We start from the raw sequence: 55,097 nt of genomic DNA on the forward strand, positions 1-55,097 counted from the left end.
CAGATCGAACTCTTCAACGCCCTGCTGCTGTCCCTGCCCGGCTCGCCGATCCTCTACTACGGCGACGAGATCGGCATGGGCGACAACATCTGGCTCGGCGACCGCGACGCCGTCCGCACCCCCATGCAGTGGACCCCCGACCGCAACGCCGGCTTCTCCTCCTCCGACCCCGGCCGGCTGTTCCTGCCCACGATCATGGACCCGGTCCACGGCTACCAGGTCACCAACGTCGAGGCATCCATGGCCTCACCCTCCTCACTGCTGCACTGGACCCGCCGGATGATCGAGATCCGCAAGCAGAACCCCGCCTTCGGCCTCGGCACCTACACCGAACTCCCCTCCTCCAACCCCGCCGTCCTCGCCTTCCTCCGGGAGTACGAGGACGACCTGGTCCTCTGCGTCAACAACTTCTCCCGCTTCGCGCAGCCCACCGAACTCGACCTGAGCGCCTTCGAGGGCCGTCACCCGGTCGAACTGTTCGGCGGGGTGCGTTTTCCCGCCGTCGGCGAACTGCCGTACCTGCTCACCCTCGGGGGCCACGGCTTCTACTGGTTCCGGCTCGCCCGAGCCGCATCCCGCACCGGCCGCCGACTGTGACCGTGCGCCGACGAGAGGAGGCGTCCACATGACGAAGACCGCATTCCTGTGCCCGCGAAGCACGACCGCCGAACCCACGCAGTCGTTCGCCGGGCTGCTGCGCGAGTGGCTGCCGGAGCAGCGCTGGTTCGCCGGCAAGGACCGACCCGTCACCGACCTCCACGTGCTGTCGATGACCGAGTTGTTCCCGGACTGTCTCCATCTGCTGGTCCACGCCGGCCACGGCGGCGTGCCCTCGCCCGGGAACACGCCCTGGGCCGGTGACTGCTACCAGCTCCTCCTCGGCGTACGGGAGCACCCGGCACCGCGTCTGGGCCGGGCGGTCATCGGGAGGGTGCAGGACGGGCCGCTGGCCGGGCGCACGGTCTACGACGCGCTGCATGACCCGCGGTCGGCGCAGTTGCTGCTGGAACGGCTGCGGCACCCCCGAGCGGTGGGCCCGCTGCGGTTCGAGGGCGACGCGGCCCAGCGGGTGCCGGCCGGGCTGGTGCCGCGGCTGCTGGACGCCGAGCAGTCCAACTCCTCCCTGGTGTACGGCGACGAGTTCATCCTGAAGCTCTTCCGGCGGATCCAGCCCGGTGTCAACCCGGATCTGGAGGTGCCGGGCGCGCTGGCCCGGCAGGGCTGTCACCGGGTACCCGCTCCCGTGGCCTGGCTGCGCACCACGCATCCGTTCAAGGCGACGCTCGGTGTACTCCAGCCGTTCCTGCGCGACGCCTCCGACGGCTGGACGCTGGCTCTGGAGGCGCTGGCCGCCGGTGACGACTTCACCGCGCAGTCGCACGCCCTCGGCCGGGCCACGGCGGATGTGCACCTGGCGCTCGCCTCGGCGTTCCCCGTCGGCAGGCCCGGGCAGGGCGGGCTGACGTCGGAGGGGATGACCGAGCGTCTGACGTCCGCCGCGCACTCCGTACGCGTGCTCCAGCCGTACGTGCCCGGCCTGAAGGCGGCGTTCGCCGCGCTCGCGACCTGTGATCCCGGGCCGCCCGCCCAGCGCATCCACGGCGACCTGCACCTGGGGCAGGTACTGCGGGCCGGACAGGACTGGTTCGTCATCGACTTCGAGGGCGAGCCGTCCCGGCCGCTCTCCGAACGGCGCAGCGCCCACTCCCCCCTGCGGGACATCGCCGGGATGCTGCGCTCGTTCGACTACGCCGCCCGCCAGCGCCGTCCCTGGCGCCCGGAGTGGGCGCGCCGCTGTCGCGAGGCCTACTGCGCGGGCTACGCGGCCCGCGCCGGCTGGGACCCGCGCAAGAAGCACGGCCTGCTCCGCGCCTACGAGACGGACCGGGCCGTGTACGAGGTGCTGTACGAGGCCCGGCACCGACCCGACTGGCTGCCCGTACCCATGGCGGCGATCGAGCGCCTCGCCGTGAGAGGAGACTGAAGCCGTGGCCCTGCACGACACCCCGCTGCCCGAGTCGGCCGGGTCCGTCCCGTCCGCCCCGAAGACGCCCAAGACCGCCCCTGCCCTCGATCCCGAGGACCGGGGACGCCTGCTGGCGGGCGCCCACCACGATCCGCACGCGCTGCTCGGCGCGCACCCGGTGCCGGGTGGCATCGTCTTCCGGGCGCTGCGGCCGTTCGCGCGCACGGTGAGTGTGGTCACCGGCGGCCGGCGCACCCCGCTCGCCTCGGAGGGGGACGGCCTCTTCTCCAAAGTGCTGCCGCTGGACGCGGTCCCCGCGTACACGCTGGCGGTGGCCTACGGGGACGAGGACGCCGTCGAGGTGCACGATCCGTACCGGATGCCGCCCTCGCTCGGCGAACTCGATCTGCACCTGATCGGCGAGGGGCGCCACGAGGAGCTGTGGACGGCGCTCGGCGCCCACCCCATGACCCACCAGGGCGTCACCGGAACCCGCTTCACCGTGTGGGCACCGAACGCGCGGGGCGTCCGGGTCGCCGGCGACTTCACCTGCTGGGACGGCACGGCGTTCCCGATGCGTTCGCTCGGCTCGTCCGGCGTGTGGGAACTGTTCCTGCCGGGGATCGGAGAGGGCGCCCGCTACAAGTTCGAGGTGCACTCCCGGTACGGCCGTCGGATGCTCAAGGCCGACCCGATGGCGCGCCTCGCGGAGGAACCGCCGAACACCGCGTCGGTCGTGACGGCCTCGCACTACACGTGGGGCGACGCCGGGTGGATGAAGCGCCGCGCCCACGTGCCCCTGCACGAGGCGCCGTTCTCGGTGTACGAGGTCCATCTGCCCTCCTGGCGACCGGGTCTTACGTATCGCGAGCTCGCCGAGGTGCTGCCGGCCTATGTCCAGGACCTCGGCTTCACCCATGTCGAGCTGATGCCGGTCGCCGAGCACCCCTACGGCCCGTCCTGGGGCTACCAGGTCACCGGTTTCTACGCGCCCACGGCCCGTCTCGGCACCCCGGACGACTTCCGGTACCTGGTCGACGCCCTGCACCGGGCCGGCATCGGCGTGATCATGGACTGGGTGCCGGCGCACTTCCCGAAGGACGACTGGGCGCTGGCCCGGTTCGACGGGGACCCCCTGTACGAGCCGGGGGACTCCCGGCGGGCGGAGCACCCGGACTGGGGAACGTACACGTTCGACTTCGCCCGGACCGAGGTGCGCAACTTCCTGGTCGCCAACGCCGTGTACTGGTGCGAGGAGTTCCACATCGACGGGCTGCGCGTGGACGCCGTCGCCTCGATGCTCTACCTGGACTACTCGCGGGACTCCGGCCAGTGGGAGCCCAACGCGCACGGTGGCCGGGAGGACCTGGCGGCGGTGGCGTTCCTCCAGGAGATGAACGCGACCGTCTACCGGCGGTGCCCGGGTGTGGTGACGATCGCGGAGGAGTCGACCGCGTGGGGCGGGGTGACCCGGCCCACCGACACCGGCGGCCTGGGGTTCGGGCTGAAGTGGAACATGGGCTGGATGCACGACTCACTGGAGTACATGAGCCACGAGCCGGTGCACCGCAGGTACCACCACCACGGGATGACGTTCTCGATGGTGTACGCGTACAGCGAGAACTACGTGCTGCCGATCTCGCACGACGAGGTCGTGCACGGCAAGCGGTCACTGGTCTCGAAGATGCCCGGCGACTGGTGGCAGCGGCGGGCGAACACCCGGGCCTATCTCGGCTTCATGTGGGCCCACCCCGGCAAGCAGTTGCTGTTCATGGGGCAGGAGTTCGCGCAGGGAGCGGAGTGGTCCCAGGAGCAGGGCCCGGAGTGGTGGCTGCTGGACGACTCCTACCACTCCGCGGGCGACCACCGCGGGGTGCGGGACCTGGTGCGCGATCTCAACGCCCGCTACCGGGAGACGGACGCGCTGTGGCAGCGGGACACCGATCCGGACGGGTTCCGCTGGGTGGCGGTGGACGCGGCCGAGGACAACGTGGTCGCGTTCCTGCGGTACGGCACCGGGGGCCGTCCGCTGCTCTCGGTGTCGAACTTCTCCCCCGTCGTCCGGCACGGCTACCGGCTCGGTGTGCCCGACGACGTGATCGCCTGGCGGGAGGTCCTCAACACGGACTCGGCCCGGTACGGCGGCGGTGACGTCACCAACCCGGACCCGGTCAAGCCCGAGGACGGCAGTGTCGGCCTCACCCTTCCGCCCCTCGCGACGGTGTGGCTGGTGCCGCACGACCTGTGAGGCCCGGCGGTCCGCCCGCCCCTCCGCCCCGTGCCCGCGCCCGGACGTCAGCCGGCGCGGGCACGGCGCGTACGGGCGGCGTACGGGCGGACCGCCGAAAGGGAAGGCACGGGCGGGGAATACGGGCGGACCGTACGGGCGGGGTCGGACCACCGGGGCGATGTCATCATCGGTGTGGCCACAGTTCCGGTGATCCGGCCCCGGAACGCCCGGGCTCGGCTAGATTCAGGCACCGCCGACGACTCTGCCCGTCGGCCGAGTCACAGCCCGTACATGTCAGGAGCAGTGCATGCGCGACCTCGCTCTCGCTCCGCAGGCCGCCTCACCCCTGACGGGCGGCCTCGCGGACAGTCTCTTCGAGACGGCGGCCGAGAGCCCGAACCTGCCGATGCTCGCCCGCCGCGCCGACCCGGCCTCCGCGTCCTGGGAGGAGGTCACCGCTCTGGAGTTCCGGGACCAGGTCGTCGACCTGGCCAAAGGGCTGGTCGCCTCCGGGCTGTCCCCGGGCCACCGGGTGGCGATCATGGCGCGGACCCGTTACGAGTGGACGGTTCTGTGCTACGCGCTGTGGACCGTGGGCGCGGAGGTCGTCCCCATCTATCCGACCTCGTCGCGGGAGCAGGTGGAGTGGATCCTCAGGGACTCCGGCTGCGTGGCCGTGGTGGTCGAGGACGAGCAGGGCGTGATGACCGTCGGGTCCGTGTGCGCCGCGCTGCCGCGGCTGCGGCACGTCTGGCAGCTGGACTCGGGTGCGCTGGAGCAGCTGGTGGCGCGCGGCGAGTACCTGCCTCCGGCCACGGTGGACTCACTGCGCCGGATCGTGCTGCCGGACTCCACGGCCGTGGTCGCCTACACGTCCGGTACGTCGGGGCAGGCGAGGGGGTGCGCGCTGAGCCACCGCAACCTGGCCGCCCCGTGCGACGTCCTGCTGGAGGGCTGGGCCCACACGGCGGCGGAGCCGGGTGAGCAGGCCGTGGTCCTCGCCTTCCTGCCGTTCTCCCATGTGTACGGGCTGATGATCCAGGGCCTGTGCGTACGCGGTGGCCTGCTGATGGGGCACGAGCCCGATCTCGGCTCGGAGGCCCTGTCCTCGGCGCTGCGCACCCTGCGGCCCACCTATCTGTACGCGGTCCCCTCCCTGCTGGAGAAGATCTACAAGAACTTCCTGCGCGCCTCCCAGCAGGCGGGCCGCGGAGCTTTGTTCGAGCGGGCCGCCGACACGGCGCGCGACTTCGCCGCCGCCGTGGAGCGGCAGCGGCTGGGCCGGGGCCCGGGACCCGGCTTCGACCTGCGGCTCCAGCACGCCCTGTACGAGCGGACGGTGTACCGCAGGCTGCGGGCCGCGCTGGGCGGCCGGGTACGCAGGGCCACCTCGGGCGGCTCGACGCTCAGTCGCGAGCTGTCCCTCTTCTACGAGGGCATCGGCATCTACGTCCACGACGGCTACGGGCTCACCGAGACCGGCGGCGGTGTGACGATGCAGCCGCTCGGCCGGGAGAAGTCCGGCACCGTCGGGCTGGCGCTGCCGGGCAGCGAGATCCGGGTCGCCGACGACGGGGAGATCCTGGTGCGCGGGCCGTCGGTGTTCCAGGGGTATGTGGGCGACGAGGCCGCCACCCTGACCGCGCTGGCCGGCGGCTGGCTGGCCACGGGGGACATCGGCCGGACGGACTCGGAGGGCTATCTGACGATCACCGGCCGCAAGAAGGACATCATCATCACCAGCAGCGGCAAGAGTGTCGCGCCGTCGGCCCTGGAACAGCGGCTGCGGATGCACCCGCTCGTGCACCAGGCCGTCGTGGTGGGGGACGACCGGCCCTGTGTGGGGGCGCTGATCACACTGGACCCGGACTTCCTGGCGCACTGGCGGGCGGCGCTGTCGCTGCCGGGCGACGCCGCGACGCGGGAGGCGCGGGAGGAGAACGCGTTGCGGGAGGAGGTGGCGCGGGCGGTCGCCGCGGCGAACAGCAGTGTGTCCCGTCCGGAGTCGATCCGGGTGTTCCGGGTGCTGCCGGAGGCGTTCGACGTGACCAACGGCCTGCTGACGCCGTCGATGAAGCTGCGCCGGGACGAGATCGTGCAGCGGTACGCGCCGGAGATCGACGCGATGTACCACTCCCGTTCGCGTCCGGATCGGGAGCCGGTGCCGGAGGAGCCGTCGGTCTGGGACGACTCGGACAACGTCTTCCGCTGACCGCCCGGGGCGACCTGCCCGTCACCCCCCGCTCACCCGCGGATACGGGCGCGTAGGGTCCGGCTGCCCGGGAACTCACAGACACAGGAGAACGAAGGAACGGACCACACATGAACGACTGGCCCGTGGAAGTCGGGGCAGGGAAGGCACCATGGCATCCGAGCCGCACAGGGACAGGCCAGTGGCCGCAGAGGAGATCACGGAACGCGTCGCCGGCTTCCCCGGGGAGCTGCACGACGTCACCGACGCACGCCTGGTGGCGGAGGAGTTCCTCCTCGAACTGGCCCGCGTCTCCCCGCCGACGGCCCCGGAGCACTGGGACGACATCCTTCTGGTGGTCACGGAACTCGCGGCCAACGCGGTCCAGTACGCGCCGGGACCGTTCGGAATGCGGCTGCGCAGGACGTTCGACGGGGTGCACGTGGTGATGCACGACACGAGCACGACCGAGCCGACGCCCCGGCCCTTCAGACCGAGCCACGGCGGGGGCGGGATCGGCTGGCATCTGATCCACACGCTGTGCGATCAGGTCAGCGTGGTCGGCACCGCGGGCGGCAAGGACATCCATGTGTTCCTGCCCTGGTGACGGCCAGGCGTCCGGTGGCTCCCGCGCCGGGCCGGCCGGGCTCCGTGAGGTGGGCCGGCCGGCGTCCGGTGCGGGGATCACCGGGCGGCGGTCATCCGGCCGGGGCGCCGGGAGCGCGCTCGGGCGGGGGCCCGGGCCGGGTGAGCGCCCGGTAGTAGTCGCCGACCGTCGTGAGGTAGCCCGGGTCCATGGTCTCGCTGTCGGTCCTGAACCGGGGCGCGGCCTTCACCTCGGACCTGGTGCAGGACACGGTGATCCTGCGCTCGCCGGAGTCGACGGTGGCGAGGACCCCGACGGGTACGAGGAGACTCCGGCCGAACACCCAGACGCCGGTGTCGACGACCAGGTGCCGCATGGCGTGATGGTCGGCCTGCCGGTCCACATGGCCGATGGTGCTGCCGTCGCTCGCGACGACGGTGTATCCCGTGAGGTCCGGATCCTGCCCCTGGGCAAGACCCAGCTCCGGCGCGTATGACCAGATGCTGTCCATGGGCACGCTGCTCCTTGCCTCCACTGTGATGACGATCCCGGAGCGGGCGGGGCCCGCTCTCCGGTCCCCGCCCGTCTCCACAGGAGCCAACTACCCTTCTGGAGCGGGCGCATTCGGCCGGCGAAGTCACAAAACCCGCACCGGGCCGGGCGTGATGTGAAGACGCCGCCTCCCGGGCCGGTGCGGAAGGTTCCGGCATGGAGCGGAGATCCCGGGGTAGGCGGCTGCGCGTGCGGCCGGACCCGGCCGTCGGCTCGATTGGGAGGTATGTGTTGTCCATGGCCCCGAACCCGTTGTCCGTGGGGGTGTCCGTGGTCCGGGAGGATGTCGCCCTGTTCACAGTGCAGGGCGATCTGGACGCCGACACCGCGACCGAGTTCCAGCATCACCTGGCCAACCAGCTGCATCACGGACGCCGGCACTTCCTGCTGGACCTGTCCGCGGTCCCCTTCATGGACTCGTCAGGCATGAACATCGTCCTGCGCATCTACCAGGAGGTCCGGGAACTGCCGGGAAGCGTGCACATCATCTCCCCCGTGCCCGCGGTGCGCCGCGTTCTCGACCTGACCGGCGTGAGCATCACGGTTCCGGTGTCCCAGAGCACCGAGGAGGCACTGGAGCGGGTCGACGGCGCGCACAGGACGTAACACCGGCCGGCATCGCGACGCCCCCGGCCCCCGAGCCGGGTCGAGGAGGTCCGGCACACCGCACGCCGGGCCTCCTCGCCGTCCTCGCGCGGCCGGTGGTGCCCGCCGCCTGCGGGGCCTCGGCTCCGGCAAGGGCTGCCGCACCGGCCCGGAGCGTCGTTAGAGTAGTCGTCCGGCCGGGGCGCGACACGGTTTCGGCGCCCGGCACGGGCCGGGTGGGACAACAACAACGAGGAGACACAGGTGCCTGAGCGCGCAGCGGGCGGACCGCTGGGAACGCCGACGCTCGAGGTCAGGGACTTCCTGCGGCGCAGGCGTGAGCAGATCGCCCAGCGGTGGGCGGACGAACCCCTGTTCCGTACGGTCTTCACCCTCTCGCGCGATGAAGCGGTCGAGGCCGGAAAGGCGGTTGTCGACGCCCTGGCCCAGGTCGCCGACGCGCAGCGGGCCGAGGACTCGGACGCCGCCGGATTCACCGGTGTGCGTGAGCAGTTGGCGCGGATGAGCGCGGCCCGCACCCGTGCCGGACTGTCCGCCACGCAGGTGTCGAACGAACTGGCCGCGCTGTGGCCGCCGGTGGACAGTCTGCTCGTCGCAGACCTGGAGCAGGCCTCCGCCGAGGAGCTGCGGGCGTGCACGGCCGAGCTGAGCACGCTCATGGGCACCCTGCGGGTGGTGTCCATGCAGACCGCGCTGAGCGAGGGGCAGGCGCTGATGGACCGGCAGCGCCTGCAGCTGCTGGAGGTGGCGACGCCGGTCATCAAACTGTGGGACGGGATCGTCGCGGTCCCGCTGATCGGGACGCTCGACAGCGCCCGCAGCCAGGTGGTGATGGAGACCCTGCTCAACTCGGTGGTCGACCAGCACGCGCGGTTCGCGATCCTCGACATCACCGGGGTGCCGACGGTCGACTCGCTGGTGGCTCAGCACCTGATGAAGACGGTCGCGGCTGCCCGGTTGATGGGCGCGGAGTGCGTCGTCTCCGGCATCCGCCCGGCGATCGCGCAGACCATGGTTCACCTGGGTCTCGACCTCGGATCCGTGCTCACCCGGGCGAGCCTCGCCGACGCGCTGGGCTACTGCCTGCACGAGCTGGGGGTCGACGTCGTGCATACGGCAGCCGGAAGTGCGGGCCGCCGGTGAGCGAGGCGTTCTCCCGCCCGGTCGCGGGACATGTTCCGGTACTGAGACTCGGCAACGTGCTTCTGGTGACGCTCCAGGGCGACCTGCTCGACACCACGGCCCAGCAGCTCCAGCAGGATCTGTCGCAGACCATCGCGGCCAGCGGGGTCACGGGGGTGGTGATCGACATCTCCGGCGTGGAGATCGTCGACTCCTTCCTGGGACGGGTGCTCGCCGAGATCGCGGCGCAGTCGTCGCTGCTGGCCGCGCGGACCGTCGTGGCCGGAATGCAGCCGGCGGTCGCCATCACCCTGGTGGAGCTGGGGCTGACGCTGCCGGGACTGCGTACCGCGCTCGACACCCAGGCGGCGATGGCACTGCTCGAGCAGCCCGTCGTGTCGACGCGCGCGGGCGGTGCGCGCCGGGAGCGCGCGTGATGCCCACCGCCTCGGGGATCGAGGCCTGCCTGCCCATCCGGTCGGACATGGACCTGGTGTGGGTGCGCCAGCATGTGCGGCAGGCCGCCGCCCTGCTCGGCTTCGGCCTGGTGGACCAGACGAAGCTGGTCACCGCGGCCAGCGAGCTGGCGCGCAACACCCTGGTGCACGGCGGGGGCGGGCAGATGGACGCCTCCCCGGTGACCGCGGGGTTCGTCAGCGGGCTGAGGCTGACGTTCAGCGACTCCGGGCCGGGCATTCCCGACCTCGAACGGGCGCTCAGGGACGGCTTCACCTCCGGCGACGGGCTGGGGATGGGGCTGGGCGGCGCACGGCGCCTGGTGCACGACTTCGAAGTCGAGAGCACGGTGGGGTCGGGGACCGTCGTGCGGGTGACCTCCTGGGTGAACCGGCCGCCCCGCGCACGGGAGGAGACCTGATGCCGCGCGTCTGGGACGTGCCGGTGCGGGACTCCACCCGGGTACGGGACGTCAGGGTCGCCGCCGAGGAGGCGGCGGCCCTGGCCGGTCTCGACCAGCGGGGCACCGCGGCGGTGTCACTGGTGGCGACGGAGCTGGCCACCAACCTGCTCAAGCACGGGCGGGACGGCGAGGTGCTCGTCGACGTCGTGGATCCGCCCGTGCTGCGCGAGGGCAGCCCGGTGCGGGCCGTGCAGATCGCCGCGATCGACCACGGGCCCGGGATCGCCGATGTGGCGGGCGCGCTGCGGGACGGGTTCAGCACCACCCGCTCACTGGGCGCGGGCCTCGGCACCTGTCGGCGGCTCTCGGACGGCTTCGGCCTGCACAGCGTCCTCGGCCGGGGCACGGTGGCGGTGGCCCGCGTCGGGAGAGGCGCCCCGTCGACACCCGGCGGTGACGGCGGTCCCGGAGTGTCCGTGATCCGTGCGGGTGGGGTCAACGTCCCCTACGCCGGGGCCGACCACTCGGGGGACGCCTGGGCGTGGGTCAGGTCCGGGGACCGGCACACCCTGATGCTGGCCGACGGTCTGGGCCACGGCCTCGAAGCGGCACGCGCCTCGACCGCCGCGGTGGAGGCGGTGCGCGCCCGGCCCCATCTCGGCCCCGCCGAGACGCTCCGCCTGCTGCATGAGGAGCTGGGCGCGACCCGGGGCGCGGCCGTCGCGGTGGCCCAGCTCGACGCCCGGACCGGGCGGCTGCGGTTCGCCGGGATCGGCAACGTCGGGGCCCGGCTGCGCGAGGGCGACCGGTGGCGGGCCCTGCTCTCACGGCCCGGCATCGTCGGGGTCCACCGGCCCGGCACCGTGCGCGAGGACGATCTCGAGTGGTCCGCCGGGAACGTGCTGTTCCTTCACACCGACGGCCTGCCCAGCCGCTGGGCCCCGCCGTCGGACCCGGGTACGGCGGCGGCCGACCCGGCCGTGACGGCCGCCGTGACGATCCGCGACGCGGGCAGCGCCGCCCGTCCGGTGCGGGACGACACCGCGGTGGCCGTACTGACCTCCACTCCACCGGACCATTCATGACGAGCACATGGCAGATCAGTGGCGTGACCGGGGCGGCACGCGCGCGTGCCGCCCTCGCGCGGCTCGCCGCCCGCCACGGAGTACCGGCCGTCGAGCGGGCCCGGCTGGCCGCCGCGCTCGGCGTCCGGCTGCGGCAGTGCCTCGCCGAGGGCGGCACCTGGCGGCTCACTCTCGACGTGCACCGCACAAAGGACGGCGGCGATGCGCTGCACGCCGTCCTGGCGCCCCCGGCGGACGCGTCCGTCCCCGGGCAGAGGCCGTGGGAGACGACGATCCCCTTTTCGCCGGTGCACCGGCCGCGCGCCGACAGCGACAGCGACAGCGACAGCGACACGGTGCCCGGCGACGTTCCGGCGGTTCTGTCCCAGTCGCTGCTGAGCGCCGACGAGGACACCGCTCTGGTGCTCGACCGGCTCGCCGAGCAGGAGGCGCTGGTCGCCTTCCACCGGGAGGAACTGCACCAGACGAACCAGGGCGTCCTGGCCCTGCACGCCGAACTGGACGCGGCGGGCCGCGCCCAGCAGGAGGCGTTCGCAGCCGAGCGCCGGGCGCGCAACGAGGCGGAGAACGCCCGCCGCAGACTGACCTTCCTGGCGGACGCCAGCGCGGTGCTGAACACCTCTCTGAACCACGGCGAGATCCTGCGCCGGCTGCCCGAACTGCTGGTGCCCCGGTACGCGGCCAGGGTCGACGTATGGCTGTTCGACGAGGACGACGGTCCGCACCGGCCTCCGCCCCGCCCGGCCGCGGCGGTGCGCGCGGCCCGTACCGGGCGGCCGCAGTACGCCGCCGACCATCCCGGCGGACTGCGCGGTGTGGACGACCAGCCGCCCTCGAAGCTCGATGCCGGCCGGCCGCTGCTGTGCGTGCCGCTGCTGACGCGCCAGGCGCCGCTGGGTGTGCTCACCCTGTCGTCGCCCGGTGAGCGCTGGGACCCGGACGATGCGGTGATGCTGCTCGAGCTCGCGCGCCGGGCCGGCATCGCCATCGACAACGCCCGCCGCTTCGAGCACAACCGGGACATCGCCGAGACACTGCAGCTCGCCCTGCTCACCGACCTGCCCACGACTCCGGGGATGAGCCTGGCCGCCCGGTATCTGCCGGCCACCCACGGCATGAACATCGGCGGCGACTGGTACGACGCCTTCCACCGGCCGGACGGGAGTCTGATCACGGTCGTCGGCGACGTGACCGGGCACGGGCTGCACGCGGCGGTGATGATGAGTCAGTTGCGCACCGCGCTGCGCGCCTACGCCGTCGACGGCGGCAGCCCCGGTCGGCTGCTGACCCGGCTGCACGGCTTCCTGCACCAGCTCCAGCCGCATCTGTACGCCACGGCGGTCATCGCCCGGTTCCACCCGGACGAGGCCACGCTCACGTGGGCCGCCGCGGGACATCCGCCGCCGGTGCTGCGGCTGCCCGACGGGCGGGTCCGCACCCTGGACGCCAAGCCGGGGGCGATGCTCGGCATCCCGCTGGAACAGGAGATCGCCGACCACACCGAGCAGGTGGCACCGGGATCGACGCTGGCGCTCTACACGGACGGGCTGGTCGAGCGGCGGGTCGAGGGCATCGATTCGGGCATCGGGCGGCTCGCGGACGCGCTCGGCTCGTTCGGCCCCGCGGAGCTCGACACGGACCTGGAGGACGCGGCGGACCGCCTCCTGAACCCTCTTCTGCGCGACTCCGAACGCGACGACGACGTCTGTCTGCTCCTCTGCCACCTGCACCGCTGATCGCCCGTCGGTTCCCACCGCCCGCCGCTCGGCACGGGTCTCCCGGTGCGCTCCGGCGCCGGTGCGGGCATCGTGGTGCTGGACATGCGCGCGTTCCGGGTCCGCGTCCGGACACGGCGTGCCCCGGTGAACCGCGATGTGCCGTGATCGCGACGCTCTGCGATCAAGAAGGTGCAGGGCGGCGATCCAGGGGCAGGTGAAAGGGCGTCGACGTCGGAGCAGCCCCGTGTGTGCTCGAGGCGGACCGTGCGGAGCCGCAGAAAGGGATGGACACCGTGACACGACCCAGGATCCTGGTGGTGGGCGCAGGCTTCGCCGGAGTGGAGTGCGTCCGCCGACTGGAGCGGAAACTCTCCCCCGGCGATGCCGAGATCACCCTGGTGACGCCGCTTTCCTACCAGCTCTACCTGCCGCTGCTCCCCCAGGTCGCCTCAGGTGTGCTGACCCCGCAGTCGGTCGCCGTGTCGCTGCGCCGCAGCGCGAAGTACCGTACCCGGATCATCCCGGGCGGGGCCGTCGGCGTGGATCCGAGGGCCAAGGTCTGCGTCATCCGCAGCATCACCGGCCGGATCCTCGACGAGCCGTACGACTACATCGTGCTGGCCCCCGGCAGTGTCACCCGTACCTTCGACATCCCGGGGCTGACGGACCACGCGTTCGGCATGAAGACGCTGGCCGAGGCCGCCTACATCCGCGACCACGTCATCGCCCAGCTCGATCTCGCCGACGCGAGCGACGATCCGGCCGAGCGTGCCTCGCGGCTGCAGTTCGTGGTGGTCGGCGGCGGCTACGCGGGCACCGAGACCGCCGCCTGTCTGCAGCGCCTGACCCATGCGGCCGTCAAGCGCTACCCGCGGCTGGACCCGGGGCTGATCAAGTGGCACCTGATCGACATCGCTCCGAAGCTCATGCCCGAACTGGGCGAGAAGCTCGGGCGCAGCGCGCAGGAGATCCTCACCCGGCGCGGCATCGAGATCTCGCTCGGCGTCTCCGTCGCGAAGGCGGGGCCGGAGGAGGTCACTTTCACCGACGGCCGGGTGATTCCCACCCGCACCCTCATCTGGACGGCCGGCGTGGTCGCCAGCCCGCTGATCGCCACGCTCGGCGCCGAGACCGTCCGCGGGCGGCTCGCGGTCACCGCGGACATGTGTCTGCCGGGCGCGGACGGGGTGTTCGCCCTCGGTGACGCCGCGGCGGTGCCCGACCACGCCAAGGGTGTGGAGGGCGCGGTGTGCCCGCCGACCGCGCAGCACGCCCTGCGCCAGGGCAGGCAGGTCGCCGACAACATCATCGCGACGCTGACCGGCCGGCCGCTTCGGCCCTACCACCACAGGGACCTCGGGCTGGTCGTGGACCTCGGCGGTACCGACGCCGTCTCCAGGCCGCTCGGTGTGGAGCTGCGGGGCCTGCCCGCCCAGGTGGCGGCCCGCGGGTACCACTGGTCGGCGCTGCGCACCAATGTCGCCAAAACGAGGGTCATGACCAACTGGCTGCTGAACTCGATCGCCGGAGACGATTTCGTACGGACCGGCTTCCAGGCCCGCCGGCCCGCCAAACTGCGGGACTTCGAGTACACGGATGCCTACATGGCTCCGGAGCAGGTGCGGGCGCACGTCGAGGAGGCGGGACTGCCCGTGCGGTGACCCGGCCTCCGCGGCGGCTCCGCGCTTTTCGGAGAGCCGGCCGGACCGGGTGCTCCGGCCGGTGTTCCGGCCGGTGGGAGCCACCCGGTGGGCCGGTGGTGGCACGTGTCATGCTTGCATCCTGATCAACGCGAACGACGGGGAGGGTGCGGCGGCGTGAAGGCGGCGGCGGAGCGCTCGGCACGGACGCGGCTGCGGGACCGCCTGGCGGCGTCCGATCCCGGGATGCTGCGGATGACGGCCGGGCTGCGGACGGTGGGCTCCCTCGCGCTGACGCTGGCCGTGCTCGCCCTGACAGGGGCGGGTGTCACCCAGCTGGTGGCGGGGGCGATGACCGCGATGGTCGCCACCTTCGCCATCCGGGAGAAGCAACGCGGGGCGCAGGCCGTCACGCTCGCCGTGGGTCTGCCCGTGGCCCTCGTGTCCGTGTCGCTGGCCGCGGTGCTGAGCGAGCGGGCCGCCGCCGGGGACGTCTTCTTCGTCGTCCTCATCTACTGCGCGGTGTACGCCCGCAGATTCGGCGACCGCGGAACCGCGCTCGGGCTGATCGGCTTCCAGGTCTACTTCGCCTCCCTGTTCATCGGCGCGTCCCCCGACGGACTGCCGGGGATCTGGGCGGCGCTGGCCGTCGCGTTCGGATGCAGTGCCGTCATGCGGTTCGCCGTCGTTCCCGTGGTCCCGGCCGGACTTCTCGCACGTCTGCGCGAGGCCTTCCGGGCCCGGCTGGCACAGCTCGTGACGGCGCAGCTGGCGCTGCTCGACGCCGAGGGGGACGAGGTCGACAAGGCCTTGGCGAACGTCCGCGCGGGCACCGCACGACTGCACGAGACGGCCCTGATGATCCAGACGCGGCTGGAACGGGGCACCCCCGACGCGTCGTCGGCACGGCTGGTGCAGCGCCGGATCGCGGACGCCGAGCTCGCCGCGGAGCGGCTCGGCCTGCTGCTGCTGACCGCCCGCAGCGCGGAACGCGCGGACACCACGCTGACGCTGCATCTGCCGGGCGCGCCCGCCCCGGAGGCCGGCCGGACGGACGCGCCGGACGAGGCCACCGCGGCGTTGCGCCGCGATCTGCTCTCCCTGCGCACCCAGGTGCTGCGCGCCGGACCCGGGGTGGAAGGGACGTCGATCGCCCACGTACGCAACCGGCTGCTCGCCTACCGGGACGAGGAGAACCTCCCGGCCTGTTCCCCGGCTCTCCAGGACGTGTTCCGGGCCATCGGCGAGGCGTCCCGCGCGGTGATGGGCCTGCGGATCGCTCTGGACGGCCCGCAGGACGAGTCCGACGACACCCCCTCGGCGGCCCGCTCCCGGGAGGAGCTGGACGCCGAGGACGCCGCGATCGACGCCGGCGAGGAGGACGAACCGGCGGAGGAGGACAAAGGGCTGCGGCGGCCCACCACCCGGGCAGCCGTCCAGGTCGCCGTGGGCTCGTCGCTCGCCGTCGTCGGCGGTGAGCTGCTGTCCTCCCAGGGCTGGCACTGGGCGGTCCTGACCTGCTGGCTCGTCTTCATCAACACCGAGTCGACGGGCGAGATCCTGGTCAAGGGCTACCGGCGGCTGCTGGGGACACTGCTCGGCGTCGTCGCCGGCATCGCGCTGGCGGGGCTGGTGGGCGGGCACACCTGGACGGCGTTCGCCCTGATACTGGTGCTGATCTTCGCGATGGCGTACACGGCACCCCTCTCGTACACGCTGATGTCGTTCTTCGTGACCGCGATGGTGGGGCTGCTGTACACGCTGCTGCACACCTACAGCTGGGAGGTGCTGGTGCTGCGCGTGGCCGAGACCGCGCTGGGCGCAGCCTGCGGGGTGTTCGCCGCGTTCCTGGTACTGCCGGTGCGTACGGACCAGCGGACGGACGAGCTGCTGGGCACCGTGCTGGAGCGGCTCACCGAGGTCACCGAGGCCGCCGTCGACCAGCTCAGCGGCGGGCCGGCCGCCGATCTGCTGGACCGGGCGCGGGAACTGGACAAGGCGCTGGGCGAGCTGCGCGCCGCGACCAAGCCGCTCACCCATCCGGTCACTCCGCTGCGGGGCCGACGCGACACCGCGCGCTACGTCGTAGCGCTCCTGGAGACGTGTGCGTACCATGCGCGCTCGCTGGCGGCGACGGCCGAGCTGCTGCCGGCGCATCCCTCGATCGCGGCGGACCCCCGGCTGCGCGGTGCGACGGCGCGCACCGTGCGCAACATCTCGACGATCGCGGCCCGGGTCGCGGGTGAGGACACGAAGGCGGGCATCGGGACGGGGCCGAGCTTCGCCTCGCTGCTGGGCGGTTCCGACGGGGACGGCGCGTCGCGCTACGGCCGGATCACCGGCCGCGTCCTGCGGCATCTGGAGCGGCTGGACGAGGCGGTGGTGGGTCTCGCCCGCCCGCTGGACGTCCCGCTGACGGGCGACGGACCGCAGTGAGGCCGCATGCTCGGACGGCGGGGGGAAGGGGACGCCCAAGGAGCCGTGGACGGCTGGTCCCGGGCGGCGGGGCGCGGGGCCGAAAACCGGTGAGCACCGGGTTCAGGAGTGGGTGGGTGCCGGGTCTCAGAAGTCGGTGGGCAGACCGCTGGCCTCGGCGATACCGCGTAGTTCGTCGTTCTGCCGGTGGCGTTGCCTGATGTAGTCGGCGATCTCGTCGAGGCGCGACGGGTCGGCGGCGGTCGTCGCGTCGGTGACCACTCTGACCGGTCCGCTCTCGTCGACCTCCAGCTCGACCACCTCGTTGTCCATGCGGCCGGTGACGGCCGTGGCGATGACGAGGGCGGCCTCGTCGCGGACTTCCTGGGGCAGCTCCTCGTCACCGCCGTCCAGGGCGAGGTCGAGGCCGGACAACCGGTGCTCCTCGATCGCCCGGAGCACCGGCTCCACCACGCGCAGCAGCAGGCGGTAGTCCTCGGTGTCCATCCGGATGCTCAGCAGGTCGAGGTAGACGTCCACGGGGCGGCCGTCGTCCGGCGGGATCTCGGATTCACTCATCGGCTCCGTGCTCCCCTCATGCGGCCGCCCATGGCGTCGGCGCGTACCCGGGCGCAGCTTCGGCTGATCAGCCGGGACACGTGCATCTGGGAGATCCCCAGCTGGTCGGCTATGCGGCTCTGGGTCATGTCCTCGAAGAAGCGCATGTACAGGATGGTGCGCTCGCGTTCCGGCAGGCGACGCAGGCCCTCCTTGGCGGATTCCCGGTCGACCACGACGTCGTAGGACGCGTCCGAGGCCCCCAGGGTGTCGGCCAGGCTGTAACCGTCGTCGTCGGGCGACATCTCCGCGTCCAGCGACAGGGTGCTGAAGCTCTCCAGCGCCTCCAGTCCGGCTGCGACCTCCTCCTCGGTCAGTCCCGTGTGCCGGGCGAGGTCGGCCGGAGTGGGTTCGGGGCTGCCGGGCGTCTGGGTGAGGTCACGCCGGGCGATCCGTACCTTGTTCCGCAGTTCCTGTACCCGGCGGGGCACCCGCAGGGCCCACATCCGGTCCCGGAAGTGCCGTTTGACCTCGCCGGTGATGGTCGGGACGGCGTAGCTCTCGAAGGCTCCGCGGTCCGGGTCGAAGCGGTCCACCGCCTTCACCAGGCCCAGAGCGGCCACCTGACGCAGGTCCTCGACGGATTCGCCGCGGTCGCGGAAGCGTCCGGCGATGCGGTGGGCCATGGGCAGCCATGCGGTGACGAGTTCGTCGCGGACGGCGTCCCGTTCGGGGCCGTCGTCCAGGGAGGCCAGCCGGCTGAACAGGGCGGCGGTCTCGGGGGCGTCGTCGTGGCGCCTGCGGCCGCCCGCGGCCGTGGAGGTGGCCGCGTCGGAGGCGGCGGTCGTGGGGGCGGGGGTGTCGGGGCGGTCGGTGGACGAGTCGATGAGCATGCGGTTTCGCTCCCGAACAGTTGGTGTCATGGGCGGTCTGCCGTGGGACGGCGGCTGTGGGGACGTCCGGTGCGAGTGCCACGGCGGTCGTGCCTCTCCCGCTGGCGCGCCTCCGGTCCGAAGCACGGTCCTCCGTCTGCCCGATGACCGGTGGCGCAAACTCCGCTTTACTGTACAAATCAGCGAAAAGGGTTCGATCGCTGCTCAGGTCAGGGGTACCAGGGCGGTGATGCACTTGCCGCCCGTGGGCAGGTCCCGCACGCGGATGTCGCGGGACAGGAGGCAGACGATGGGCCAGCCGTGCCCCCCGGGTGTGAGGCGTCCCGGCGGGCGGCCCGTCGCCCGCGCGACGGGCAGTTCCGCACTGCGATCGCTCACCGACACCTCCACACCGGGTCCGGCGACGTCGACCCGGACGTCGGTGACGCCGCCGCCGTGCAGGATCGCGTTCGTGGTGAGCTCGGAGGCGACGAGCAGGGCGTCCGCCAGGGCGGCGGCGTCGCACGGAGTGCGCGTGGAGCGGCAGCGTTCGCCCACTGCCCGCTGCACGGCCTCCCTCACCTGTGCCGGCCGGTAGGGGCGCCGGGGTGCCGCCCGGACAGCACCGGGCGGTTCCCTGCGGGGCGGGTCTACGTCGGGTCGCTCCCTGTCGCCTGAGGTGATGCGCTCCTCGCACATTGTTCGGCTCCCTGTTCGATGAAAGGGGTCACCCCCCTCCGGCTGACCCCTCATGGCACCGGCAAACCCCCCGGACCGTTCCGAAATGCACGCCGGAGTGAAACAGGTCACGCACCCCGCTTACCGTGACGGGGGTCCGGAGTAATGGTTTATCGTTCATACACACGTGGTGACGGAGCCGACGAACGTCCTCCCCGGCCACCTCTTGACCGCCCTGGCTGGCTTCCCCCGTCCAGCCAGGGCCTTCCCGTGCCCCGGAACACGGTGCCCGTGCCCGCCGAGGTGCCCCGCACGGCGGCAGCGGCTCCAATGGACGGAGGTCCCGTAGCGATTGCCCGGCGAGGAGCCCTGTCCCATGACCAAAGCGACCAAACTCCTGACCGCCCTGCCCCCGCCGCAGCGGGAGCGTCTGATGGCGCTCGCACGGGAGGTGTCGTTCCCCGAGGACACCCGGATCTTCGAGTCCGGGACCACCGCCGACCGCTTCTGGGTCGTCCGCTCCGGGGCGGTGTCACTGGATCAGCGGGTGAACGAGCTCCAGCGGGTCACGGTCGCCACGCTCGGCGCGGGCGACCTGCTGGGCTGGTCGTGGCTTTTCCCGCCCCACGAGTGGGACTTCGGAGCCGAGGCCTTCAGCCAGGTCCGCGCCTACGAGTTCGACGCGGCGGCCGTCCTGCGGCTGTGTGAGGAGGATCCGGCGCTCGGGCTGACACTGGTGCGCTGCGTCGCCGAGATCCTCGCGCACCGGCTGGAGGCGACGCGGGTCCGGCTGATGGGCCGGCAGGTCACGCGCACACGCGGGATTCCGTAGGGCCGCCCGTGTCTCAGCCTCCGGCGATGAGCGTGCAGCCCAGGACGATCATGGTGGCCGCGACCAGACCGTCCAGGGCCCGCCAGGCGGTGGGCCGGGCCAGAAAGCGGCTCAGCAGCCGGGCCCCGAAGCCGAGGACGGCGAACCAGCAGAGGCTGGCCAGCACCGCGCCGAGCCCGAACGTCCAGCGCAGCGGCCCGTGGTCGGCGGCGACGGAACCCAGCAGGAACACGGTGTCGAGGTAGACGTGCGGGTTGAGCCAGGTCATCGCCAGACAGGTGAACACGGCACGGCGGCGTGAGGTCACGGCCTCGCCCTCCGCCCTCAGCCCGGCCCCGTCCGGTCGGAGCGCCCGGCGCGCGGCCAGGGCACCGTAGCCGAGCAGGAACACGCCGCCGATCCAGCCGACCGCGGTCAGCGCGCCGGGCCATGCCACGACCAGCGCGCCGACCCCGCCGACGCCCAGGGCGATGAGCAGCGCGTCCGACACCGCGCAGATGCCCACGACGGCGAGCACCGCCTCGCGGCGGACCCCCTGACGCAGGACGAAGGCGTTCTGGGCACCGATGGCGACGATCAGCGAGAGGCCGGTGCCGAATCCGGCGGCGGCGGTGGTCAGGGTGCTGGTCATGCCGAGGACGTTAGAGGCCGCGCCCTGGTGCAGTACAGCTAATGATTCTTACGTACCCTTAGCCGACGTGATGGACGACCTGCCCCTGGACCAGGTGCGGACCCTGCTCGCCGTGGTGGACGAGGGCACCTTCGACGCGGCGGCCGCGGCCCTGCATGTGACGCCCTCCGCGGTCAGCCAGCGGGTGAAGGCGCTGGAGCAGCGCACGGGACGGGTACTGCTGCTGCGGACCCGGCCGGTGCGGCCGACCGAGTCGGGCGAGGTGCTGGTGCGACTGGCCCGCCAGGTGGCACAGCTGGCGCGGGACGCGTACGCGGAGCTGGGACTGAGCTCGGCCGGGGAGCCGACCCGGGTGTCGGTGGCGGTGAACGCGGACTCCCTGGCGACCTGGTTCCTCGAGGCCCTCACCCGCGTCCCGGACGAGCTGCGTCTCTGCTTCGAACTGCGCCGCGAGGACGAGGCCCACACCGCCGCGCTGCTCCGCGAGGGCGCGGTGATGGCTGCGGTGACCTCGTCGCCGGACGCGGTGCCGGGCTGCTCCGTACGGCTGCTGGGACGGATGCGCTATCTCCCCGCAGCCGAACCGGAGTTCGCCGCGCGGTATCTCGCCGGGCCGCTGGAGGAGACGCTGCCGCGGGCACCGGTGGTGACCTTCGACCGGCGGGACGACTTCCAGGACGCCTTCGTGCGTCGGCTCACCCGTGGCCGCACGGGGGCGAGCGCGAGCCGGCACCTCGTGCCGACCTCGGAGGGGTTCGTCGAGGCGGTGGCCGCGGGTCTGGGCTGGGGCATGGTCCCCGAGAAACAGGCCGATCCCCTGCTGCGGGCCGGTCGGCTCACCGTCTTCGCCCCGGACCTCACGGCCGACGCGCCCCTGTACTGGCAGCAGTGGAAACTGGACTCCCCGGCCCTGACGGCGTTGGCCGAGTCGGTGGCGGCAACTGCGGCCACCTCGCTGCGGAGGTGAGGGGGCGTCACCCGTCCGCCGTCGGCCGGCCGGGCGTGGCCGCGGTGACGCACGACACCGGCGACGCCGTTTCATCCGGCGCCGGCAGGTGACCCGTAACGGAGCAGGCATCCGAAGGATGCGTACCCATTCCGGATCACAGGTGGTTTTCCATGGATGACTGGCGGACCCGCGCGGCCTGCCGGGACGAGGATCCCGACCTCTTCTTCCCGATCGGGACCTCCGGCCCGGCCCTCCTCCAGACGGAGCAGGCGAAGGCGGTGTGCCGACGCTGCCCCGTCCAGCAGCAGTGCCTCGACTGGGCGATGGAGTCGGGGCAGTCCCTCGGGGTGTGGGGCGGCACCAGCGAGACGGAGCGGCGCGCGCTGAAGCGGCGGCTGAAGGCGCGACGCGCCTGAGGCAGCCCTGTGCCGTGTCCCGTCTCCCCGCCGTGCCCGGCCCGGTGGGCGGCGTTAGGCTCGCGGGAGAGCGTGGGAAGGGGCCGGTCATGAGCGTGCGTGTGCGCCGTGTCTACGAACCGCCCGAGCCGGACGACGGGACCCGTGTGCTGGTCGACCGGCTGTGGCCGCGTGGCCTGGCGAAGGACCTGGCCCGCGTGGACGAGTGGCCCAAGGGGCTGACCCCGTCCGCGGACCTGCGCCGCTGGTACCACACGGGCGAGCGGCCGTACGAGGAGTTCCGCGGGCGCTACGAGAAGGAGCTCACCACTCCCGAGGCGGTCGAACTCCTCGAACACGTAAGGGAGCTGGCCGCACAGGGCGACGTGACGCTGCTGACCGCGGCCAGGGAGCCGAAGACCAGTCACGCCGAGGTGCTGGCCCGCCTCCTCGGCCACTGACACGGCCGTCGCCTCCGGCGCCTGCCGGCTACGCCGTCTGCCGGGCCGCCGCCCGGCCCGCCGCGCGCCCCGAGAAGAGGCAGCCGCCGAGGAAGGTTCCCTCCAGGGCGTTGTAGCCGTGGACGCCTCCACCGCCGAATCCCGCGACCTCACCCGCCGCGTACAGCCCTTCGACGGGCCCGCCCTCGCCGTCCAGCGCGCGGGATTCGAGGTCGGTCTGGATACCGCCGAGGGTCTTGCGGGTGAGGACGTGCAGCTTGACCCCGATCAAGGGGCCGGCCGCGGGGTCGAGGATGCGGTGCGGGGCGGCCACGCGGCCGAGGCGGTCGCCGATGTAGCGGCGGGCGTTGCGGATGCCCTGCACCTGGGCGTCCTTGCTGAAGGTGTGGCCGAGCTGGCGGTCGCGGGCCTCGATCTGGCGCCGGACGGCGGCCGCGTCGAGGAGCGGCTTGTCGGTGAGGGCGTTCATCCGGTCGACGAGCTGCTCCAGGGTCGGGGCGGACACGAAGTCCGCGCCCTCGCGCAGGAAGGCGTCGACCGGGCCGGGGGCGCCCCTGCCCAGCACGCGTTCGCGCAGGAAACCGGCCCGGTCCTTGGCGGTGATGTCGGGGTTCTGCTCGGAGCCCGACAGTGCGAACTCCTTTTCGATGATCTTCTGGGTGAGGATGAACCAGGAGTGGTCGTACCCGGCGATGTCATCGGTGGTGCGCAGGTGCTTGAGCGTACCCAGGGTGTCGTACCCGGGGAGGCAGGGTTCGGGCAGCCGGCGGCCGAGCGCGTCGAACCACATCGAGGACGGTCCGGGCAGGATGCGGATGCCGTGACCCTGCCAGACCGGGTCCCAGTTCCGCACGCCCTCGGTGTAGTGCCACATCCGGTCCCGGTTGACCAGGCGTGCGCCCGCCCGCTCGCTGATGCCGAGCATCCGCCCGTCCACGTGGGCGGGGACCCCGGTGACCATCTCGCGGGGCGGGGTGCCGAGCCGCTCGGGCCAGTGACGGCGCACGATGTCGTGGTCGGCGCCCATACCACCGCTGGTGACGATCACGGCCTGGGCGGTGAGTTCGAAGTCACCGACCGCCTCGCGGTTGGAGGCGACGCCGCGCGGGGCGCCGTCCGGGGCCAGGACGACGCCCCGCACTCCGCTCGCGGTGCCGTCCTGGACCACCAGTTCGTCGACCCGGTGCCGGTGGTGGAAGGTGAGCAGTCCGTCGCGCGAGGCCTGCCGGGCGTGGCGGACGAAGGGTTCGACGACACCGGTACCGGTGCCCCAGGCGATGTGGAAGCGGGGCACACTGTTGCCGTGCCCGTCCGCGCGGAGGTCACCTCGTTCGGCCCAGCCGACGGTGGGCAGGAACGAGATGCCGTGCCCGGTCAGCCAGGACCGCTTCTCTCCCGCCGCCCATTCGACGTAGGCCCGCGCCCAGCGCACCGCCCAGGCGTCCTCGTCCTCGAGCCGGTCGAATCCGGCGCTGCCCCGCCAGTCGCTCCAGGCGAGGTCGAAGGAGTCCTTGACGCCGAGGCGCCGCTGCTCCGGTGAGCCGACGAGGAACAGCCCGCCGAAGGACCAGAAGGCCTGCCCGCCGAGGTTGGCGGCGTTCTCCTGGTCGACGAGGGCGACCCTGCGGCCCCGGCTGGTCAGTTCGTGGGCCGCGACCAGGCCCGCGAGACCCGCTCCGACGACGATGACGTCGGCGTCCATGACGACCGTCCCTTCCTCATCCGCGCCGGTGCGCGGCCGGTTCGGCGCTGCCGTCGGTGAGCAGCGCCGTCAGTAGTTGCCCGAGCCAGGCGCGGGCGTGCTCGACGTCCCCGTCCAGGAGCAGTTGGGTGGTGACTCCGTCGTACACGGCGACCACGGCGTGCGCGGCGCCGTCGGCGGTGCCGAGGACGGCGGGCAGTTCGGTGCGGCCGCGGGCCCGGCCCAGGTGGTCCGCGAGGGCGCGGCGCAGCCTGGCACGGTGTTCCAGCAGGGTGCGGGAAACCTCCGGGTGGCGGGCGGCACGCACCAGGAAGTCGGTCTTCACCAGCAGCCAGTCCCGGTCGAGCAGCAGCACCTCGGTGACGCGGTCCACGGCGTCGGGCACGTCGAGGTCGGGTCCGCCGCCGGCGAGGGCTTCGGAGACCTGCTCGGCGATGAGTTCGGCGCGCTCCGCGTACAGGGCGAAGAAGAGTTCGTCCAGGGTGGCGAAGTTCGAGTAGAAGGCTCCCCTGCTGTATCCGGCGGCCTCGCAGATCTCCTCGATCGCGACGTGCCCGAAGCCCTTGGCCGCGAACACGGCGAACGCCGCCCGGAGCAGGTTGGCGCGCGTGCGGAGGCGGCGTCCGGTCACTCGCCCGGCCACACGCCCGGTGCTGCCGTCCACGGCCATCCCGCCACCCCCGTTCGATACATGAACGTATCCGATACGTGAGTGCATCCATAGGCCTCGGGGACAGGAGCTTCCCGGACTTAGGGAACCTCCCGGCCTCCCCGGGGTCCTTCATCACCCGGCACGGGAGGCGCACCGCGTTCCCGGCCCGTACCGGTTGCGACACGAACGGAACCGCCCCCGCCGACGCCGTCCCGACCTGCTTCCCGGGTGGCCTCCGAGCGGGACGACGGACTGGACGACCGTGCGCGCAGGGGTACGGCAGGCGGCCGACGGCACCCACCTGGTGCACGGCTCGGACACCGACCGGGTGGTCCTCCAGGAGGGGAACGCCGTCACACCGACCGACACCGGGTACCCGGGCGACCGCGGACGGCTCCTCGCCTCCCCCGCGGACGCGGGCGGTTCACCGGAGTCGGTCGCGGCCGTCCTCATCACCCGCGCCCGCACGGACCACTTGGGCTCCGCCGAGTACCTGCGGGCCGCTCACGGCACGCCCGTGCACCCGCACGAGGCCGAAGTCCCCCACGCCCGCCGGGACTTCCCGCGCCAGGTGACCGTCGGGCAGGTGCTGCGCGGCAGCCGACGGCCGGGTGGGCCGCCCTGGGCACTGCACGTGGTGCGCTCCGGCGGCACGGCGCACGTGCCGGCCGCCGCGTCCGAGCCGTTCCCGCGGCCCGGCCCGCTGGACCTGCCCGGCCGGCCCCCGTGCACACCTCTGCCACACCGACGGGCACGGTGCGTCCTCCCTCTCCCGGACATCGGGGCAGTGGTGCCCGGCGACGCCCTGGTGAGCTCCCACCCGACCTCCCGGATCGACGGACCGCACCTGCTGCCCCGCATGTTCCACCACGAGCGGGCCGCCGTCGAGTCACTGGACATCCTGGCCGAGCTGGAGGGCGACCTGACGCTGCCCGGAAACGGCTCCGCGCACCGGGGGTCCCTGGAGGACGCGGCGGAGCAGGCCCGCGAACGCGCGCAATAGGCTGGGCGGACGACCGCCAGTGTGACAATCGCACTGGAGACGGCCGCCCAGGAAACGAGGACACCCGAGCCATGGCCCTGCAGATCAGCGCGACCAACCCGGAGCATCCCGCGCTCCTGCTGGAACTGCCCTGGCAGCTGCCGCTCCAGGAGTGGCCCGAGCGGTACCTGGTACCGCTGCCGCGCGGCATCTCCCGGCACGTGGTGCGCTACGCCCGCGCCGGTGACGAGGTGATCGCCGTCAAGGAACTCGCCCGGCGGCCCGCGCTGCGCGAGTACGAGCTGCTGCGCGACCTGGACCGGATCGGCATCCCCGCGGTGGACCCGCTCGCCGTGGTCACCGGCCGCGCGGGCACGGACGGGCAGCCGCTGGAGAGCGTGCTGGTCACCCGGCATCTCGGCGGGTCGATGCCGTACCGGTCGATGTTCGAGACGACGCTGCGCCCGGCGACCATGCACCGGCTGATGGACGCGCTCGCCGTGCTCCTGGTGCGGCTGCATCTCGCCGGGTTCGCGTGGGGCGACTGCTCGCTGTCCAACACGTTGTTCCGGCGGGACGCGGGCGCCTACGCCGCCTATCTGGTGGACGCCGAGACCGGTGAGCTGCACCCGGAGCTGAGCCCCGGCCAGCGCGCGTACGACCTGGATCTCGCCCGCGTGAACATCAGCGGCGAGCTGCTCGACCTGGAGGCCTCCGGGGCGCTGCACCCGTCCGTGGACCCCGTCGAGTTCGGCACCGAGATCTGCGCCCGCTACGAGGACCTCTGGCGCGAGCTGACCCGCACCTCCGTCTACCCTGCGGGCAAGTACCACTACATCGAGCGCCGGATCCGCCGACTGAACGAGCTGGGTTTCGACGTGGCCGAGATGCAGATCGAGCACGCCCCCAACGGCGACACGGTCACCTTCGTGCCGAAGGTCGTCGACGCCGGGCACCACCAGCGCCAGCTGCTGCGCCTGACCGGGCTGGACGCCGAGGAGAACCAGGCCAGGCGACTGCTGAACGACCTGGAGAGCTGGATGGCCACCCAGGACGACCACACCCCCGACGGCGGCCTGCCCGGCGCCCGCCCGGAGGTGCTCGCCCACCGCTGGGTGCGGGAGGTCTTCCGCCCGACCGTGCGTGCCGTGCCGCCCGGACTCCGCGGTCCGATGGACGCGGCCGAGATCTACCACGAACTCCTCGAGCACCGCTGGTACCTGTCCGAGCGGGCCCAGCACGACATCGGTCTCGACACCGCGGTCGAGGACTACATCAGGGACATCCTGCCCAAGGCCCGGGAGACACTGCGGCCGACGACCGACTGAACCGGGCGGGTGGCGGCGACCCGGGCTCCGTCGGCGTGGCGGCCGCACCGGGCGGCGGCCGGGAAGGACCGGTGCGGCCGGGAAGGACCGGTGCGGCCGGGTCAGTCGTGCGGTACCACCGCCACCGGGCAGTCCGCGTGGTGCAGGACGCCGTGGGCGACCGAGCCGATCCGTGCACCGACGGCGCTGCGGCGCGCGCGACGGCCGACGACCAGCAGCTGGGCCGTGCCGGACACCGACAGCAGCACCTGCCCGGCGCTGCCCATCTCCACGTGCTCGACGACGCGCACCTGCGGGTAGCGCTCACGCAGTGGCGCGAGGGCGTCCGCCAGGGACTTCTGCTCGTACGGCTCCAGGCCCCCCGCCTCGTCCATGAGCCGCAGCGTGTCGGGGCTGTAGGCGAACATCGGCGGCAGGGTCCAGGCCCGTACGGCCCGCAGGGTGGCCCCCCGCGCGGCGGCGGCCTCGAAGGCGAACTCCAGCGCGGCCGCGCTGTCCTCCGGGTCGCCCTGCTGGCCGACGACGATCTCCCGCCCGGCGACCTCGCCGGACGTTGTGTCCCCGGCCCGTACGAACACCACCGGCCGCCGGGCCTCGACGATCACCTGCTGACCGACCGAGCCGACCAGAAAGCCCATGATCCGCCCGTGCCCGCGGGAGCCGAGCACCAGCATCTCGGCGTCCGCGGCGGCCCCGGCCAGAGCCTCGACCGCGTCCCCTTCCAGGACGTCGGTGGTCACCGCGAGGGCGGAGTGCCGTTCGGTGACCTGGCGGACCGACTCGGTCACCGCGTCGCGCACCCAGCGCTCCTGGGTGGCGGCATCGCCTGCGTCGACCGTCTCGTGCGTCTGGAAACGCCAGGCGTGCACCACCCGCAACGGCCGTCCCCGGCGGACCGCTTCCCTCGCCGCCCAGGCCAGTCCGGCGAGGCTCTCCCCGGTTCCGTCGACCCCTGCCGTGATCGGGCGTGTCATGCGGTTCCTCCTGTGTCGTGTCCACTACGCACGGTCCAGTCTTCCCTAACCCGCCTTCACGGCTTCGACCTGGGAGCAGGTAGTGGTGGACGCGGCGGATCCGGTGGCGCCGGGACGCTGGTGGGCCGAGGTCCCGGCCGGGTGGTGCGGGGCGACTCGCCCGAGGAGTGCGAGATCCGGCCGGACCGGGACCGGCTGCAGGACCGGTCTTCGTGCCGGTGCCGGTGCCGGACGAGCGGACCGTGAAGAACCGGCTCCGTCCGCGTGTCCGGCCCGACGACCGGGCGGCAAAGGCCGCCCGTCCCCTCCGCCCCCGGCGCCCGCCGGGGGCGGAGGTCGGCCCTGTCGTCCGGCACAAAGGGCGGCAGGCGGGCGGCGGCCCGCCGGTACGTACCGGATCCAGCTCCTCGGTGTTCGGGGACTGGCCGGATCTTGGCGGAGGGGGCCCTTCCGGGTGAGGATGCCTGCATGAAGGGTGATCTGTTTTCCAGCCGGCACATGGTGCAGCCCGCCTCGGCCCCGGGCATGACGGTCGAGAACGCCAAATGCATCCGCTACGTGGTCAACGGCGAGATGCACGCCCGGCAGGGCGCGATGATCGCCTACCGCGGCGGGCTCCAGTTCGAGCGCAAGGGTCAGGGCGTGGGCGGCATGCTCAAGCGCGCGGTGACCGGCGAAGGGCTGCCGCTGATGGCGGTGCGGGGGCAGGGCGAGGCCTGGTTCGCGCACGAGGCACAGAACTGTTTCATCGTCCAGGTCGATCCCGGCGACGAGTTCACCGTCAACGGCCGCAACGTCCTGTGCTTCGACTCCACGCTGTCGTACCGCATCGCGACCGTGAAGGGTGCCGGCATCACCGGTGGCGGCCTGTTCAACAGTGTCTTCACGGGGCACGGCCTGCTGGGCCTGGTGTGCGAGGGCGACCCACTGGTCCTCCCGGTGTCCCCGCAGTACCCGGTCCACGTCGACACGGACGCGATCGTGGGCTGGACGGCGGGCCTGTCGACCACCCTGCACCGTTCGCAGTCGCTCGGCTCGATGCTGCGCGGCGGCTCGGGCGAGGCGGTGCAACTGGTGCTGCAGGGTGAGGGGTACGTCATCGTGCGGCCCAGTGAGGCCACGCCGGTGAAGGCACAGCAGCACTGAGGGCCGTCCCGGACCCCCGCTCCGGCTTCCGGCGCGGCCGCGCCTCCGGCGGGTACGACCCGCCGGGCGAACCGTGTTGACCCCGGTGGTCCGGCCGGGTCAGGGTTCCTCTCGGCGCGGATCATGTCCCCCGTGCCAGGGAGGGTGGTTGTGGTGATCGGGATGCCGGAGATCGAGGCCGCGGCCGGGCGGATCGCCGGACACGTGGTACGGACGCCGACGGTAGCGAGCCCCGGGCTGTCGGCGCTGCTGGGCGTCCCGGTCACGGCGAAGCTGGAACTGTTGCAGCGCACCGGCTCGTTCAAGGCCCGCGGCGCGGTGGCGAAGCTGTTGTCGTTGAGCGGGGCGGAGCGGGCCGCCGGGGTCGTGGCGGTGAGCGGCGGGAACCACGGGATCGCCGTCGCGGTCATGGCCGCCGCCCTCGACGTCAAGGCCACGGTGGTGATGCCGCGGTCGGCGCCCGCGCGGGCCGTGGAGGTCGCGGAGAGCGCGGGCGCGTCGGTACGGCTGACCGACGACATGGACGGCGCGTTCGCGCTGATGGCACGGCTCCAGCAGGAAGGGCTGACCCTCGTCCACCCCTTCGACGACCCGGTGGTGGTCGCCGGGCAGGGCACGGTGGGACTGGAGTTCGCCGACGACGCCGGTGACCTCACCGACGTCCTGGTGAGCATCGGGGGCGGCGGGCTGATCTCCGGTGTGGCGGCGGCGCTGCGGGCCCGGCGGCCCGGGATCCGGATCTGGGGTGTGGAGACCGAGGGCGCCCAGGCGATGTCCGAAGCGCTCGCGGCGGGCGGACCGGTGCCGGTCGGACTGTCGTCGATCGTCTCCACGCTCAGCGCCCCGACGGTGTCGCAGTTGACGTACGAGCATGTGTCGGCGCTGGTCACCGAGGTACTGGTGGTGCCCGACCGGGAGGCCGTGCGGGGTTCGCTCGACCTGGCGGACCATGCCAAGGTGTGGACGGAGCCGGCCGCGGGGGCTCTGCTGCCCGCCGCGCGAAGAGTGCTGGAACGGGTCGGTGGGAGGGCAGGGATCGGGCTGGTGGTGTGCGGGGGCAACGCGACCACCGGCGACATGATCGCCTGGGCGTCCCGCTTCGGGCTGCGGTGAGCCTTCCGGCCGGGCCGTCGTGACACCCGGTCGTGACGTCCTGTCCGCTCCCTGCCCCGACGCGGAACCGGGATCGGGGCCGGGCTCCTGGGCACACCCGGGGTTTGACCGAAGGACAGTAATGCGCCGGAGCCGGGATTCGGGCGCCGCCCCTTGAACGGAGGCCGTGCGGTCCCGCGTACCACTGGGAAAGGCGGGAAGCAGCGGCGTCGACGAGGGATGACCATGGGCAGGACGCACGTCTCCACAGACCGGCCGGTCGCCGGGCGGTACCGGCTGGTCGAGATCATCCACCGCGAGACCCACCACGTCAGCTGGTACGCCGACGACCTCACGACGGGCCGCCCCTGCCTGGTCACACAGGTCGCGCTGCCCGGGAATCCGGGCGAGGACGGGCGCCACGCCCTCTCCCGCACCCACGTCCCCTCCCGTGTCCTGCGTACGACCGAAACGGTGGCGCGGTTGTGTCCCGGCCGGATCGCCGCCGTCCTCGACTCCGTCGACGAGGACGGTTTCCTGTGGACCGCCGCCGCCTGGGTCGACGGCACTCCTCTCGGTGAACTCCTGGCCGAGCGGGGCTCGTTCCCCTTCGTGCGGGCCGCGCGCATCGGGCTGGAACTGCTCGACGTGCTGGACGCCGCGCACAGCGCGGGTGTGACGCACGGCGAACTCGGTCCCGGCCAGGTGTTCGTGCGGGAGACCGGCCCGGTCGTGGTCACCGGGTTCGGCCTGGCGGGCACCGGTCCGGCCCAGCGGCTCACGGCGCCGTCGTACGCGGCGCCGGAGCAGGCCCGCGGCGAAGACACCGGGCCCGGGGCGGACCTGTGGGCGCTGGGCGCGCTCCTCCACACGATGGTCGAGGGACGCCCGCCCTTCCGTGACCGGGGGCGGCCGGAGGCCACGCTGAGGGGGGTGGACCGGCTGCCGTTGCGCACGCCCCTGCGCGCGGGGCCGCTCACCCAGGTCGTCCAGGGGCTGCTGCGCAAGGACCCGGTGGAACGGCTGACCCGGCAGGTGGTCCGCGAGGCGCTCGGCCGTGTCCTCGCGGAGAACCCCGGCTCCGCCTCCGACGCCGTGCCGAACCGCCCTCGGCGGCGCCGCCCGTACCCCACCCTTCTCGGAGACCTCGGCCGCGGCGGGAACAGACGGACGGCGGTCCTCGGCACCACTCTGGCCGTGCTCACCGCAGCGGTCGCCGTGCTCACCACGGCCCCCCAGGGGCTGCCCGGCACCGGCTCCGAGTCCGCCGGCGGCACACCGAGCGCGCCGCCCGCCTCCGCCGCAGCTCCGCCCGCCCCGTCGGCCGGGCCCGGGGCGTCCGGTGAGCCCGGCGGCCGAAGGACGCCCGCGCCGTCCGCCACCGCGACTCCCCCGCCCCCGCCGGCCCCGACCACCCCGGCTCCCTCGGGGAGGGGGGACCTCCCGCCCGGTTATCGCGTCCTGCGGACGCCGGAGGGGTTCTCCGTCGCACTTCCCGAGGACTTCGAGCGCGTGGACACCTCCCGCGTCCTTGACCTCGCCTACCGCATCACCTTCGGCACGGACGACGGTGCCCGCACCCTCGCGGTCACCTACAGCGAGCGGGTGGGGGCCGACCCGGTGGCCGTGTGGCGGGACGACGTGGAGCCTCCCCTGGAACGGACGGCCGGCTACCAGCGGATCGGCACGATCCGCGCGGCCACGTACCAGGGGCGCGAGGCCGCCGACATGGAGTGGCTCTCGACGGATGACGGCCTGCGGGTACGCACCTTCGGCCGCGGGTTCCTGCTGGGCGGCGGACGCGGCTTCTCGCTGCGCTGGACGACCCCGGCCGCCGACTGGGAGGACCCCGCGAACCGGGAGGCGCTACGGACGTTCCTGCGGACCTTCCGGCCGTCCTCCGGCCGGGCCGGAGACTGAGACCGAGCCGCGCGGTGCGCGCAGCCGGCGCAGGGGCACGGGCGGCCGGCTCAGCGGGCGGGTGCGCCAGTGGGCCGTGAAGGTCCGGTCCGCGAGGGAGCACGTGACCCGGAGGCGGTGCGGGGTCTCCAGGAACACCACCTCCACGGCGAGGGTGCCGTCGTCGGCCCAGCCGCCGCTCACCGCGACCGGTCCGGGCTGGTCCTGGACCGCCCACCCCGTGCCGCCGAGCGGCAGGTCGAGGCGGTGGCCGTCCTCCACGAGGCTCAGCGTCCAGCGGTCCCCGGCGTCCTGTGCCAGCTCGGCGGCGGTCAGCGTCGGCTGGTCCGCGCAGACCCCGCCGTACGGGGTGAGGCGCGCGGTGGCCCGGTCCCGCGCCCCCCCCGGCGGCACCGGGCTCCCTGCTGCCGGTGGCAGGGCGAGCCGGGCGAGGCGCTCGCCGAGAGCCCGGTCCTCGGCGTCCCGTCCGGTGAGCGGGCCGGGGTGGAAGGCCGGTACGAGATGCCGCCAGACCAGGTTCAGGTACTGCTGCATCTGCTCGGTCGCCGCCGTCGTGGCGATCACGGCGTCGTACTCGGGCAGCACGAGGCAGAACTGGCCGTACGCCCCGTCGCCCCGGAACCCGTGCCGGGACATCCAGAACTGGAACCCGTAGCCCCGGTCCCAGTCCTGCCGGTCGGTCTCCCCCATGGCCCCGGCGGTCGGTATGTGCGCACGCGTGGCCCTGGCGACCCATCCCTCGGGCAGCAGCCGCTTGCCGTCCCACACCCCGTCGCCGAGGTACAGCAGGCCGAGCCGGGCGATCGCGTCGGTGGTGGCGTGCAGCCCGCTGAAGCCCAGCTCACGGCCGGTGCGGTCGCGCTCCCACAGGGTCTCGCCGATGCCGAGCGGGTCCAGCAGGCGGGGCCGCAGCCAGTCGGTCAGCCGCTGTCCCGTCTCCCGCTGCATGATCGCGGCGAGCGTGTACGTGCAGAGCTGGTTGTACGCGAAGACCGTGCCGGGGTCGTGGTCGGGCGGCTGGAGCAGAAATCCGCGTACCGGCTCGGCGGGGTCGGTCGCGTAGGCCACGTCGACGGTGTCGGCCACGTGACCGCTCGCCATCGACGCGATGTGCCGGACCAGCATCGACCGGCTGCGCGGGTCGGTGATGTCCGCTTCGAGTTCCGGGAAGTACGAGAGCACCGGGGCGTCGAAGTCGATCAGCCCCTCGGCCTCCGCGAGGGCGGCGGCGGTGGCGGTGAAGTTCTTGCTGAGCGAGTAGAGCAGGTGCGGCCGCTCGGGGGTGTACGGCGCCCACCAGCCGGTGGCGGCCTGCCGGCCGTGGCGCAGGATCATCAGGCTGTGCGGCTCGATGTCCGGGGCGTCGCCGAGGGCGTCGAGGAAGGCGTGGACACCGGAGGCGTCGACGCCCAGCTCTGCGGGGGTGCCGGTGGGCAGCGGGTGAGCAGTCATGGGGTCGATCATGCCCTGCCACCCGGACTCGACGCACCGTCGGGCGGTCAGCGGTGGGGACCGCCGAGCGGCGGACCGGCACGGTGATGCGGATCAGTCCCCGGACGGCTGGGCATGTCCCGCCTCTTCGGGGTAGGAGAGGTCCCTATGCCGGTACGACCAGGAGGCCTCCCGTGAACGCGACAGTGCACAAGACCTTGGTGATGGAGCTCCAGGCGGGCGTCACGGACCGTTTCCCGGTGCTCACGCACCTGAGCTACGACCCCGCCGACCCGTTCGCCGTCACGCTCGCCTTCAGCCACGACGGCCGGATCCTGGCACGCTGGCGGCTCGACCGCGGGATGCTCGCCGACGGCCTCACCCGCCCGGTCGGGACCGGTGACGTACGGCTGCGCCCGGAGTCGAGAGGGGTGGAGCGGGAGCTGCGGATGGAGTTCCTCGGTGAGACCCACGCCGACGGCGGCCGGCACCACGCGGTGGTGGTCGCGTGGGCCGGCACGGTCGGGGACTTCCTGTGCGACACCTTCCGCTCGGTCCCGCCCGGCAGCGAGGAGACCCGCCTCGACGACTTCCTCACAGAGGTCCTCGCGGGCCACTGAACGACGTCGGTCACGGTGCCGTGTGCCGGTGCCGGGTCCACATCGGGAGTGCGAACCAGCACAGCAGGTACCAGACGACCACTCCGGCGACCAGGTACGGGACGAATCCGTCGTCGGTGGCGACGCGCAGGATGAGCAGCAGGGAGGCGGTGGTGGTCGCGAGCAGCAGGAGAAGGCCGAGCATGGTCAGCCGGGACGCCCATCGCACCGCCTGCGGTTTGACCCGCCGCCCGGACACGAGCCGGTGCAGGGAGACGGGTCCGATGAGCGCACCGGTGGCGCAGGCCCCGAGGACGACCGTGACGATGTAGATCTTCTGGTCGGCATCGGACAGCTCGGCGTACTTCGAGGTGAACACGACGGTCAGCAAAAATCCGAAGAGGATCTGGACGCCCATCTGCGCGACGCGGACTTCCTGGATGAGTTCCTGCCACATCCGGTCCGCGCGCTCCTCCTCGGTCTCGTCGCGGCCCCTGCGGCCGCCCTCGCCCTGCTGCGGGTGTGACACGGTGCGCCTCCTGAGGTGAGGAACGGCCTCGGTCCGTCTCGTCCTCGGGTGCCCTCCGTCCGGGGCTCCTACCGCCCGGCGGTCACCCATGAGCGGGCTTCCACCGGTTCTGTCACCGGCAGGCGTCCGCCCGGTCCTTCACCGCCGGGCTGCCGGGGCGGTGCCTCACCAGCGGCCTTCCACCTGCTCCTTGATCCGCCGCTCGTACAGGTCGTCGATCGCGGCGAGCGTCTGCTCGGACAGTTCCGGAAGCCGGGCGGCGTGCGCGTTGGCGCGGGCCTGCTCGGGCGAGCGGGCGCCGGGGATGACGGTGGTGACTCCGGGCTGCCGGACGATCCAGCGCAGGGCGAGCTGGGCCGGGGTGTACCCCTCGGGGGCGAGCGCGGCGAACTCGGCGGCGGCCTCCACGCCGGTCGTGTAGTCGACGCCGGAGAACGTCTCGCCCTGGTCGAAGGACTCACCGTGCCGGTTGAAGGTGCGGTGGTCGTTCTCGGGGAAGACGGTGTCCTTGGTGTACCTGCCGGACAGCAGGCCGGAGGCGAGCGGGACGCGGGCGATGACGCCGACGCCCGCCGCGCGGGCCGCCGGGAGCACCTCGCGCAGTGGCTTCATGCGGAACGGGTTGAGGATGATCTGCACGCTCGCCACGTTCGGCCGGGCGATCGCGGTCAGCGCCTCCGCGCAGGTCTCCACGCTGACCCCGTACGCGGCGATCCGCTCCTCGGCGACCAGGGTGTCGAGGGCGTCGAAGACCTCGTCGGTGGAGTACACGGGGGTCGGCGGGCAGTGCAACTGCACCAGGTCGACGCGGTCGACGCCGAGGTTGCGGCGCGAGCGGTCGTTCCACGCGCGGAAGTTGTCCAGGACGTAGTTCTCCGGGATCTGGTCGACCCGGCGGCCCATCTTGGTGGCGACCAGTACGTGCAGGTCGGGCCGTCCGCTCAGGAACGACGCGATGGTCTGCTCGCTGCGTCCGTCCCCGTACACATCGGCGGTGTCGAAGAAGGTGACCCCCGACTCGGCGGCGGCCTCCAGAACCGCAAGGGCCTGCTTGTCGTCGACGTCCCCCCAGTCCGCCCCGAGTTGCCAGGTACCGAGACCGATCACGGAGGCGTGCTGACCCGACCTGTCGAATGTTCGCTCGTCCATGGCGTCAGTCTGCCATCCGTCCTGGCCGGGCGCGGCATCTGTGGCCCCGGGGACGAGCCGGGCCTGTGCGGCGGACGCCGACGGCCGGTTCGGCACGCGGGCACACCTCGGGACCGGTGGGGCGTTCGGTCACCCGGGCACGGAAGCGGCGCACGGGACGTCGCCCGTGCGCCGTGCTCAGGCGCTCTCGGCCGTGCGGCACTCGGGGTGGCCCCAGCCACTGTCGTTCTTGGCGATGGGCTCGCCGGCCGCGTAGGACCGGCCGCACAGGCAGCGGCCCGGGAACTTCGCCTTGATCGTGCGGTTCGAGGAGCCTCCACGCGGCCGGGACGACGTCTTCGCCCCGGACATCGCCCCGGAGGACCTGCGCTTGGCGGCAGCGGCCGGCGGGGTGTCCGGGGAGGGCGGCGGCTCGGGCGAACCCGCGTCGCTGCCCGCGTCCTGCTGGACGACGGCCGCCTGGCTGGCGGCGCGGTCGGCGAAGTCGTTGAGGCGGTCGCCGTCGGCCTGGTGGGCGGGGACGTAGCGGAACTCGACCGAGCGGCCCTGCAGGAGGCCGTCGATGCCGACGACCAGTTCCCGGTTGGCGACCGGCTTGCCGGCCGCCGTCCGCCAGCCGTTGCGCTTCCAGCCGGGCAGCCAGGTGGTGACGGCCTTCATCGCGTACTGCGAGTCCATCCGGACCTCGAGCGGCACATCGGGGTCGGTGGCCGCCAGCAGTCGCTCCAGCGCGGTGAGTTCGGCGACGTTGTTGGTGGCCCTGCCGAGCGCGCCCGCCTGCCAGCGGACCGGGTTCTCGGAGGCGTCGGAGATCACCCAGGCCCAGGCGGCGGGTCCGGGGTTGCCCTTGGAGGCCCCGTCGCACGCGGCCACAACACGTTCACGCATGCACCCGATCATGCCATGGCCGCGCGGGCCGCCCGGCCGCGTGGTCGGTCCTCGCCCCACGCTCGCCGTCCGCGCCCGGGTCCGCGCGCCGAACCGGCCGGGACCCGGTGAACGGCCCGTCCCGAAACGTGTTTTCCCCTCCGGGCCGGGCTGTGCTTGCCTGGGTGCCGTTCCGGCCGGGCGGGGTGGGAGTCACGTATGCGCAAGCCGTGGGTCGTGGGGGTGGTGCTGGCCGCCGTGCTGCTCGGTGCGTGCGGGGATCCCTCGTCCGAGCCGGCCGCCGGACCACCGACGGCCGCACCCGGGGCATCGGCCACCACGCACCAGCGTGCTGCGGCCTCCCCGGACGCGGCCTCCTCCGGCAAGGCTTCCGCCGAGGGCTCCTCCCCCGGTGCCACGTCGTCGTCCGGTGCCGGAGCCGCCGGGGAGCCACCCACCGTGCTGTACCTCGGCGACTCGCTCGCGACGGAGAACCAGGAGGTCCTCGGGCGGGAGCTGCGCGGGGAGTTGCGCGCGCGCTACACGAGTGCGCCCTACTCGGGCACCACCCTGTGCGACTACCTGGAGGGTACGGCCGAGCGCTCCCTGGTCCCGGCGGCGGACAAGGCGGCGGCGCTGGTGCGTTCGCTGCGCCCGGACTACGTGGTGCTGCAGTTCTGGGGCAACGCCTGGGGTTACACCCCCTGCATGGACGGGGTCACCTACGACGCCTCCCACGAGCGGTACCTCGAGCGGTACGCGGCCGACGCACGGCACCTCACCCGGCAGATCACCGCGGCCGGCGCGGCCCGGCCGCCGCGCATCGTATGGGTGTTGCAGGGCCCCGACCCGATCACCCCCGACCGAATCCGCCGGGTGAACGGGCTCTACGAGAAGCGGGCCGCCGCCGACGGCGACCTCCTGGCGGACGCGGGCAAGGCCGTGAGTCCGGCGGGGGCGCGCCACACCTGGTCGCAGTACCTGCCCTGCACCGCCTACGAGCGGGCCCATCCCGAGTACTGCACCCAGCGGGACCGTGACCGGACGGCCCTGCACCGGGACGACGACTACCTGCATTTCTGTCTGGCACCCACGACATCGACACCGAAGCCCTGCCCTGTCCGCTCGCCCGGCGTCCTGCGGATGGCGCGGGAGATCACCCGGGTGGTCGGGGAGCACGCCCGCGCCCGCTGACGGGACGGACGGTCGGCGCGCGGGGCGGCGGCACACAGCGGGCAAAGGTCCCGGGCAGCGTGGCGGGGCGGGGCCTCCCACCGTCCCGCCTGCCGCGCCCTCCTGGTCACCCGCCCGCACAGGCCTTCTCCAGGGCGGCGATGTCGAGCTTGCCCATCGCCATCATGGCCTTCATCGCGCGGGCCGCCTTCCGGGGGTCCGGGTCGGCGATCAGCTCGGTCAGCCGGGTGGGAACGGCCTGTCAGGACACACCGAACCGGTCCTTGAGCCAGTCGCACGGCCCGTGCTCGCCGCCTCCCTCGACGAGCTTGTCCCAGGAGAAGTCGGCCTCGCCCTGGTCGGCGCATTCGATCTGCGGGGAGATCGCCTCGGTGAACTTGAACCCGGGTCCGCCGTTCAGCGCGACGAACCGCTGGCCGTTGGCCGTGAAGTCCACGGTGAGAACGGAGCCCTCGGGTCCGGGGCCTGCCTCGGTGTACCGGAGGGTGCGGCCGACGCCGGAGTTCTTGAACACGGACACGTAGAAGTCCGCGGCTTCCTCGGCCCGGCCGTCGTACCAGAGACACGTGGTGAATCCGTCGGTGGTCATGGATACCTCCCGGGGGCGTGGAACGCGGTCATCGGTGTCGACCGGTCCGGCCCCCGGAACTCATCGGCGACGGCGGATCCGTTGCGGGCCACGGTGCCGGGTGGAGGGCCTCTGCCCGTGGCGAATCTGCCGCGGGCAGAGAAACCACCGCAGGCCCCCGTCTCCCGTCAAGAGTGGAGGCACGCGGTCGCACCGGCCGCTTACCGGTGAACGGCCCGGGCACACACGGGCACCGCCGGACAGCCGCACACCGACACCCACGGGAGCGCCGATGTCCCCACTCAGTACCGGACTCACCACCGGACCCGCGTCCGGCCTCGCGGCCGGGTTCCCTGCCGGCCGGCCGCCGGTTCCGCTGCCCCGGGCCGAGGAGGGCGACACCCCGCCGACCCGGTTCGACGACCATCTGGCCGCCCAGTTGCTCGCCCGGCGGATCGTCCTGCTCGGGACCCAGGTCGACGAGGTCTCCGCCAACCGGGTGTGCGCACAGCTGCTGATCCTGTCCGCGGAGGACCCGCGCGCCGACATCAGCCTGTACGTCAACAGCCCCGGCGGATCCGTGCACGCAGGCCTGGCGATCTACGACACGATGCGGCTGGTCCCCAACGACGTTTCGACGCTCGCCATGGGGTTCGCCGCCAGCATGGGCCAGTTCCTGCTGAGCGTGGGCACGCCGGGCAAGCGGTATGCCCTGCCCAACGCGCGGATCATGATGCACCAGCCGTCCGCCGGGATCGGCGGCAGTACCGCCGACATCGAGATCCAGGCGGAGAACCTGGAGTTCACCAAGCGGACGATCGAGCGGATCACCGCCGAGCACACCGGCCGGTCGGCAGAGACCGTCTCCCGGGACGGCGACCGCGACCGCTGGTTCACGGCCGAGGAGGCCAGGGAGTACGGAATGGTGGACCGGGTGGTGGAGTCGCTCGACGACGTCCGCCCGGCCTCGACGCGACGCAGGGCGGGGCTGTGACGACGGGGACGTACACGATTCCGAGCGTCGTCGAGCGCACCCCGCGGGGCGAGCGGTCCTACGACGTGTTCAGCCGGCTGCTGTCCGAGCGGATCATCTTCCTCGGCACCGAGATCGACGACGGGATCGCAAACGTCGTCATCGCGCAGCTTCTCCATCTGGAGTCGTCGGCTCCGGAGAGCGGGATCGCGGTCTACATCAACTCCCCGGGCGGCTCGTACACCTCGCTCATGGCGATCTACGACACGATGGCGTTCGTCCAGGCACCGATCTCGACGTACTGCGTCGGGCAGGCGGCGTCCACGGCGGCCGTGCTGCTGGCCGGCGGCGACGCGGGGCGCCGGTTCGTCCTGGAGCACGCGCGGGTGCTCCTCGGGCAGCCCGCCGCGGGCGGGCACCGGGGCACGGTCTCCGATCTGTCGCTCCAGGCCAAGGAGATGCTGCGCATCCGTGCCCAGGTGGAGGAGGTCCTCTCCCGGCACACGCACCACGACGTGGCGACGCTGCGGGCGGACGTGGACCGCGACAAGGTGTTCACCGCGCGGGAGGCCGTGGCGTACGGCCTGGCCGACGAGGTACTGAGCCGGCGCCTGGTGGGCGGGTGAGGCGCCGGCCCCGGCACGGTCGCGTCAGGCGGCCAGGCACAGTCCGTCGTACGAGGCGCGGGTCGTGCCCCGGCCCAGGGGAGCCCGCCGGCCGGTGACGCGGACGAGTTCGTCCCGGGCCCGCGACAGCAGGTCGCCCAAGCCCAGGCCGAGGGCCTGGGCGGCGGCCGCGAGAACCTCCGACGAGGCCTCCTTGCGGCCCCGCTCCACCTCCGACAGATACGGCATGGAGATCCGGGCCGTGTCGGCGACGTCCTTCAGCGTCCGCTCCTGGGCGAGCCGCTCCCGGCGCAGCACGTCGCCGACCAGGTCGCGCCACAGCGGCTCTCCGGGAGGGGGAGCGACGGGAACGGGGGCCGGCGGAGCGGCGGCGCCACGCGTGGGCGCATGGCGCGCCCGCGCGGGCCGCGGGGGGATGTCACGGGCGTCGAGGGGCACTTGGTTGCTCACCCCTCCAGCGTAGGAATCCTGGCTCCCAGGGGAAGGGAGTGGCGTTCCGCCCTGAGTGAAGAGGGGGCACCGTGCGTCACCGCGAAGGTTTCCGAAAGTCGTGAGGAGTGTTCGGGCTGCGGCTGGGTAACCGCACCTTCGAAGGACCCAAGAGCATGTCCGTCGAACTTTCGTGGGGAGAGGCAATGGAGACCGTCGTGATCCGGTCGCAGGCGCAGGTCGTCGAGAAGAACGCCAAGGCCGGGACGGGCGACGGAAGCCTGCCCGGGGTCGCCGACCCCCTGGCCGTCGCTCCGCGCGACGCCAAGGAGCTCTCCCGCCAGTTCTTCCGTCGCCTGGCGGAGCTCGAGGAGGGCACGCACGAGTACCAGTACGCGCGCAACACCCTCATCGAGATGAACATGTCGCTGGTGCGGTTCGCGGCCGGACGGTTCCGCGGCCGCGGCGACGACATGGAGGACATCGTCCAGACCGGCATGATCGGTCTGATCAAGGCGATCGACCGTTTCGAGCTGTCGCGCGAGGTCGAGTTCACCTCCTTCGCGCTGCCGTACATCGTGGGCGAGATCAAGCGTTTCTTCCGTGACACCACCTGGGCGGTCCATGTGCCGCGCCGGCTCCAGGAGCTGCGGGTGGAACTCGCCAAGGCCCGCGAGGAGCTCGCCAGCCGGCTGGACCGCGAGCCCACGGTCGCCGAGCTCGCCACACTGATGAACATCACCGAGGAACAGGTCAACGAGGGCCGGCTCGCCGCGAACGGCTACAACTCGTCGTCGCTGGACGCCGCCCTCACCGGCGACGGCCCCGAGAACGGCGAGTCCGTGCTGGCCGACTTCATCGGTGTGGAGGAGGAGGGGCTGCAGCTCGTCGAGGACTTCCACGCGCTCGCCCCGCTCATGGCCGAGCTCAGCGACCGCGACCGCGAGATCATCCGGATGCGGTTCGTGGAGGAGGCCACCCAGGCGGAGATCGGTGAACGGCTCGGGTGCTCGCAGATGCACGTCTCCCGGCTGATCAAGCGGATCATCGGTCGTCTGCGCGAGGGCATGCTGGGCGAGCTGGGCTGCGCCTGACGGGAGGACGACGAAAGCGGCTGCCGGCCCCTGAGGGCCGGCAGCCGCTTTCGTCGTGTCGTATCCGGCCTGTTCCGCCGTGTGCAGACCTTGGTGTGTGCAGACCTTCCGGTGGCGCGCTGTCGGAGGGGTGCTCCGGCCACTGATGCCGCTCAGCCGGCGTCGAGACCCAGCACGGCGCGGACCCGCTTTCCGACCGGTATCCGCTCGACGAGGACGTCGCGCGCGAGAGCCCGCACGATCTCCAGGCCGTGGCAGCCGACGCGCTCCGGGTCGCGGGGGTAGACGCGGGGCAGTGCGCCGCTGCTGTCGTAGACGGTGACGGTGACCGCTTCGCCCGTGCCCTCCAGCTCCAGGATGTACGGGCCGTTGCTGTGCCGGTCGGCGTTGGTGACCAGTTCGCTCACGACCAGGAGCGCCGCGCCGTCGGCCCGCTCGCCGATCGCGGCGCACCACTCGCTCCTGAGCTGTTCGAGGAACAGCGTGGTGAAGGCACGTGCCTCGGCGATGCATCCCGGCTCGCCGGTGAAGTGCGCTGTCCGCCGTAGCGGTTCCACGGGTATATCGAAACCAGTCGGTATCACTGCCCCGTCCAGGTGGTTGGTCATACGGTTCTCTCTGGGAAGCCGGGCTGCCGGACGATCTGCACTGGTGCACGTACCCCGAGTCCGGCTCATCAGTCCCCTGATCGGTGTTCGACGTGCCACAGGTCGGGAACCCGGTTCCGGCGGGACCGGAGCCGGGTTCGGAGGCGGGCGGGAACGACGGCGGCGGGAAGGGTGACCGATGAGCGAACTGTTGGCGGTGCGGTCCCTGACGACGCTGCCCGTGGTGACGCTGGGCGGCGATGCCGTCGCCCACGTCAAGGACACCGTCCTGGACCCCGTGGCCGGGTGCATCACGGGCTTCACCCTCACCGGCCGGACTCTGCTGTCGGGCCCCCTGCCCCGGGACCTGCCCTGGCCGGCGGTGCACTCCCTCGGCCATCACGCGGTCATGGTCCGCGACGCGGAGGCGCTGTGCCACCTGCCCCTGTCGGTGGCCCGCCGCGACACCCTGCGCGGGCGGCTGCTGGGCGCACAGGTCCTCACCGACGAGGGCGACGTGCTCGGCACGGTGCGCGATGTCCTGGTCGAGGGAGGTACCAGCGGCCGGATCGCCGCCTTCCGGATCGCCGCGCACCGGGATCTGGTACCGGGTTCGAGGCACCGGCGGTACCTGGTGTACGTGGCGCGCGGCGAGGCGGTGTCCGTCTCCGGCCGGTCACTGGTCGTCCCCGCGCACACCACCACCTGCGTCACCGACGACCTGCCGGACTTCGTGGCCCGGGCGGGCACGTTCCACGCCCGGCGGACGGGCGTCCTGCCGTGATGCTCTTCTCCCGGGTGAGAGGGCTGCCGGTGCTGGCCCCGGGCGAGGGGATCAGGCTCGGTGTCGTACGGACGCTGACGGTCGACGTGGTGTCCGGCACCGTCACACATGTACGGGTACGGCGTGGACGGCTGCGCAGGGAGATCGCGCCGGCCTGGGGCGCGCTGGACGCCGTCGGTCCGGACATGCTGGTCGCGGTCCCGTCCTGCGCACCGGACGCGGCCCCGCCGCATCATGAGCTGATCGGCCGCAGGGTGCTCACCGAGGACGGCGAGGAGCGCGGCACCGTGCTCGACGCGGCGTTCGATCCGCTCACCGCCCGTATCGAGGCGGTCCTGACGACGGTCGGCGAACTGTCGGCCGGGCGGCTGCTGGGGCTGGGCGACCACGCTCTGGTGGTACGAGGACGCAGGGCAGCGCGCGGATAGGGCCGGTGCGGTGGATCATGCCCCGGGCAGCACCGCTGGTGGCGTCGCGGTGAGGTCCCCGGTGGTGGTGCCGTCCGGCGCGTCGTTCGTGGTGCCGGACTCGACCGGTGGCGGCGCCGGAGGATCGGACGGAGGCGGCTCGCCGGTCGCCGGACCGCTGTCCCCGGGTCCGCTCGACGGCGGCTCGCCGGAGGGATCGTCCCCGCCCGTGGCCGGCCCGGAGCCGGGGCGACGGGGGCGACGGGGACGAGGGGTCCGACAGGGGCCCGGTGGGACCGGCCGGAGGACGGCGGTTCGACGCTCACGAGCCCTTCCCTTCTTCCCGGCACGGCTGCAGGAGACGGCCCTCAAGCCGATGCAGACATGGCGATTCCTCCGTTACGGCTTGATGGTGTGCTCCGGTGACGCACCCGTCGCAAGCCGACGCGGACGGACCTCCCGGCAGGCGTCCCGTGCGGGGGCTGCTTAGCGTGCAGGGGTGAGTTCACGCACCCTCGGCGGCCCGGCGATCGCGCGACACGGCTGGGCGCAGGCCCTCGTCACGGTGCTGGGCGGGCTGATCACCATGGGCGTCGTGGCCGCGCTCGGACTGTGGGCGGCCGGTGCCGCGGATCTTCCGGCCGGCTCCTTCCCCAAGGTGCTCGCGGCGACCGTCGTCACGGCCGTCGGCGGGTCGGTGCACCTGGCCGGCGACGCGGGGGACCTGGCCGGCACGGAGGGCGGCCTGACCGTCATGCCGCTGTCCGTCACCCTCACCGGCGCCCTGTTCATCGGCCGGTCCTTTCTGCGCCCGTTGCGCCACCGGGCCGTCGCCGGGGCGCCGGAACTGGCCGGGTGGGCCGCGAGGATCGTCGCCCTCTGGGTGATCGCCCTGCTCGGGCTGGCGTTCGCCGCCCGGCACACGTTCGAGATCTCCCTCGGGGAAGGCGCCCTGGGCGATCTCGCCGATCTGTTCGGTGTCACCCCCGAGGTCGGCTTCGCCGCCGACGTGCCGCTGACCGTGCTCATCGGCCTGCTCTGGATGGCGGGTGTCCTGGTGCTGGCCCTGCTGGTGTCGCGCGGCGCTCCGCTGCCGGGCCGGCTGCTCCGGTTCCAGACGGCGGTACGGCCCGCGGCGCACGCGATGCTGCACCTGCTGCTCGCCTTCGTCGTCATCGGCTCCGTGATCGCACTGACGGTCGCGGTGACGCGGGGGCGCCCGGCGGAGACGTTCGCCGTACTCCTGCTCGGACTGCCCAACGTGACCTGGCTCGCGCTGACCCTCGGGCTGGGCGCCACCTGGGACGGCAGGGTGGAAGGCCCCTTCGGGCTGCCCATGCCGCACGTCCTCGACGAGGTACTGCGCACCGGGGACGTCTCGGCGCTGAACCTGAGCACGCTCGCCGAGCACGACGGCAGGGTGTGGTGGCTGCCGGTGCTCGACGCGGTTCTGCTGCCGGCCGTGGCGTTCGTGATGGCGGCCCGGTCACCGGCCGGGGTCCGGGCCTGGCAGCACGCCGTGCGCCTGGCGGTGGCACTCGCGCTGACGGTGCTGATGATCTGCCTGGTCTGCCGGATCTCCGCCCGGTTCGGCCTGTCCGTGCTCGGCATCGGCGACCTGGGCACGGGGCTCTCCGGCCAGGTCCTGCTGGAACCACGCCTGCCGGCCGCGCTGGGGCCGGCCCTCCTGTGGGGTCTGATGGCCGGTTCCGCGGGCGCGCTGGCGGCACGAAGGACACGCCGCCGGGGCCGGCCGGACGGCTGACCGGAGCGGGCGGGCGGCGGGGCAGGACGGGGCGATCAGGCGACGGGGACGCCCAGCACCGGGGCCGCGCGCTGCATCCGCAGGGCATCCACGGATTCGGCCAGGAGTTCGTACTCGGTGGTGTCGTCGCCGGTGGCGAGGCGCACCATCCGTCCGGCCGCCAGGGCCTCGGCCATCTCCTCCTGTCGGGCGACGTCACCGCACCAGGAACGCAGCACGGCGGGTACGTCGGGCACGCCGTCGGCGACGGGGACGAGCGCGCCCGGGGGTAAGTGCTCGGCCTCGGGCCGCGGGTCGAGCCGCTCGGCGATCCAGGAGGCGCGGTCGCGCAGCCACCACAGGGCGAGGGCCAGGGTGGGGGCGCGGTACGTGCCGAGGGGCACACCGATGCGGCGGCCGTCGCAGACTCCGTACGCCGTGACGTGACACAGGAACTCGTCGTGCACGATTCCCTCCCCCGGTTGCGTTGCCCGTCGGCCGACCGGGCCTGCTCTCCGGCGGGTCGCGTGCTGTGCGTGAGGGCGCCGTAGCGCGGGGTGAAGCGCTCTCGTTGTCGAGTATGTTCACCGCTGAATCACTGTCACCACGCCTTTCCGGCCACTCTCCTGGCATATTCGCCCCTCCCGTTGGCCGGAACGGTGTGTTTGCGGTGCACGGCGTCGCAGCAAGTGCACGCGGCATGCCGGGAAGCGGGCCCGGCACGGTGCCGGCCGCGCCGTCGTGTCGTGACGGCGCGGCCGGGAGGAGCCCGACCGGGCGCGGCCCTACTGCTTGACGGCGGCGTCGATGCGGGCCAGTTCCTCCGCGTCGAATTCGAGGTTGCGGGTGGCCGCCACACTGTCCTCCAGCTGCCGCGGGCTGCTCGCCCCGACCAGGGCCGAGGTCACGCGCGTGCCGCGCAGCACCCAGGCGAGCGCCATCTGCGCGAGGCTCTGGCCGCGGGATGCGGCGATCCCGTTCAGCGTGCGCAGCCGTTCCACCAGCTCACCGGTGACGGCGTCGGTGTTCAGGAACGGGCTGTCGCTCGCGGCGCGGGAGTCCTCGGGAATGCCGTCGAGGTAGCGGGCGGTCAGCAGACCCTGCTCCAGCGGGGAATAGGCGATGGAGCCGACCTGGAGCTCGTCCAGGGCGTCCAGCAGACCCTCGTCCTCCGGGCGCCGGTCGAGCATCGAATAGCGGGGCTGGTGGATCAGCAGCGGGGTGCCCAGCTCGCCGAGGATGCGGGCGGCCTCGCGGGTCTGTTCCGCGGAGTAGTTGGACACGCCGACGTACAGCGCCTTGCCCTGCTGGACCGCCGAGTGCAGGGCCCCCATCGTCTCCTCCAGCGGAGTGTCGGGGTCGAAGCGGTGCGAGTAGAAGATGTCGACGTGGTCGAGGCCCATCCGGTCGAGGCTCTGGTCCAGCGAGGACAACAGGTACTTGCGCGAGCCCCATTCGCCGTACGGGCCGGGCCACATCAGGTAGCCGGCCTTGGTGGAGATCACCAGCTCGTCGCGGTACGGCGCGAAGTCCGCGCGCAGGGCCTCGCCGAGGGAGGACTCGGCGGCGCCGGGGGGCGGGCCGTAGTTGTTGGCGAGGTCGAAGTGGGTGACGCCGAGGTCGAAGGCGCGGCGCAGGATGGCGCGCTGGGTGTCGGCGGGGCGGTCGGGACCGAAGTTGTGCCACAGACCGAGCGAGAGCGCGGGAAGCTTCAGGCCGCTGCGTCCGGTGCGCCGGTAGGGCAGGTCCGCGTAACGGTCGGGGTGCGGGGTGTACAACGCGACTCCAGAGAGGTTGGCGCACAGGCGGGCGACACGGGTGTCCGGTTCCGTGGCCCGGAACCGGAGCCAGCGCCGGGGCTCCACTCTGTCGCGGTCCACGTGCAGCGGTCCAACAGAAGAATCCGATGGAATTCAGCGGATACGCTTCTCAATCATGGAACTGCGTCACCTTCAGCACTTCGTCGCCGTCGCCGAGGACCAGCACTTCACCCGGGCGGCGGAGCGACTGCTGGTCTCCCAGTCGGGCCTGTCGGCGTCGATCCGCTCCCTGGAGCGCGAGCTGCAGACACCGCTGTTCGTACGGACCACCCGGCGGGTGACGCTCACGGAGGCCGGGCGGGCGCTGCTGGTGGAGGCCGAGCGGATCCTGGCACAGGTACGGGCGGCGCACGAGGCGGTGGCCGCGGTGCAGGGGGTGCTGCGGGGCACGCTCGCCCTGGGCGCCGAGCAGTGCATCGCGGGGGTGGATCTGGCGGATCTGCTGGCCGATTTCCGGCGGCGCCATCCGGACGTGGAGATCCGGCTGCGGCAGTGGGGCTCGGCGGCGCTGGCGGAGGAGGTCGCGGCGGGCCGCCTCGATCTGGCCTTCGTCTACCGGACCCACACGGACCCCGACCAGTTGCGGTCGGTGGCGCTCACCAGTGAGCCGATGACCGTGCTCTGCCATCCCGATCACCGGCTGGCGCGGGCCGGGGCTCCGCTGACCCCGCACGGCCTGGGTGGTGAGGTGTTCGTGGACTTCCATCCCGACTGGGGCCCGCGCCGCGCCACCGACACCGCGTTCGCCGCCGCGGGCGTACGGCGCACGGTCGCGCTGGAGGTGAACGACGTGCACAGCCTGCTGGACCTGGTCGACGAGAACCTCGGCATCGCCGTCGTCCCCCAGCACTTCCGGCACAAACGCGCGGCACTGACCGCGCTGCCGCTGAAGGACACCGGTGAGTCCGTGTACGAGAGCGTGGTGCTGGTCCCGGCGGAAGAGGCCACCAGCCCGGCGGCGCGGGCGCTGATGGCTCTGCTGGACAGCGGGGAGGCATAGGGGACGACGGCGTGGGCCCAAGGGCGGCGCGCGTACGGAGGCGGGATGCGCGAGGGTGGTCACATGCCTGCCAAGGACATCCTCATCGACGGCTACGGCCGTGTCCGCGAAGAGGTCCACGCCGCCGTGACCGGGCTCGGCCCCGACGCGCTGAGCACCCCTCCGGGCCCGGGAGCCAACTCCCTCGCCTGGCTCGTCTGGCACCTCACCCGGATCCAGGACGACCATGTCGCGGACGCCTTCGGACTCGACCAGGTGTGGCTCGCCCAGGGCTTCGAGGAGCGGTTCGCGCTCGGTCTGCCCCGCCACGACACCGGATACGGCCACACCCCGGAGCAGGTCGCCGGGGTACGGGTCGACTCGGGCGCCCTGCTCACCGGTTACTACGACGCGGTGCACGAGCAGACGCTGGACGTCCTGCGCGCACTGGACGCCGGGGATCTGGCGCGCATCGTGGACGAGCGCCGGGATCCGCCGGTGAGCCCGGGGGTGCGCCTGGTCAGCGTCCTGTCCGACGATCTCCAGCACGCCGGACAGGCCGCCTACGTACGGGGCCTTCTTCAGCGTACGGAGTCGTAACCGGGCAGGACCATGTCCCTGAGCAGGGCGTTGCGCTCGTCGAACGGGAGGAACGCGCTCTTGACGGCGTTGACCGTGACGGCCCGCAGGTCTTCGACGGTCCAGCCCGCCTGTTCCACCAGCAGGGACATCTCACGGGTCATGGTGGTGCCGGAGACGAGCCGGTTGTCGGTGTTGAGGGTGACCCGGAAGCCGAGGTCCTTCAGCGCGGTGACGGGGTGCGTGGCGATCGAACCGGCGGCGCCGGTCTGGAGGTTGGAGGTGGGACACATCTCGAGCGCGATCCGGCGGTCGCGGACCCAGCCCGCGAGCCGTCCGAGCTCGCCGTCGACGATGTCCTCGGTGATCCGCACGCCGTGACCGATGCGCTGGGCGCCGCACAGCTGGACGGCCTGGTGGATGCTGGGCAGGCCGTGGGCCTCACCGGCGTGGATGGTGAAGGGCACGCTCTCGCGGCGCAGGTGCTCGAAGGCGTCCAGGTGATCGGCGGCGGGGAAGCCGTCCTCGGCACCGGCGATGTCGAAGCCGACGACCCCGGCGTCCCGGAACGCCACCACCATGTCGGCGACCTCCCGGGTCCGGTCGAACATCCGCATGCCGCACAGCAGCGTCCCGACCCGTACCGGCGTCCCCGCGGCGGCGGCCCCGGCCATGCCTGCCGCGAGGCCCTCCTGCACGGCCTCGACCACCTCGGACAGGGTCAGTCCGCCCTTCGTCATCAGCTCGGGGGCGTAGCGGACCTCGCCGTAGACGACACCGTCGGCGGCGAGGTCGAGCACGTACTCCTCGGCGGTGCGCAGCAGGCCCTCACGGGTCTGCATGACGGCGAGGGTGTGCTCGAAGGTGGCTATGTAGCGCACCAGGTCGCCGGAGCCGGCGGCCTCGACGTACCAGGCGGCGAGCTCGTCCGGGTCGGTGGTGGGCAGGGTGTGGCCGATCGTGTCCGCGAGCTCCACCAGGGTGGCGGGACGCAGCCCTCCGTCGAGGTGGTCGTGCAGCACGGCCTTGGGCAGCCGGCGGAGGGTGTCGGTGTCGGGGGTGATGCGGGGCACGGTCATGGGCGGACGTTCCTCGGCGGTTCGGTGTCGGTGGTGGAGTCGGTGTCGGAGTGCGGGGTCAGCCGGCGGGCTGGAGCAGGTCCCAGCGGTTGCCGTAGAGGTCCTGGAAGACGGCGACCGTGCCGTACGGCTCGTGGCGCGGTCTTTCCAGGAAGGTCACGCCCGAGGCCGTCATCCGGGCGTGGTCGCGGGCGAAGTCGTCGGTGTGCAGGAAGAAACCGACGCGTCCACCGGTCTGGTCACCGGTCCGGGCGCGCTGGTCGTCGTCCTTGGCGCGGGCGAGCAGCAGGCCGGTGCCGGTGGTCCCCGCATCCGGTTCGACGACGACCCAGCGGGAGCCGTCGGGCCGGGGGGTGTCCTCGGCCAGGTGGAATCCGAGGGCCTCGGTGTAGAAGCGGATCGCCTCGTCGTAGTCGTCGACGACCAGGGTGACCAGGGCGACACGTCTCATCGGGACCTCTCCGGAAAGCGGCGGGTGGGATCGATCGACAGAGGTTATACGTAAAACTTCGATGTGCACCAGTCCCGCTCCCGGCAACGCCACCGGCCCTGGGCCGGAGGACCTACGACGGCAGCCCGAGGTGTCCGGGCAGGCCGCTCGGCTACCGTCCGCGCATGAGGAGCACCGAGCAACCGCGACGGAGTCTCGAGCAGCGCAGAAGCGATGTCCTGGACCGCCTGGAGCGGGAGACGGACATCTCGGTGGCGTCGGTGGGCCCCGAGGGGCCGCCCTGCCTGGTGCCGCTGTGGTTCGTGTGGGACGGCGAGGCCGTCTGGCCGGCGACCCGGCCGGCCTTCGGCGACACGCGGGACGTCGTCCTGATCGACGGCGTGGTGCAGACGTGCGACGCACGGGAGGTGCCGCCGGCGGCGGAGGCGTTCCGGGAGAAGACCGGACGGGATCCGCGTGCGGACCGGGCCGTCCACGCGTTCTTCCGGGTGCGCCCCCGGGCGGTGCAGGCCTGGTGCGGGGAACACGAACTGCCGGAGCGGCACCTCACGCACAACGGAGTCCGGCCGGCGCAGGGGGTGTCGCGACGGCGCCGCGACACCCCCCTCCTTGTTCCGCGCCGGGGTTACGGATACGTGTACGTGTTGAGGGCGTCGACGGCGGCCGCCGGGTCGCCGAGGTCGTAGCGGTCCACGGCGAGGAAGTTGGGCTTCTTGCGGGCAGCGGGCTGACAGAACCTGCGGGCGCGGTCGGCGAGTTTGCTGTTGTCCGTGCCGGCCGTGCCGGCGACCGGGGCGTCCCGGAAGTGGTTCATGACGAAGAGGGGACGGAACCCCGGTTCGGTGCGGGTGAGCGGGAGGTCGGTACCGGCGTCGTACCAACGGCTGTAACAGGACCAGTCGGAGGCTCCGACGCCCGAGCCCATGGACCAGTGGTTCTCGACGGTCCACTCGCGCTGGTACATGACGCCGAAGCTGTCCCGGGTCAGCCCGGCGGACCGGTCGGCGGGGCGGCTGCGGTCGCTGAAGATCAGCAGGCGCTTTCCGGCGGCGGTCAGGTCCGCCATCGTCGGCCAGCCGTTCTCCCGCACGCCGGTGCGGTCCGGCCGGTAGAGCACGTCCGACAGGCCGTTGACGCGGGCGAGTTCGGCACGCAGCACACCCGGGTCGACGTAGTCCTCCAGGAACACGGTGACGACCTGGTCGGGATGGGCCTCGAGGAAGTCGACCATGCGCTGGAGGTCGACCCGGAGCGCGACGGGCCTGCCGACCAGGGTGCAGCTGTTGTGGCAGAGGATCGCGCCGTCCGGGGTCTGGTGGATGTCCAGCATGAATCCTCGTACGCCGTCGGCGAGTTGGCGTTCGATGCCACGTGTCTGGTTGGGGAAGAGGTTGACGAAGGGCGGGGCGAAGCCGCCGTCGACTCCGTTGGCGTAGGCGTTGTGCGAGGCCAGGAAGGTGACCTGGTCCAGGGTGCGGCTGCTCCGGGGCGGCATGGGCCGGGTGACGGGAGAGACCGGGGTGAGATACCAGTGGGCGAGGTCCGAGGAGCCTTCGGTGACGGCGAGTCGGGCGGGATGGTTGGCGCCGGAGGGCCTGGGGGCGACCGCGAGGTGCCGACCGGTGCCGGGGACGGCGAGCGTGAAACGGTCGCCGTCGGCGGGGGCGACGGCCCAGGCCGCGTCGGCGCCGGCACAGGGAACGGTCCCGGCCCGGTCGCCGGTGCGGCCGAGACAGGTGCCCGGGGTGTCCGCGCTCTCCAGGAGGTGGGTGGCGCCGTTCGCCCTCAGGTTCCACTGCTGGTGGCCCTCGTCGCCCCGGGGCCGGTGCTGTTCGACGGCTCCGGCGGAGCCGGCGGCGTTCAGTCCCGTGGCGGCGCTCTGCACGTAGAAGGTGCCGGGCGCGGGTACCGCGTCGGCCCCGGCGGCGGGGGTGGGCGCCACGACCGCCGCGACCAGCGCGGTGGTCGTGACGGTCGCGGCGAGCAGGGCGTGGGGGGTGCGCATGACAGGTGCCCTTCGGTCCGGAGGACGGCCGCGCGCCGTCCATGTACGCCGGGAACGCGGGGAACACGGACGGCACGCGGCCGGGTCACAGATGGTCAGGGGCATGACATCATGTCCGCCCGTCCCGCGTCAGCAGTAGAGGTTGCCGCCGGGCGGCGTCCCGAGGATCTGGGTGAACTGCTGGTACTTGGTCACCCTGCTCTGCACCTGCGCGGGGTTGCGGCCGTCGCACTCCAGGGAGCCGTTGATACTGCGGATCGTCTGGCCGAAGCCGGCCTGGTTGACCATGGCGTTGTGCGGGGTCATGGAGCCGGGACCGGTCTGGGTGTTCCAGTACCACAGCGCCGTCTTCCACGCCACGGAGGAGTCGTTCTGCACCAGCCAGGGGTTGCCCAGCAGGTCGAGGCCCAACGCGTCACCCGCGGCCTTGTAGTTGAAGTTCCAGCTCAGCTGGATCGGCCCGCGACCGTAGTAGGCGGCCTGGCCGGCCGGGCAGCCGTAGGGCTGGCTCCAGTCGCAGTAGTGCGGGTAGTTGGCGGTGTTCTGTTCCACCACGTGGACCAGACCGCCGGTTTCGTGTCCGGCGTTGGCGAGGAAGGCGGCGGCCTCCTGCTTCTTCACCGTGTCGCCGCCCGTGTTGGCGAAGCCGGGGTAGGCGCTCAGGGCGGCGGTGAGACCGCTGTAGGTGTAGAAGGGGTTCCTGTTCGGGAACATCCGGTTGAACTGCTCCTCGGTCACGACGAAGTTGCCGACCGGCGTTCCGGGGCCGTTGTCGCAGGAGTACGGCTCCCAGTACCAGGTGCTGATGACGGGGTCGTAGCCCGGGTTGCCGTGCTCGGCGACGTAGGCCCGGCCGTCGGTGTAGCGGACGATGTCACCGGCGTTGTACCACTGCCCGGCCACCCAGTTCGGATAGCTGGAACACGCGGCGGCGGGGGCGGCCGAAGCGGTCGCGGCGGGGAGCAGCACGGGTGCGCCGGCGGCGAGGACGGCGGCGGCCAGCACGGAGGAGATGCGGCGTCTCGTCAAGGGATCGACTCCTTTGCGGGACACGGCCGCTCCCGGGCGAGGGCATGCCCGAGCGGGATCTCGCCGCGCGCGCCGGCGGAGCCGGCCACGGGGTGGGGGCGGCCGTGGTGGGGGGTGTCGGGCACACTCAACCGCATTGGTATGTACCAGTCAAGGGTGTAGGCCAGTCGGACGAACCGGCCCGCCGCCTCCGCCCGGAAGGCCCGCCGGACCCGCCACGCGCGTCGCACGCGTCAGCCAAAAGGCACGCTCGACCACCACGGGCCTCGACCTCTACACATAAAGGGAAAATAAGCGCAGAATGACCCTACGTGGCGCTTGCCGCATACCACCCAGAAGCGGTGAGGCCTGCCAGTCGAAGGAGAGACGACTCATGGCCAACGTCTCGCATCCCCGTGGTGACATCTCGAGCCACCCCGATGCTCCGGAAATGCAGGCACGGTACGACCGCATGCTCGGCGGTCGTGATGTGGTCCTGGTGGACGGACCGGTGTTCCTGCTCGGCCTCTACTGCGCGGTGTCCCCCTGGATACTCCACTACACGACGAGCCAGCCCGCGCTCGTGCCCCACAACCTGATCGTCGGCATCGCGATCGGTCTGCTCGCCCTCGGCTTCACCGCCGCGCCGGCGCGCATGTACGGCCTCAGCGGAGCCATGTGCGCCCTCGGCGTGTGGATGATCGTCTCGCCGTGGATCGTCGGGACCAATCCGGACGCAGGCGTCATCTGGAACAACATCATCATCGGTGCCCTGACCCTGGTGCTCGGCATCATGTGCGCCGTCACGGCGTCCAGGAGCACCCCTGGGACCTGAGGGTTCTCGTCCGTTTCGGGCCGCCGGACCGGGGAGCGGGGTCCGGCGGCCCGGGACCGCGAGCCCGGCATGATCCGGACGACAGGACCGGGAGCCCCGCGGGGCTCCCGGGAAGGAGGCCGTCAGGGCCGGACCGCGTCCGCCGCGGTCCGGCCTTCCTCTGTGCTGGCCCTTCCTCTGTCCTGGCCCGGGTGTCGGGGGACTGCCTCCGCCGACTGCGGGCACAAGCTGTGCAGCGGAGGTTCCCGGAAGGAGGGGCGAGATGGAGATCGACGGCATCATCAGCGCCATCGTCATCGGCATAGTCATCGGTGTCCTGGGCCGGCTCGTGGTCCCCGGCCGCCAGCGCATCGGCGTTCTGTGGACGATCATCGTCGGCATCATCGCCGCGCTCATCGGCTCGGCGATCGCCACGGCGTTCGGCGTGGCCGACACCAAGGGCGTCGACTGGGTCGAGTGGCTCATCCAGATCGGTCTCGCCGCCTTCGGCGTGGCAGCACTGGACCGGGTGAAGGCCCGCCGCTGACGCCAAGCACCGTCGGCACCGTCAAGCACGCACGGACAGGCACGGACCGACGACGGACCACGGGTCCACGACGGGTCCGGTGGGAGGCACCACGAGGGTGCGGCCACCGGACCCGTCCGCGTCTCCCCGGGAACAGGCGTGCGAGGGCCGGGGTGCCCGCCCGCGCCGGGCGACGGAACGGCATCGCGTCCGCGCGGCTCGGGGGCCGGGGCGAGGAGGGTGCGGGGCGGTTCGGCCGCCGAGGACTCCGGAGTCCCGGGCCGGGCGCCGCGGAACGCCCCCGGCCGACAGGCGGGGCCGACGAGCCCCCCGTATCGTGATCGAGGGCGCCGGTTCCCGGTCCGCTGTGGGGCGCCCCTGGAGGCATCGATGCCGGTCAAGCTCTCCATGAGACTCCCCCTCCGACGCTGCGCGGTCGCCGGGGCGGTCGGGCTGGCCCTGCTGGGCGCGGGGCTCCCGGCGGCAGCCGCCGACGAGGACCGGGGCCTCGGGCGGTTCTACGACCAGAAGATCACATGGTCGGCGTGCGAGGGCACGGACCTGCCCGAGGACCTGCAGTGCGGGAAGATCACCGTCCCGGTCGACTACGCCGACCCGGGCAAGGGCGCCCTGGACCTGGCCCTCGCCCGTTACCGCGGCACGGGCGGGCCCCGCAGCTCGGTGGTACTGAACTTCGGCGGGCCGGGCGGTTC

Annotated in this window: 56 protein-coding genes and 1 pseudogene (1 of these 57 running past the window's edge); 36 read left to right on the top strand and 21 right to left on the bottom strand. The window is 72.7% G+C overall.

Going from position 1 to position 55,097, the window contains the following annotated elements; all coding sequences use genetic code 11:
* The 5 genes from TU30_RS21155 to TU30_RS21175 form a co-directional block, all read left to right on the top strand.
* Positions 1–597, top strand: a 597-nt coding sequence (locus TU30_RS21155) for an alpha-glucosidase C-terminal domain-containing protein (RefSeq protein ID WP_042172307.1), incomplete at its 5' end; no start/stop codon positions are given.
* Positions 598–625: 28 nt separating this feature from the next.
* Entirely contained in the window at positions 626–1,984 is a 1,359-nt protein-coding gene (locus TU30_RS21160; protein ID WP_042172309.1) for a maltokinase, read from the top strand.
* Positions 1,985–1,988: 4 nt separating this feature from the next.
* Positions 1,989–4,214, top strand: coding sequence for a 1,4-alpha-glucan branching enzyme (glgB, locus tag TU30_RS21165; protein WP_042172311.1), 2,226 nt, complete (start codon positions 1,989–1,991; stop codon positions 4,212–4,214).
* 289 nt (positions 4,215–4,503) lie between these two features.
* The gene (locus tag TU30_RS21170; protein WP_042172313.1) at positions 4,504–6,408 is read left to right on the top strand and encodes a long-chain fatty acid--CoA ligase; all 1,905 of its coding nucleotides are present in this window, start codon (positions 4,504–4,506) and stop codon (positions 6,406–6,408) included.
* Positions 6,409–6,559: 151 nt separating this feature from the next.
* On the top strand, positions 6,560–6,994 hold the full coding sequence (locus TU30_RS21175) for an ATP-binding protein (protein WP_042172315.1): 435 nt from the start codon (positions 6,560–6,562) through the stop codon (positions 6,992–6,994).
* A gap of 91 nt (positions 6,995–7,085) precedes the next feature.
* On the opposite strand, the gene TU30_RS21180 is transcribed toward TU30_RS21175, so the two are convergent.
* Positions 7,086–7,490 carry a PRC-barrel domain-containing protein gene (locus TU30_RS21180; RefSeq protein WP_042172317.1) on the bottom strand — a complete coding sequence of 135 codons (405 nt, stop codon included), beginning with the start codon at positions 7,488–7,490 and terminating at the stop codon, positions 7,086–7,088.
* Positions 7,491–7,756: 266 nt separating this feature from the next.
* On the opposite strand from TU30_RS21180, the gene TU30_RS21185 reads away from it, so the two are divergent.
* The 8 genes from TU30_RS21185 to TU30_RS21220 all read left to right on the top strand — a co-directional run bounded on the left by TU30_RS21185 (position 7,757) and on the right by TU30_RS21220 (position 16,991).
* The gene (locus TU30_RS21185) at positions 7,757–8,131 is read left to right on the top strand and encodes an STAS domain-containing protein (RefSeq protein WP_042172319.1); all 375 of its coding nucleotides are present in this window, start codon (positions 7,757–7,759) and stop codon (positions 8,129–8,131) included.
* 243 nt (positions 8,132–8,374) lie between these two features.
* Positions 8,375–9,274 (top strand): STAS domain-containing protein, encoded by a 900-nt coding sequence (locus TU30_RS21190; protein ID WP_042172321.1) that lies wholly within the window; start codon positions 8,375–8,377, stop codon positions 9,272–9,274.
* A complete protein-coding gene (locus TU30_RS21195) occupies positions 9,271–9,690 on the top strand; it encodes an STAS domain-containing protein (RefSeq protein WP_042172323.1) in 420 nt (139 codons plus the stop codon). Before TU30_RS21190 ends, TU30_RS21195 begins: the two co-directional genes overlap by 4 nt.
* Complete coding sequence (locus TU30_RS21200) at positions 9,690–10,130, top strand: anti-sigma regulatory factor (RefSeq protein WP_042172326.1); 441 nt, start codon at positions 9,690–9,692, stop codon at positions 10,128–10,130. The genes TU30_RS21195 and TU30_RS21200 overlap by 1 nt, the downstream gene beginning before the upstream one ends.
* On the top strand, positions 10,130–11,197 hold the full coding sequence (locus TU30_RS21205) for a SpoIIE family protein phosphatase (RefSeq protein ID WP_042172328.1): 1,068 nt from the start codon (positions 10,130–10,132) through the stop codon (positions 11,195–11,197). Before TU30_RS21200 ends, TU30_RS21205 begins: the two co-directional genes overlap by 1 nt.
* Positions 11,194–12,933: a PP2C family protein-serine/threonine phosphatase gene (locus TU30_RS21210; RefSeq protein ID WP_042172330.1), complete on the top strand. Its 1,740-nt coding sequence runs from the start codon at positions 11,194–11,196 to the stop codon at positions 12,931–12,933. Before TU30_RS21205 ends, TU30_RS21210 begins: the two co-directional genes overlap by 4 nt.
* 266 nt (positions 12,934–13,199) lie before the next feature.
* Positions 13,200–14,576 (top strand): NAD(P)/FAD-dependent oxidoreductase, encoded by a 1,377-nt coding sequence (locus TU30_RS21215; RefSeq protein ID WP_042172542.1) that lies wholly within the window; start codon positions 13,200–13,202, stop codon positions 14,574–14,576.
* A gap of 225 nt (positions 14,577–14,801) precedes the next feature.
* Positions 14,802–16,991, top strand: coding sequence for an FUSC family protein (locus tag TU30_RS21220; protein WP_176726209.1), 2,190 nt, complete (start codon positions 14,802–14,804; stop codon positions 16,989–16,991).
* A 126-nt stretch (positions 16,992–17,117) separates the two neighbouring features.
* On the opposite strand, the gene TU30_RS21225 is transcribed toward TU30_RS21220, so the two are convergent.
* From TU30_RS21225 to TU30_RS21235, 3 genes are all read right to left on the bottom strand, one after another.
* On the bottom strand, positions 17,118–17,549 hold the full coding sequence (locus TU30_RS21225; RefSeq protein ID WP_042172336.1) for a hypothetical protein: 432 nt from the start codon (positions 17,547–17,549) through the stop codon (positions 17,118–17,120).
* Positions 17,546–18,421: a SigB/SigF/SigG family RNA polymerase sigma factor gene (locus tag TU30_RS21230; RefSeq protein WP_042172338.1), complete on the bottom strand. Its 876-nt coding sequence runs from the start codon at positions 18,419–18,421 to the stop codon at positions 17,546–17,548. Before TU30_RS21230 ends, TU30_RS21225 begins: the two co-directional genes overlap by 4 nt.
* 204 nt (positions 18,422–18,625) lie before the next feature.
* Entirely contained in the window at positions 18,626–19,099 is a 474-nt protein-coding gene (locus TU30_RS21235; protein ID WP_078878415.1) for an ATP-binding protein, read from the bottom strand.
* A 355-nt stretch (positions 19,100–19,454) separates the two neighbouring features.
* Here TU30_RS21235 and TU30_RS21240 point away from each other — a divergent pair, with 355 nt between their 5' ends.
* Positions 19,455–19,910, top strand: a complete 456-nt coding sequence (locus TU30_RS21240; RefSeq protein WP_042172340.1) for a cyclic nucleotide-binding domain-containing protein — start codon at positions 19,455–19,457, stop codon at positions 19,908–19,910.
* 13 nt (positions 19,911–19,923) lie between these two features.
* On the opposite strand, the gene TU30_RS21245 is transcribed toward TU30_RS21240, so the two are convergent.
* A complete protein-coding gene (locus tag TU30_RS21245) occupies positions 19,924–20,541 on the bottom strand; it encodes a LysE/ArgO family amino acid transporter (protein WP_042172342.1) in 618 nt (205 codons plus the stop codon).
* A 70-nt stretch (positions 20,542–20,611) separates the two neighbouring features.
* Between TU30_RS21245 and TU30_RS21250 the strand changes: the two genes are divergently transcribed.
* From TU30_RS21250 to TU30_RS21260, 3 genes are all read left to right on the top strand, one after another.
* Positions 20,612–21,508 carry a LysR family transcriptional regulator ArgP gene (locus TU30_RS21250; protein ID WP_042172344.1) on the top strand — a complete coding sequence of 299 codons (897 nt, stop codon included), beginning with the start codon at positions 20,612–20,614 and terminating at the stop codon, positions 21,506–21,508.
* 152 nt (positions 21,509–21,660) lie between these two features.
* Complete coding sequence (locus TU30_RS21255; protein WP_042172346.1) at positions 21,661–21,906, top strand: WhiB family transcriptional regulator; 246 nt, start codon at positions 21,661–21,663, stop codon at positions 21,904–21,906.
* A gap of 89 nt (positions 21,907–21,995) precedes the next feature.
* On the top strand, positions 21,996–22,346 hold the full coding sequence (locus tag TU30_RS21260; protein ID WP_042172348.1) for a DUF488 domain-containing protein: 351 nt from the start codon (positions 21,996–21,998) through the stop codon (positions 22,344–22,346).
* A gap of 28 nt (positions 22,347–22,374) precedes the next feature.
* Here TU30_RS21260 and TU30_RS21265 read toward each other — a convergent pair whose 3' ends face one another.
* Both TU30_RS21265 and TU30_RS21270 read right to left on the bottom strand, forming a co-directional pair.
* Positions 22,375–24,048: an FAD-binding dehydrogenase gene (locus TU30_RS21265; protein WP_042172350.1), complete on the bottom strand. Its 1,674-nt coding sequence runs from the start codon at positions 24,046–24,048 to the stop codon at positions 22,375–22,377.
* A gap of 16 nt (positions 24,049–24,064) precedes the next feature.
* Complete coding sequence (locus TU30_RS21270) at positions 24,065–24,718, bottom strand: TetR/AcrR family transcriptional regulator (protein WP_042172352.1); 654 nt, start codon at positions 24,716–24,718, stop codon at positions 24,065–24,067.
* A gap of 244 nt (positions 24,719–24,962) precedes the next feature.
* On the opposite strand from TU30_RS21270, the gene TU30_RS21275 reads away from it, so the two are divergent.
* Complete coding sequence (locus TU30_RS21275) at positions 24,963–25,703, top strand: MBL fold metallo-hydrolase (RefSeq protein ID WP_042172354.1); 741 nt, start codon at positions 24,963–24,965, stop codon at positions 25,701–25,703.
* Positions 25,704–25,774: 71 nt separating this feature from the next.
* Positions 25,775–27,010 carry a DUF4032 domain-containing protein gene (locus tag TU30_RS21280; RefSeq protein WP_042172356.1) on the top strand — a complete coding sequence of 412 codons (1,236 nt, stop codon included), beginning with the start codon at positions 25,775–25,777 and terminating at the stop codon, positions 27,008–27,010.
* A 101-nt stretch (positions 27,011–27,111) separates the two neighbouring features.
* Here TU30_RS21280 and TU30_RS21285 read toward each other — a convergent pair whose 3' ends face one another.
* Entirely contained in the window at positions 27,112–27,984 is an 873-nt protein-coding gene (locus TU30_RS21285) for a universal stress protein (protein WP_042172357.1), read from the bottom strand.
* A 468-nt stretch (positions 27,985–28,452) separates the two neighbouring features.
* Here TU30_RS21285 and TU30_RS21290 point away from each other — a divergent pair, with 468 nt between their 5' ends.
* The 3 genes from TU30_RS21290 to TU30_RS21300 all read left to right on the top strand — a co-directional run bounded on the left by TU30_RS21290 (position 28,453) and on the right by TU30_RS21300 (position 32,142).
* The gene (locus TU30_RS21290) at positions 28,453–29,130 is read left to right on the top strand and encodes an AIM24 family protein (RefSeq protein WP_042172360.1); all 678 of its coding nucleotides are present in this window, start codon (positions 28,453–28,455) and stop codon (positions 29,128–29,130) included.
* A 153-nt stretch (positions 29,131–29,283) separates the two neighbouring features.
* Positions 29,284–30,243 (top strand): threonine/serine dehydratase, encoded by a 960-nt coding sequence (locus TU30_RS21295; RefSeq protein WP_042172546.1) that lies wholly within the window; start codon positions 29,284–29,286, stop codon positions 30,241–30,243.
* A 225-nt stretch (positions 30,244–30,468) separates the two neighbouring features.
* A complete protein-coding gene (locus TU30_RS21300; RefSeq protein ID WP_042172548.1) occupies positions 30,469–32,142 on the top strand; it encodes a serine/threonine-protein kinase in 1,674 nt (557 codons plus the stop codon).
* On the opposite strand, the gene TU30_RS21305 is transcribed toward TU30_RS21300, so the two are convergent.
* Positions 32,089–33,594, bottom strand: coding sequence for a serine hydrolase (locus TU30_RS21305; protein ID WP_042172550.1), 1,506 nt, complete (start codon positions 33,592–33,594; stop codon positions 32,089–32,091). The two genes, TU30_RS21300 and TU30_RS21305, sit on opposite strands and share 54 nt — an antisense overlap.
* A 173-nt stretch (positions 33,595–33,767) precedes the next feature.
* On the opposite strand from TU30_RS21305, the gene TU30_RS21310 reads away from it, so the two are divergent.
* Positions 33,768–34,193 carry an SsgA family sporulation/cell division regulator gene (locus tag TU30_RS21310; protein ID WP_042172362.1) on the top strand — a complete coding sequence of 142 codons (426 nt, stop codon included), beginning with the start codon at positions 33,768–33,770 and terminating at the stop codon, positions 34,191–34,193.
* A gap of 10 nt (positions 34,194–34,203) precedes the next feature.
* Here the strand turns inward: TU30_RS21310 and TU30_RS21315 are convergent, their stop codons facing one another.
* The 3 genes from TU30_RS21315 to TU30_RS21325 form a co-directional block, all read right to left on the bottom strand.
* Positions 34,204–34,701, bottom strand: a complete 498-nt coding sequence (locus TU30_RS21315; protein WP_042172364.1) for a DUF6328 family protein — start codon at positions 34,699–34,701, stop codon at positions 34,204–34,206.
* A gap of 165 nt (positions 34,702–34,866) precedes the next feature.
* Positions 34,867–35,850: an aldo/keto reductase gene (locus TU30_RS21320; RefSeq protein ID WP_042172552.1), complete on the bottom strand. Its 984-nt coding sequence runs from the start codon at positions 35,848–35,850 to the stop codon at positions 34,867–34,869.
* Positions 35,851–36,027: 177 nt separating this feature from the next.
* Entirely contained in the window at positions 36,028–36,750 is a 723-nt protein-coding gene (locus TU30_RS21325) for a ribonuclease H (protein WP_042172366.1), read from the bottom strand.
* 186 nt (positions 36,751–36,936) lie between these two features.
* On the opposite strand from TU30_RS21325, the gene TU30_RS21330 reads away from it, so the two are divergent.
* Positions 36,937–37,911: a lipoprotein gene (locus TU30_RS21330; RefSeq protein WP_042172369.1), complete on the top strand. Its 975-nt coding sequence runs from the start codon at positions 36,937–36,939 to the stop codon at positions 37,909–37,911.
* 106 nt (positions 37,912–38,017) lie between these two features.
* On the opposite strand, the pseudogene TU30_RS21335 reads toward TU30_RS21330, so the two are convergent.
* Positions 38,018–38,500: pseudogene (locus TU30_RS21335) on the bottom strand (VOC family protein).
* 271 nt (positions 38,501–38,771) lie between these two features.
* Between TU30_RS21335 and TU30_RS21340 the strand changes: the two are divergent.
* The gene (locus tag TU30_RS21340; protein ID WP_042172371.1) at positions 38,772–39,473 is read left to right on the top strand and encodes an ATP-dependent Clp protease proteolytic subunit; all 702 of its coding nucleotides are present in this window, start codon (positions 38,772–38,774) and stop codon (positions 39,471–39,473) included.
* The gene (locus TU30_RS21345; protein ID WP_042172373.1) at positions 39,470–40,078 is read left to right on the top strand and encodes a ClpP family protease; all 609 of its coding nucleotides are present in this window, start codon (positions 39,470–39,472) and stop codon (positions 40,076–40,078) included. Before TU30_RS21340 ends, TU30_RS21345 begins: the two co-directional genes overlap by 4 nt.
* A gap of 24 nt (positions 40,079–40,102) precedes the next feature.
* Here the strand turns inward: TU30_RS21345 and TU30_RS21350 are convergent, their stop codons facing one another.
* Entirely contained in the window at positions 40,103–40,528 is a 426-nt protein-coding gene (locus tag TU30_RS21350) for a helix-turn-helix domain-containing protein (protein ID WP_042172375.1), read from the bottom strand.
* Positions 40,529–40,713: 185 nt separating this feature from the next.
* On the opposite strand from TU30_RS21350, the gene TU30_RS21355 reads away from it, so the two are divergent.
* Positions 40,714–41,601 carry an RNA polymerase sigma factor SigF gene (locus TU30_RS21355; protein ID WP_042172377.1) on the top strand — a complete coding sequence of 296 codons (888 nt, stop codon included), beginning with the start codon at positions 40,714–40,716 and terminating at the stop codon, positions 41,599–41,601.
* A gap of 152 nt (positions 41,602–41,753) precedes the next feature.
* On the opposite strand, the gene TU30_RS21360 is transcribed toward TU30_RS21355, so the two are convergent.
* Positions 41,754–42,209 carry an ATP-binding protein gene (locus tag TU30_RS21360; RefSeq protein WP_042172379.1) on the bottom strand — a complete coding sequence of 152 codons (456 nt, stop codon included), beginning with the start codon at positions 42,207–42,209 and terminating at the stop codon, positions 41,754–41,756.
* Positions 42,210–42,387: 178 nt separating this feature from the next.
* Here TU30_RS21360 and TU30_RS21365 point away from each other — a divergent pair, with 178 nt between their 5' ends.
* The 3 genes from TU30_RS21365 (at position 42,388) to TU30_RS21375 (ending at position 45,144) form a co-directional block, all read left to right on the top strand.
* Complete coding sequence (locus tag TU30_RS21365; protein ID WP_042172381.1) at positions 42,388–42,972, top strand: PRC-barrel domain-containing protein; 585 nt, start codon at positions 42,388–42,390, stop codon at positions 42,970–42,972.
* Positions 42,972–43,400, top strand: coding sequence for a PRC-barrel domain-containing protein (locus TU30_RS21370; protein WP_107068531.1), 429 nt, complete (start codon positions 42,972–42,974; stop codon positions 43,398–43,400). Before TU30_RS21365 ends, TU30_RS21370 begins: the two co-directional genes overlap by 1 nt.
* A 478-nt stretch (positions 43,401–43,878) precedes the next feature.
* The gene (locus TU30_RS21375; RefSeq protein WP_042172387.1) at positions 43,879–45,144 is read left to right on the top strand and encodes a streptophobe family protein; all 1,266 of its coding nucleotides are present in this window, start codon (positions 43,879–43,881) and stop codon (positions 45,142–45,144) included.
* Positions 45,145–45,179: 35 nt separating this feature from the next.
* Here TU30_RS21375 and TU30_RS21380 read toward each other — a convergent pair whose 3' ends face one another.
* Positions 45,180–45,590 carry a hypothetical protein gene (locus TU30_RS21380; protein ID WP_042172389.1) on the bottom strand — a complete coding sequence of 137 codons (411 nt, stop codon included), beginning with the start codon at positions 45,588–45,590 and terminating at the stop codon, positions 45,180–45,182.
* Between the two features lie 318 nt (positions 45,591–45,908).
* Positions 45,909–46,901, bottom strand: a complete 993-nt coding sequence (mgrA, locus tag TU30_RS21385; RefSeq protein WP_042172554.1) for an L-glyceraldehyde 3-phosphate reductase — start codon at positions 46,899–46,901, stop codon at positions 45,909–45,911.
* A gap of 157 nt (positions 46,902–47,058) precedes the next feature.
* On the opposite strand from mgrA, the gene TU30_RS21390 reads away from it, so the two are divergent.
* Together TU30_RS21390 and TU30_RS21395 are read left to right on the top strand one after the other, a co-directional pair.
* Positions 47,059–47,943 carry a LysR substrate-binding domain-containing protein gene (locus tag TU30_RS21390; RefSeq protein WP_042172391.1) on the top strand — a complete coding sequence of 295 codons (885 nt, stop codon included), beginning with the start codon at positions 47,059–47,061 and terminating at the stop codon, positions 47,941–47,943.
* Between the two features lie 63 nt (positions 47,944–48,006).
* Positions 48,007–48,522, top strand: a complete 516-nt coding sequence (locus TU30_RS21395) for a DUF664 domain-containing protein (RefSeq protein ID WP_042172556.1) — start codon at positions 48,007–48,009, stop codon at positions 48,520–48,522.
* Here TU30_RS21395 and TU30_RS21400 read toward each other — a convergent pair.
* Complete coding sequence (locus TU30_RS21400) at positions 48,504–49,580, bottom strand: adenosine deaminase (protein ID WP_042172392.1); 1,077 nt, start codon at positions 49,578–49,580, stop codon at positions 48,504–48,506. The genes TU30_RS21395 and TU30_RS21400 overlap by 19 nt on opposite strands.
* Before the next feature lie 58 nt (positions 49,581–49,638).
* Positions 49,639–50,031: a VOC family protein gene (locus TU30_RS21405; protein ID WP_042172394.1), complete on the bottom strand. Its 393-nt coding sequence runs from the start codon at positions 50,029–50,031 to the stop codon at positions 49,639–49,641.
* Positions 50,032–50,195: 164 nt separating this feature from the next.
* On the opposite strand from TU30_RS21405, the gene TU30_RS21410 reads away from it, so the two are divergent.
* The gene (locus TU30_RS21410; protein ID WP_063837648.1) at positions 50,196–50,717 is read left to right on the top strand and encodes a hypothetical protein; all 522 of its coding nucleotides are present in this window, start codon (positions 50,196–50,198) and stop codon (positions 50,715–50,717) included.
* Here TU30_RS21410 and TU30_RS21415 read toward each other — a convergent pair.
* Complete coding sequence (locus TU30_RS21415) at positions 50,657–52,036, bottom strand: PI-PLC domain-containing protein (protein ID WP_042172396.1); 1,380 nt, start codon at positions 52,034–52,036, stop codon at positions 50,657–50,659. The genes TU30_RS21410 and TU30_RS21415 overlap by 61 nt on opposite strands.
* A 129-nt stretch (positions 52,037–52,165) precedes the next feature.
* The gene (locus TU30_RS21420; protein ID WP_042172398.1) at positions 52,166–53,065 is read right to left on the bottom strand and encodes a glycoside hydrolase family 19 protein; all 900 of its coding nucleotides are present in this window, start codon (positions 53,063–53,065) and stop codon (positions 52,166–52,168) included.
* Positions 53,066–53,438: 373 nt separating this feature from the next.
* On the opposite strand from TU30_RS21420, the gene TU30_RS21425 reads away from it, so the two are divergent.
* The 3 genes from TU30_RS21425 to TU30_RS21435 all read left to right on the top strand — a co-directional run.
* Positions 53,439–53,879: an SPW repeat protein gene (locus tag TU30_RS21425; RefSeq protein WP_042172401.1), complete on the top strand. Its 441-nt coding sequence runs from the start codon at positions 53,439–53,441 to the stop codon at positions 53,877–53,879.
* 262 nt (positions 53,880–54,141) lie between these two features.
* Positions 54,142–54,405 carry a GlsB/YeaQ/YmgE family stress response membrane protein gene (locus TU30_RS21430; RefSeq protein WP_042172403.1) on the top strand — a complete coding sequence of 88 codons (264 nt, stop codon included), beginning with the start codon at positions 54,142–54,144 and terminating at the stop codon, positions 54,403–54,405.
* Between the two features lie 369 nt (positions 54,406–54,774).
* Positions 54,775–55,097 carry the 5' end (the start) of an alpha/beta hydrolase gene (locus tag TU30_RS21435; protein WP_042172405.1) on the top strand. It continues 1,255 nt past the right edge of the window, so 323 of the gene's 1,578 nt are visible here — the first part of the coding sequence; it begins with the start codon at positions 54,775–54,777; its stop codon lies beyond the right edge, outside the window.

This window comes from Streptomyces sp. NBRC 110035, from assembly GCF_000829695.1.
Classification (GTDB): Bacteria; Actinomycetota; Actinomycetes; order Streptomycetales; family Streptomycetaceae; genus Streptomyces.

What these genes read in the sequence shown, in the direction of transcription:
- TU30_RS21205 (WP_042172328.1), top strand. Translation starts at nt 10,130, where the DNA reads ATGCCGCGCGTCTGGGACGTGCCGGTGCGGGACTCCACCCGGGTACGG.
- TU30_RS21280 (WP_042172356.1), top strand. Translation starts at nt 25,775, where the DNA reads ATGGCCCTGCAGATCAGCGCGACCAACCCGGAGCATCCCGCGCTCCTG.
- TU30_RS21160 (WP_042172309.1), top strand. Translation starts at nt 626, where the DNA reads ATGACGAAGACCGCATTCCTGTGCCCGCGAAGCACGACCGCCGAACCC.
- TU30_RS21240 (WP_042172340.1), top strand. Translation starts at nt 19,455, where the DNA reads ATGACCAAAGCGACCAAACTCCTGACCGCCCTGCCCCCGCCGCAGCGG.
- TU30_RS21370 (WP_107068531.1), top strand. Translation starts at nt 42,972, where the DNA reads ATGCTCTTCTCCCGGGTGAGAGGGCTGCCGGTGCTGGCCCCGGGCGAG.
- TU30_RS21365 (WP_042172381.1), top strand. Translation starts at nt 42,388, where the DNA reads ATGAGCGAACTGTTGGCGGTGCGGTCCCTGACGACGCTGCCCGTGGTG.
- TU30_RS21260 (WP_042172348.1), top strand. Translation starts at nt 21,996, where the DNA reads ATGAGCGTGCGTGTGCGCCGTGTCTACGAACCGCCCGAGCCGGACGAC.
- TU30_RS21400 (WP_042172392.1), bottom strand. Translation starts at nt 49,580, where the DNA reads ATGACCGTGCCCCGCATCACCCCCGACACCGACACCCTCCGCCGGCTG.
- TU30_RS21200 (WP_042172326.1), top strand. Translation starts at nt 9,690, where the DNA reads ATGCCCACCGCCTCGGGGATCGAGGCCTGCCTGCCCATCCGGTCGGAC.
- TU30_RS21325 (WP_042172366.1), bottom strand. Translation starts at nt 36,750, where the DNA reads ATGATCGGGTGCATGCGTGAACGTGTTGTGGCCGCGTGCGACGGGGCC.
- TU30_RS21235 (WP_078878415.1), bottom strand. Translation starts at nt 19,099, where the DNA reads ATGTGCGAGGAGCGCATCACCTCAGGCGACAGGGAGCGACCCGACGTA.
- TU30_RS21270 (WP_042172352.1), bottom strand. Translation starts at nt 24,718, where the DNA reads ATGGCCGTGGACGGCAGCACCGGGCGTGTGGCCGGGCGAGTGACCGGA.
- TU30_RS21210 (WP_042172330.1), top strand. Translation starts at nt 11,194, where the DNA reads ATGACGAGCACATGGCAGATCAGTGGCGTGACCGGGGCGGCACGCGCG.
- TU30_RS21390 (WP_042172391.1), top strand. Translation starts at nt 47,059, where the DNA reads ATGGAACTGCGTCACCTTCAGCACTTCGTCGCCGTCGCCGAGGACCAG.
- TU30_RS21170 (WP_042172313.1), top strand. Translation starts at nt 4,504, where the DNA reads ATGCGCGACCTCGCTCTCGCTCCGCAGGCCGCCTCACCCCTGACGGGC.
- TU30_RS21175 (WP_042172315.1), top strand. Translation starts at nt 6,560, where the DNA reads ATGGCATCCGAGCCGCACAGGGACAGGCCAGTGGCCGCAGAGGAGATC.
- TU30_RS21415 (WP_042172396.1), bottom strand. Translation starts at nt 52,036, where the DNA reads ATGCGCACCCCCCACGCCCTGCTCGCCGCGACCGTCACGACCACCGCG.
- TU30_RS21405 (WP_042172394.1), bottom strand. Translation starts at nt 50,031, where the DNA reads ATGAGACGTGTCGCCCTGGTCACCCTGGTCGTCGACGACTACGACGAG.
- TU30_RS21410 (WP_063837648.1), top strand. Translation starts at nt 50,196, where the DNA reads ATGAGGAGCACCGAGCAACCGCGACGGAGTCTCGAGCAGCGCAGAAGC.
- TU30_RS21245 (WP_042172342.1), bottom strand. Translation starts at nt 20,541, where the DNA reads ATGACCAGCACCCTGACCACCGCCGCCGCCGGATTCGGCACCGGCCTC.
- TU30_RS21330 (WP_042172369.1), top strand. Translation starts at nt 36,937, where the DNA reads ATGCGCAAGCCGTGGGTCGTGGGGGTGGTGCTGGCCGCCGTGCTGCTC.
- TU30_RS21340 (WP_042172371.1), top strand. Translation starts at nt 38,772, where the DNA reads ATGTCCCCACTCAGTACCGGACTCACCACCGGACCCGCGTCCGGCCTC.
- TU30_RS21430 (WP_042172403.1), top strand. Translation starts at nt 54,142, where the DNA reads ATGGAGATCGACGGCATCATCAGCGCCATCGTCATCGGCATAGTCATC.
- TU30_RS21425 (WP_042172401.1), top strand. Translation starts at nt 53,439, where the DNA reads ATGGCCAACGTCTCGCATCCCCGTGGTGACATCTCGAGCCACCCCGAT.
- TU30_RS21255 (WP_042172346.1), top strand. Translation starts at nt 21,661, where the DNA reads ATGGATGACTGGCGGACCCGCGCGGCCTGCCGGGACGAGGATCCCGAC.
- TU30_RS21300 (WP_042172548.1), top strand. Translation starts at nt 30,469, where the DNA reads ATGGGCAGGACGCACGTCTCCACAGACCGGCCGGTCGCCGGGCGGTAC.
- TU30_RS21250 (WP_042172344.1), top strand. Translation starts at nt 20,612, where the DNA reads ATGGACGACCTGCCCCTGGACCAGGTGCGGACCCTGCTCGCCGTGGTG.
- TU30_RS21395 (WP_042172556.1), top strand. Translation starts at nt 48,007, where the DNA reads ATGCCTGCCAAGGACATCCTCATCGACGGCTACGGCCGTGTCCGCGAA.
- TU30_RS21285 (WP_042172357.1), bottom strand. Translation starts at nt 27,984, where the DNA reads ATGACACGCCCGATCACGGCAGGGGTCGACGGAACCGGGGAGAGCCTC.
- TU30_RS21320 (WP_042172552.1), bottom strand. Translation starts at nt 35,850, where the DNA reads ATGGACGAGCGAACATTCGACAGGTCGGGTCAGCACGCCTCCGTGATC.
- TU30_RS21225 (WP_042172336.1), bottom strand. Translation starts at nt 17,549, where the DNA reads ATGAGTGAATCCGAGATCCCGCCGGACGACGGCCGCCCCGTGGACGTC.
- TU30_RS21220 (WP_176726209.1), top strand. Translation starts at nt 14,802, where the DNA reads ATGCTGCGGATGACGGCCGGGCTGCGGACGGTGGGCTCCCTCGCGCTG.
- TU30_RS21290 (WP_042172360.1), top strand. Translation starts at nt 28,453, where the DNA reads ATGAAGGGTGATCTGTTTTCCAGCCGGCACATGGTGCAGCCCGCCTCG.
- TU30_RS21230 (WP_042172338.1), bottom strand. Translation starts at nt 18,421, where the DNA reads ATGCTCATCGACTCGTCCACCGACCGCCCCGACACCCCCGCCCCCACG.
- TU30_RS21355 (WP_042172377.1), top strand. Translation starts at nt 40,714, where the DNA reads ATGGAGACCGTCGTGATCCGGTCGCAGGCGCAGGTCGTCGAGAAGAAC.
- TU30_RS21265 (WP_042172350.1), bottom strand. Translation starts at nt 24,048, where the DNA reads ATGGACGCCGACGTCATCGTCGTCGGAGCGGGTCTCGCGGGCCTGGTC.
- TU30_RS21360 (WP_042172379.1), bottom strand. Translation starts at nt 42,209, where the DNA reads ATGACCAACCACCTGGACGGGGCAGTGATACCGACTGGTTTCGATATA.
- TU30_RS21305 (WP_042172550.1), bottom strand. Translation starts at nt 33,594, where the DNA reads ATGACTGCTCACCCGCTGCCCACCGGCACCCCCGCAGAGCTGGGCGTC.
- TU30_RS21215 (WP_042172542.1), top strand. Translation starts at nt 13,200, where the DNA reads ATGGACACCGTGACACGACCCAGGATCCTGGTGGTGGGCGCAGGCTTC.